Source organism: Segatella sp. (genome assembly GCF_977051555.1).
The window spans coordinates 1-57,671 of record NZ_CDRSSE010000017.1 but is presented as its reverse complement, the minus strand read 5'-3'; the positions used below and the strand labels follow the sequence as shown (position 1 = coordinate 57,671).

Annotated in this window: 46 protein-coding genes and 1 pseudogene (1 of these 47 running past the window's edge); 18 read left to right on the top strand and 29 right to left on the bottom strand. The window is 43.3% G+C overall.

Translation table 11 applies throughout. The features are described from left to right. From ACWJAO_RS06125 to ACWJAO_RS06100, 6 genes are all read right to left on the bottom strand, one after another. Window positions 1-1,696 carry the 5' portion of a BspA family leucine-rich repeat surface protein gene (locus ACWJAO_RS06125; RefSeq protein ID WP_449139615.1) on the bottom strand. Its footprint begins 488 nt before the window's first position, so 1,696 of the gene's 2,184 nt are visible here — the first part of the coding sequence; the start codon lies at window positions 1,694-1,696; the stop codon falls past the left edge of the window. A gap of 150 nt (window positions 1,697-1,846) precedes the next feature. Continuing rightward, complete coding sequence (locus tag ACWJAO_RS06120) at window positions 1,847-2,092, bottom strand: hypothetical protein (RefSeq protein ID WP_449139614.1); 246 nt, start codon at window positions 2,090-2,092, stop codon at window positions 1,847-1,849. A 453-nt stretch (window positions 2,093-2,545) separates the two neighbouring features. Next, complete coding sequence (locus ACWJAO_RS06115; RefSeq protein ID WP_449139613.1) at window positions 2,546-3,715, bottom strand: ATP-binding protein; 1,170 nt, start codon at window positions 3,713-3,715, stop codon at window positions 2,546-2,548. Between the two features lie 208 nt (window positions 3,716-3,923). Continuing rightward, window positions 3,924-4,463 carry an RNA methyltransferase gene (locus tag ACWJAO_RS06110; protein WP_144152468.1) on the bottom strand — a complete coding sequence of 180 codons (540 nt, stop codon included), beginning with the start codon at window positions 4,461-4,463 and terminating at the stop codon, window positions 3,924-3,926. 33 nt (window positions 4,464-4,496) lie between these two features. Continuing rightward, window positions 4,497-4,928 carry a SufE family protein gene (locus ACWJAO_RS06105; protein WP_006848257.1) on the bottom strand — a complete coding sequence of 144 codons (432 nt, stop codon included), beginning with the start codon at window positions 4,926-4,928 and terminating at the stop codon, window positions 4,497-4,499. Continuing rightward, complete coding sequence (locus ACWJAO_RS06100; RefSeq protein ID WP_144152470.1) at window positions 4,928-6,193, bottom strand: peptidase U32 family protein; 1,266 nt, start codon at window positions 6,191-6,193, stop codon at window positions 4,928-4,930. Before ACWJAO_RS06100 ends, ACWJAO_RS06105 begins: the two co-directional genes overlap by 1 nt. A gap of 220 nt (window positions 6,194-6,413) precedes the next feature. On the opposite strand from ACWJAO_RS06100, the gene ACWJAO_RS06095 reads away from it, so the two are divergent. The 10 genes from ACWJAO_RS06095 to ACWJAO_RS06050 all read left to right on the top strand — a co-directional run bounded on the left by ACWJAO_RS06095 (window position 6,414) and on the right by ACWJAO_RS06050 (window position 17,582). After that, window positions 6,414-7,364 (top strand): FimB/Mfa2 family fimbrial subunit, encoded by a 951-nt coding sequence (locus ACWJAO_RS06095; RefSeq protein WP_317585381.1) that lies wholly within the window; start codon window positions 6,414-6,416, stop codon window positions 7,362-7,364. A 64-nt stretch (window positions 7,365-7,428) separates the two neighbouring features. Next, a complete protein-coding gene (locus ACWJAO_RS06090) occupies window positions 7,429-8,577 on the top strand; it encodes a C1 family peptidase (protein WP_449139612.1) in 1,149 nt (382 codons plus the stop codon). Between the two features lie 851 nt (window positions 8,578-9,428). After that, a complete protein-coding gene (locus ACWJAO_RS06085; RefSeq protein ID WP_144152474.1) occupies window positions 9,429-10,073 on the top strand; it encodes a hypothetical protein in 645 nt (214 codons plus the stop codon). A 2-nt stretch (window positions 10,074-10,075) separates the two neighbouring features. Continuing rightward, window positions 10,076-11,599: an RNA polymerase factor sigma-54 gene (rpoN, locus tag ACWJAO_RS06080; protein WP_449139611.1), complete on the top strand. Its 1,524-nt coding sequence runs from the start codon at window positions 10,076-10,078 to the stop codon at window positions 11,597-11,599. Window positions 11,600-11,681: 82 nt separating this feature from the next. Beyond that, complete coding sequence (locus ACWJAO_RS06075) at window positions 11,682-12,290, top strand: phosphatase PAP2 family protein (RefSeq protein WP_006848251.1); 609 nt, start codon at window positions 11,682-11,684, stop codon at window positions 12,288-12,290. A 25-nt stretch (window positions 12,291-12,315) separates the two neighbouring features. After that, window positions 12,316-12,822: a 5-(carboxyamino)imidazole ribonucleotide mutase gene (gene purE, locus ACWJAO_RS06070; RefSeq protein WP_006848250.1), complete on the top strand. Its 507-nt coding sequence runs from the start codon at window positions 12,316-12,318 to the stop codon at window positions 12,820-12,822. A 52-nt stretch (window positions 12,823-12,874) separates the two neighbouring features. After that, a complete protein-coding gene (locus ACWJAO_RS06065) occupies window positions 12,875-14,743 on the top strand; it encodes a 4-hydroxy-3-methylbut-2-en-1-yl diphosphate synthase (RefSeq protein ID WP_449139610.1) in 1,869 nt (622 codons plus the stop codon). A 267-nt stretch (window positions 14,744-15,010) separates the two neighbouring features. Then, window positions 15,011-15,718 carry a response regulator transcription factor gene (locus tag ACWJAO_RS06060; RefSeq protein WP_449139609.1) on the top strand — a complete coding sequence of 236 codons (708 nt, stop codon included), beginning with the start codon at window positions 15,011-15,013 and terminating at the stop codon, window positions 15,716-15,718. Between the two features lie 89 nt (window positions 15,719-15,807). Continuing rightward, window positions 15,808-16,614: a hypothetical protein gene (locus tag ACWJAO_RS06055; protein WP_449139608.1), complete on the top strand. Its 807-nt coding sequence runs from the start codon at window positions 15,808-15,810 to the stop codon at window positions 16,612-16,614. An 11-nt stretch (window positions 16,615-16,625) separates the two neighbouring features. Next, entirely contained in the window at window positions 16,626-17,582 is a 957-nt protein-coding gene (locus ACWJAO_RS06050) for a sensor histidine kinase (RefSeq protein ID WP_449139607.1), read from the top strand. A 67-nt stretch (window positions 17,583-17,649) separates the two neighbouring features. Here ACWJAO_RS06050 and ACWJAO_RS06045 read toward each other — a convergent pair whose 3' ends face one another. From ACWJAO_RS06045 to ACWJAO_RS06020, 6 genes are all read right to left on the bottom strand, one after another. After that, on the bottom strand, window positions 17,650-18,462 hold the full coding sequence (locus tag ACWJAO_RS06045; protein WP_117586077.1) for a DUF3108 domain-containing protein: 813 nt from the start codon (window positions 18,460-18,462) through the stop codon (window positions 17,650-17,652). A gap of 6 nt (window positions 18,463-18,468) precedes the next feature. Next, window positions 18,469-20,436 (bottom strand): Ig-like domain-containing domain, encoded by a 1,968-nt coding sequence (locus ACWJAO_RS06040; protein ID WP_449139606.1) that lies wholly within the window; start codon window positions 20,434-20,436, stop codon window positions 18,469-18,471. A gap of 65 nt (window positions 20,437-20,501) precedes the next feature. Beyond that, a complete protein-coding gene (locus ACWJAO_RS06035) occupies window positions 20,502-22,010 on the bottom strand; it encodes a GH3 auxin-responsive promoter family protein (protein ID WP_449139605.1) in 1,509 nt (502 codons plus the stop codon). 207 nt (window positions 22,011-22,217) lie between these two features. Further along, window positions 22,218-23,300 carry a ribonuclease III gene (gene rnc / locus ACWJAO_RS06030; protein ID WP_449139604.1) on the bottom strand — a complete coding sequence of 361 codons (1,083 nt, stop codon included), beginning with the start codon at window positions 23,298-23,300 and terminating at the stop codon, window positions 22,218-22,220. After that, window positions 23,290-24,552 (bottom strand): beta-ketoacyl-ACP synthase II, encoded by a 1,263-nt coding sequence (gene fabF, locus ACWJAO_RS06025; protein ID WP_449139603.1) that lies wholly within the window; start codon window positions 24,550-24,552, stop codon window positions 23,290-23,292. Before fabF ends, rnc begins: the two co-directional genes overlap by 11 nt. A gap of 22 nt (window positions 24,553-24,574) precedes the next feature. Then, entirely contained in the window at window positions 24,575-24,811 is a 237-nt protein-coding gene (locus ACWJAO_RS06020; RefSeq protein ID WP_006848240.1) for an acyl carrier protein, read from the bottom strand. 224 nt (window positions 24,812-25,035) lie between these two features. On the opposite strand from ACWJAO_RS06020, the gene ACWJAO_RS06015 reads away from it, so the two are divergent. The 3 genes from ACWJAO_RS06015 to nadA all read left to right on the top strand — a co-directional run bounded on the left by ACWJAO_RS06015 (window position 25,036) and on the right by nadA (window position 28,360). After that, complete coding sequence (locus tag ACWJAO_RS06015; RefSeq protein ID WP_449139602.1) at window positions 25,036-25,638, top strand: DUF4254 domain-containing protein; 603 nt, start codon at window positions 25,036-25,038, stop codon at window positions 25,636-25,638. A gap of 93 nt (window positions 25,639-25,731) precedes the next feature. Further along, the gene (locus tag ACWJAO_RS06010; RefSeq protein ID WP_449139601.1) at window positions 25,732-26,817 is read left to right on the top strand and encodes a glycosyltransferase family 9 protein; all 1,086 of its coding nucleotides are present in this window, start codon (window positions 25,732-25,734) and stop codon (window positions 26,815-26,817) included. 550 nt (window positions 26,818-27,367) lie between these two features. Then, entirely contained in the window at window positions 27,368-28,360 is a 993-nt protein-coding gene (gene nadA, locus ACWJAO_RS06005; RefSeq protein WP_449139600.1) for a quinolinate synthase NadA, read from the top strand. A gap of 320 nt (window positions 28,361-28,680) precedes the next feature. Here the strand turns inward: nadA and ACWJAO_RS06000 are convergent, their stop codons facing one another. Further along, a complete protein-coding gene (locus tag ACWJAO_RS06000; RefSeq protein WP_449139599.1) occupies window positions 28,681-29,652 on the bottom strand; it encodes a glycosyltransferase family 2 protein in 972 nt (323 codons plus the stop codon). A gap of 78 nt (window positions 29,653-29,730) precedes the next feature. Here ACWJAO_RS06000 and ACWJAO_RS05995 point away from each other — a divergent pair, with 78 nt between their 5' ends. Then, window positions 29,731-30,690: a glycosyltransferase family 8 protein gene (locus ACWJAO_RS05995; RefSeq protein ID WP_449139598.1), complete on the top strand. Its 960-nt coding sequence runs from the start codon at window positions 29,731-29,733 to the stop codon at window positions 30,688-30,690. A gap of 46 nt (window positions 30,691-30,736) precedes the next feature. Continuing rightward, on the top strand, window positions 30,737-31,852 hold the full coding sequence (locus ACWJAO_RS05990) for a hypothetical protein (protein ID WP_449139597.1): 1,116 nt from the start codon (window positions 30,737-30,739) through the stop codon (window positions 31,850-31,852). Here ACWJAO_RS05990 and ACWJAO_RS05985 read toward each other — a convergent pair. Beyond that, the gene (locus ACWJAO_RS05985) at window positions 31,845-32,945 is read right to left on the bottom strand and encodes a glycosyltransferase family 4 protein (RefSeq protein ID WP_287850766.1); all 1,101 of its coding nucleotides are present in this window, start codon (window positions 32,943-32,945) and stop codon (window positions 31,845-31,847) included. The genes ACWJAO_RS05990 and ACWJAO_RS05985 overlap by 8 nt on opposite strands. 144 nt (window positions 32,946-33,089) lie before the next feature. Between ACWJAO_RS05985 and ACWJAO_RS05980 the strand changes: the two genes are divergently transcribed. Continuing rightward, complete coding sequence (locus ACWJAO_RS05980) at window positions 33,090-33,992, top strand: glycosyltransferase family 2 protein (protein ID WP_449139596.1); 903 nt, start codon at window positions 33,090-33,092, stop codon at window positions 33,990-33,992. Here ACWJAO_RS05980 and ACWJAO_RS05975 read toward each other — a convergent pair. The 8 genes from ACWJAO_RS05975 to ACWJAO_RS05940 form a co-directional block, all read right to left on the bottom strand. Then, window positions 33,982-35,991: an acyltransferase family protein gene (locus tag ACWJAO_RS05975; protein ID WP_449139595.1), complete on the bottom strand. Its 2,010-nt coding sequence runs from the start codon at window positions 35,989-35,991 to the stop codon at window positions 33,982-33,984. The genes ACWJAO_RS05980 and ACWJAO_RS05975 overlap by 11 nt on opposite strands. 11 nt (window positions 35,992-36,002) lie before the next feature. Beyond that, complete coding sequence (gene porZ / locus ACWJAO_RS05970) at window positions 36,003-38,072, bottom strand: type IX secretion system anionic LPS delivery protein PorZ (RefSeq protein WP_449139594.1); 2,070 nt, start codon at window positions 38,070-38,072, stop codon at window positions 36,003-36,005. Between the two features lie 72 nt (window positions 38,073-38,144). Continuing rightward, entirely contained in the window at window positions 38,145-39,209 is a 1,065-nt protein-coding gene (locus ACWJAO_RS05965; RefSeq protein ID WP_449139593.1) for an acyltransferase family protein, read from the bottom strand. A 55-nt stretch (window positions 39,210-39,264) separates the two neighbouring features. Then, on the bottom strand, window positions 39,265-39,879 hold the full coding sequence (locus tag ACWJAO_RS05960; RefSeq protein WP_144154705.1) for a non-canonical purine NTP diphosphatase: 615 nt from the start codon (window positions 39,877-39,879) through the stop codon (window positions 39,265-39,267). Between the two features lie 82 nt (window positions 39,880-39,961). Next, window positions 39,962-40,918 carry a YitT family protein gene (locus tag ACWJAO_RS05955; RefSeq protein WP_144154707.1) on the bottom strand — a complete coding sequence of 319 codons (957 nt, stop codon included), beginning with the start codon at window positions 40,916-40,918 and terminating at the stop codon, window positions 39,962-39,964. A 78-nt stretch (window positions 40,919-40,996) separates the two neighbouring features. Next, window positions 40,997-43,858, bottom strand: a complete 2,862-nt coding sequence (leuS, locus tag ACWJAO_RS05950; RefSeq protein WP_449139592.1) for a leucine--tRNA ligase — start codon at window positions 43,856-43,858, stop codon at window positions 40,997-40,999. Between the two features lie 110 nt (window positions 43,859-43,968). Then, window positions 43,969-44,943 (bottom strand): aldo/keto reductase, encoded by a 975-nt coding sequence (locus ACWJAO_RS05945; protein ID WP_449139591.1) that lies wholly within the window; start codon window positions 44,941-44,943, stop codon window positions 43,969-43,971. Next, a complete protein-coding gene (locus ACWJAO_RS05940; RefSeq protein ID WP_287820478.1) occupies window positions 44,943-45,083 on the bottom strand; it encodes a hypothetical protein in 141 nt (46 codons plus the stop codon). The genes ACWJAO_RS05945 and ACWJAO_RS05940 overlap by 1 nt, the downstream gene beginning before the upstream one ends. A gap of 528 nt (window positions 45,084-45,611) precedes the next feature. On the opposite strand from ACWJAO_RS05940, the gene ACWJAO_RS05935 reads away from it, so the two are divergent. After that, window positions 45,612-45,902: a putative quinol monooxygenase gene (locus ACWJAO_RS05935; protein ID WP_144154714.1), complete on the top strand. Its 291-nt coding sequence runs from the start codon at window positions 45,612-45,614 to the stop codon at window positions 45,900-45,902. Between the two features lie 187 nt (window positions 45,903-46,089). On the opposite strand, the gene ACWJAO_RS05930 is transcribed toward ACWJAO_RS05935, so the two are convergent. From ACWJAO_RS05930 to ACWJAO_RS05905, 6 genes are read right to left on the bottom strand one after another with little or no spacing between them, the layout of a single operon-like run. Then, window positions 46,090-48,918 (bottom strand): M16 family metallopeptidase, encoded by a 2,829-nt coding sequence (locus tag ACWJAO_RS05930; protein ID WP_449139590.1) that lies wholly within the window; start codon window positions 48,916-48,918, stop codon window positions 46,090-46,092. A 22-nt stretch (window positions 48,919-48,940) separates the two neighbouring features. After that, window positions 48,941-50,296: a thioredoxin family protein gene (locus ACWJAO_RS05925; RefSeq protein WP_373689937.1), complete on the bottom strand. Its 1,356-nt coding sequence runs from the start codon at window positions 50,294-50,296 to the stop codon at window positions 48,941-48,943. Window positions 50,297-50,309: 13 nt separating this feature from the next. Further along, a complete protein-coding gene (locus ACWJAO_RS05920) occupies window positions 50,310-50,837 on the bottom strand; it encodes a hypothetical protein (RefSeq protein ID WP_449139589.1) in 528 nt (175 codons plus the stop codon). Between the two features lie 4 nt (window positions 50,838-50,841). Next, window positions 50,842-51,480 (bottom strand): fasciclin, encoded by a 639-nt coding sequence (locus tag ACWJAO_RS05915; RefSeq protein WP_144154720.1) that lies wholly within the window; start codon window positions 51,478-51,480, stop codon window positions 50,842-50,844. Window positions 51,481-51,508: 28 nt separating this feature from the next. Further along, window positions 51,509-53,059, bottom strand: coding sequence for a RagB/SusD family nutrient uptake outer membrane protein (locus tag ACWJAO_RS05910; RefSeq protein WP_287829775.1), 1,551 nt, complete (start codon window positions 53,057-53,059; stop codon window positions 51,509-51,511). A gap of 6 nt (window positions 53,060-53,065) precedes the next feature. Beyond that, window positions 53,066-56,536 (bottom strand): SusC/RagA family TonB-linked outer membrane protein, encoded by a 3,471-nt coding sequence (locus ACWJAO_RS05905; protein ID WP_144154724.1) that lies wholly within the window; start codon window positions 56,534-56,536, stop codon window positions 53,066-53,068. A gap of 133 nt (window positions 56,537-56,669) precedes the next feature. On the opposite strand from ACWJAO_RS05905, the pseudogene ACWJAO_RS05900 reads away from it, so the two are divergent. Beyond that, window positions 56,670-56,924: pseudogene (locus tag ACWJAO_RS05900) on the top strand (leucine-rich repeat protein); the annotation flags it as partial. Window positions 56,925-56,978: 54 nt separating this feature from the next. Here ACWJAO_RS05900 and ACWJAO_RS05895 read toward each other — a convergent pair. Then, window positions 56,979-57,473, bottom strand: a complete 495-nt coding sequence (locus tag ACWJAO_RS05895; protein WP_449139617.1) for a hypothetical protein — start codon at window positions 57,471-57,473, stop codon at window positions 56,979-56,981. Between the last annotated feature and the right edge of the window lie 198 nt (window positions 57,474-57,671).

Genomic DNA, 57,671 nt, shown 5'->3' with positions numbered 1-57,671 from the left:
AACTCTCAAGGGTGATGCAATCATTCATGATGTCAATACCAGTAAAACGATAGAACTTGCATCCTGTTTCTTGGCTCTGGTCAATGGCGAAAGGCAAGCAGAGCGTTCCCCAGGTGGAACCTTTAGGGATATCTCGGTTGTAAGATGCAGCCTTGGCAGCGAACGGCTCGTAAGCCACGAAATCCTTGCCGTCGTCAAGAACAAGATTCTCTGTAGCAAGAGTTTCTCCCGTTGCACCTATCTTCTCTTCACCATTCTTACCTACCAGCTTGGTGAAATAGCCAGTCTTGTAGTTGGCGTATTTGTGGTGGATCTTTCTTTCGTCATATTTATCTATAGCACCTTTGAGGTTTGTGCAACCTGAGAACATATTTTGACTATTATAAACCTCTTCCGTAACAAACTCATCGCTACCGTAGATGGTTATGAGAGTGGAGCAGTCACTGAACATATAGGACATGTCCTCCACCTTCGCAGTGTTGAAGTTAGAGAGGTCGAGTGAAGAGAGTTTGCTACAATTACAGAACATGTGTGTCATATTCGTCACATTCTCTGTATTGAACTTAGAGAGGTCGAGCGAAGAGAGTCCCCAACAACAACAGAACATGTAGGACATATCCGTCACATTCTCTGTATTGAACTTAGAGAGGTCGAGTGAAGAGAGTTTCCTACAATTATCGAACATGTATGACATATCCGTCACATTCTCTGTGTTAAGATTTCCCATGCCTTCTATCTGGGTCAGATTTTTGCAATTAGAGAACCAATCATAAAAGGTCGTTGGTCTTACATTCGCAAACGAAGAATGAAAGACCACCTTCTCGATTGAGCTGTTTTTTGCATTCCAGGCTGGAGAAGCGGATTTCTTATTCAAATCATAAGCTCCTTCCGGCTTAGGACCATAGCTGAACGTAAGAGTTTTCGTGGCATCATCAAACACGGCATTAGCACATGCAATAATCTCTTGTGTGGCATTCGCATCGCTAAAGCAGTTGTGGCATACATCGCACAGCCAATATTCTACAATACCATTTCTCTCCTCATAATGAGTAAGAGTGTGAGGCTTTAATTCATCATTCAAATATTCCTTCACAATTAAATGACAGATAGAGCATTCATATGTGGTATAGCCGTGCTCTGTGCAAGTAGCCTCAACGCTTTTGGCTTCGCCAAAGGCAGATGAGCCATCGGCTTTCAGGTGCGAACAGGTATTGAGTTTGAGTTTAAACTCGCCTACCTGCAATATGCTTCCACTATGAATAGCCGTGATTTCCCATTTAAAATATTGATAAGAGGTAGAACATTCGCAGGGGAAGTCGTACGAAGTATTGTTCTCATCCTTGAGCTTCGTGTCATTTTCTACCGCGTCGATAAGCACCCAAGCGCCATCTTTGCCTTCGTTGTTTCCATAGAGCTTCCATGACAACGGATTGCGACCTCCACATCCAAAATTAGCATTGTCGTTACCAGTTGTGATGGTGTAGCCCACAGGCACTCCTGCCTTGCTGGCTTCGAAGATGACGTAGGCTCCTTTGTTGCTGTCAAACGCGCAGCACCACTTAGTGTTATTGCCATCAACGAGATTAGGGTATTTCTCGTTATCGTACCCTTCAGGGTTACCCTTTAAGGCACTAAACGTTACAGACGTGTCGTAATCTGCCTGCGCCACCATACGTGTAGGCAGAAGCAACAACATGAACAACATCAATGGGAACAGGGCAAATCTACAGAACTTTGCCCCCCATAGTTCATACGGCCGACATGCGACCCATAGAATTGATTGGTAATTTTTTTCATAAATGAATACTATATTTGTTATTAATATTTATCTGCTTATTGCCGAAACTCACTTCAGGAAATACAAGAGGTTTAACGACATGATGTATATCGATGCCAGAAATAAATAGATATAAAACTGTTCCTGCTTGAAGAAATCGGAAAAGCTGAAGCGAGCCTTCCAATGATCCTCAAGATACATCCTGTACTCATGTATCATGACATATCCGAAGATAACACCTAACATGAGTGCCGCCACCCCGATGATAATCAGGGCGAGTTCTATCCTTGGTATGGTTTCTAATATTTCTTTCATGGCGCAAATATAGTGTTTTTTTCGGAAAAAGGGGTTCACTTTTTACACTTAGGTGTCTCCTTCGTGGGGGAAGGAGACACCTATTTAACTTATTTTTTCATTTCGCGATGCGTTTTTCTGGGTATTTTGCGAAAAAAAAGTTAGTCTTGCTTTTTATCCTCTGGGGTTACTTTTTCAGCCATTTTCTCCCACCACTCGGTAGGAGTACAGCCTTCCTTTAACTTGAAAATGCGGTACAGATAGGTGCGGGCAGAGAAACCTCACTCGGCTGGAATGATGTCAGCCATCGAGAAATATCGGGACCGCTCCCTCTTGGAAATATCCAACGAATGCGACAGGGTAATCATATTCAAGATGGTATCCCCTGCCGGCGCACCAGTCTTCCTACTATTCTCTCTTCAAACGTCACAGTTGTAAAGTTTCTTTATTCTGAAGTTTCACAAGTTCACGACTCTAATAATTCATTCCGAAGTACCAGAGAGGGATGATGATTCCATGCCCCGTCTCTATATCGTCTTTTACGATACGTCCGTTTTTTACATCCTCTATCTGCTTTTTACCTTTCTTCCTTCCGCCAATCTCAAAGGTATAATCACCAATGGTAAAGTCGGAAACCCTGGAGGAAGTAACATTCTGTTTTTCTCTCATCTGATTGTAGAAGAAAGTTTCCCTTATGTTTCCAATGTTGGGATTAGAGGTGAGTACTGACATCAGACTTGGGTTATCAACATAAACTTTTTCCACCTTCCCCAGATTGCGCATACCCGAAGTATCATCTCTGAGCAGTCCTATCATTCCTGCACGCTCCAGATAGACGAGATAATCAGGCACGTTGTTCTTGCTTACCCCGATTTCTGTGGCGAGGTTCTCTACGCTTGGCTTGTAGGGAGCCAACCCGGAAAGAATAACGAGCATACGCTTCAGCTTGCGTGCTGTTGAAGCTTTCATATCAGCATATTGCGGAATGTCAACTTCTACCGTCTGGTCTATCACCTGCAGCATTCTTTGCGTAAAATCTCCCTCTATGGCAAATGGGTAATAGCCATGGTCGAGGTACGCTCTGAAAACAGGCAATGGATGGTCCAGCCCCGGAATCTCTACCTGGTGATTAAGTATTTCGTCGAGACTGAAAACTCTGGTCTTGATGCCTTCAAAAAGTTGCAGGTATTCCCTGAACGACATGCCTTGCATCATATACATCAGCGCCCGACGACTCAGATCAGCTTCGCCCTTCTTGATATCCAAGACCGATGAACCGGTAAAGATAAGGTTCAGGGATGGGTGCATGTCGTAAATTTGCTTCAGTTCTCTGCTCCAACCGGCATACTTGTGAATTTCATCTATATAAAGATGTGTTCCACCCTCCTTGATAAACTCGTCAGCAAAATCAATCAAGGAATGATTTGAAAAATAGATATTGTCGGCAGACACATACAGGTGATGGCCTTCCTTAGACAGCTTGATGCGCTGAAGTATCATGGTGGATTTTCCAACACCTCGCGGACCAACGATACCAACTAATCGTCCATTCCAGTTGATTTCATCATATTTATATCTGATGAAATCAAGCGGAGTACGTTTCAATAACTCCGCCATGTATTCATAAAGTTTATTGTCTATCATATCTTGCTCTTTTAGATGAATATCGTTTAAAACTGCAGCAAAGATACAAATAATCCCTCAATGAGGGATGAATTCTTTCGAAAAGTTCCCTCAATAAGGGATGAATTTAATCATTTTTATCCCTCATTGAGGGATTTTTACACATTGTTATTACCAAATGAGTTCGTGCCAAACTTGGCAAAAAACGCAAGTTTGGCACGAACTCAACTTATAGTTTCAGGAGTTTGGCAAACTCCCAGACTACGATGCCGGCTGTTACGCTGACATTCAGAGAATGCTTGGTACCGAACTGAGGAATCTCCAGACAGCCATTGCTCATATCCACGATGTTCTGCTTGACTCCCTTCACCTCGTTACCGAAAATCACGGCGTAGCCTTTGGAGAGGGAAGGGTGAGCCTCAGGCAGGTTCTGGAGCTTGGTGGAGCCTTCTACCTGCTCGATGCTATATACAAAGTAGCCTTTCTGCTTCAACTTCTCTACCGCCTCTTCGGTAGTCTTGAAGTATTCCCAATCCACGCTGTCTTCGCCACCCAATGCCGTCTTATGAATCTCGACATTGGGAGGGGTGGCGGTGATTCCGCAGAGATACACCGCCTCTACACGGAAGGCATCGCAGGAACGGAAAACACTTCCTACATTATATAATGAACGCACATCATCCAGGACCACTATCAGGGGCAGCTTCTCGGCTTCCTTGAATTCCTCCAGGGTGAGGCGATTCATCTCTATCGTTCTTAATTTGCGCATTATAATATACCTTTTATATATAATCAGAGGCGGTTAAGCCTCTGCCTCCTTGGTCTTGTAGGCAAGGGCATACATGCGAATCTGCTTGATCATCGCCAGAAGACCATTGCTGCGGGTTGGACTCAAATGGTCTTTCAGACCAATTTTCTCTACGAAATAGAGGTCGGCATCCATAATCTCGGTTGGGGTATGACCGCTCAACACACGGATGAGGAGGGCGATGATACCCTTTACGATGAGCGCATCGCTATCGGCAGTGAATACGAGCTTACCATCTACGTAATCGCATTGCAACCATACGCGGCTCTGACAGCCGTCGATAAGGTTCTGCTCGTTCTTGTATTTCTCATCGAGAGGAGCCAACTCGTTGCCCAAGTCAATGAGCATCTGATACTTATCCATCCAGTCGGTGAAATCCTGGAACTCCTCTACTACTTCATCCTGCAATTCATTAATTGTTGCCATTATTTTATTTCTTTAATTTCGTTTACTGTAATCAACTTATAGAGCTTGTCGTTAGGGCGTACCTTATCTGGTACAGGGATGGAAACTCTCCAGCCCTGCTGCGCTGTTTCTACCGGTTTCAGGTCGTAGCGGATTTCATCGGCATTGAGATACATTACGCCGGTGGTGTTACCCGTAATCAGCAGTTTCTCGCCCTTGTCGAAGGTAGATGCCTCTACGGCAACCTCTGCCACACCCAACTTAGAGAAATATTTCATCACCTTGCCCACGAGCACCTTCTTCTCGGTAGCTACGGAACCGTAATGCTTGTTCCATTCACCGAGAGTCTGGCCCTGGTAATAACCATCCCAGAAACCACGGTTGAAGACGGTGGCGAGTTTCTCATCCCACTCATCCTTCTTCTCCTCGGTAAAGGTTCCGTCGAGCACGGCAGCTATCGCCTCCTTATAACATTTCACTACGGTATATACGTATTCAGGACCACGGGCACGGCCTTCAATCTTGAAGACGCGCACACCGGCATCCATCATGCGGTCGATGAAGCGGATGGTCTTCAGATCCTTCGGACTCATCACATACTTGTTGTCGATTTCAAGCTGGTTGCCAGTTTCGTTATCTGTAACAGTATAGCTGCGGCGGCAGATCTGAACGCACTCGCCACGATTGGCAGAGCGGTTGGCATTGGCAAGGCTCATGTAGCACTTGCCCGATACAGCCATGCACAGAGCACCATGACAGAACATTTCGATGCGGATCTGCTTGCCCATAGGTCCGCAGATATTCTGCTGCTCTATCTGCTCATGGATGTGCTTCACCTGGTCCATGTTCAATTCACGTGCCAATACGGAAACATCAGCAAAGCGTGCATAAAACTTCAAAGCCTCTGTGTTTGAGATATTTAACTGTGTGGATAAGTGAACCTCCTCGCCCACTTCATTGCAATAGCTCATTACAGCCACATCGCTGGCGATGACAGCAGAGATGCCTGCCTCCTTGGCAGCATCGATGATTTCCTTCATCGTTGGGATGTCGTTATCGTAGATGACTGTATTGACGGTGAGATAGGTCTTGATACCATGCTCATTGCAGGTGGCAGCAATCTCACGCAAATCATCGATGGTAAAATGGTTGGCTGAATGGGAACGCATGTTCAACTTGCCGATACCAAAGTATACGGAATCGGCGCCAGCCTGTATGGCAGCAGCCAGTGACTCGCGTGAGCCCACTGGTGCCATCACTTCAAATTCGTTTATCTTTGTATTCATGAATGCAATTATCTTTTTTCGGGTACAAAGTTACACCAAAATGAAGACAAAACACAGAAAAATGGAGAAAAAATGACAGAAATTCGATTATATTGACAAATCAATCATGATTATTTGTCTATATTTGCCTAAAAATAAGAATAAATCCTTAGGATATTCTTCTTTTTATATGAATCCTATCCAGTCTTACGGCTGGTATTATTAATCAAAGTGAAAGCAGATGAAGAATGTTTTTACCTCAGGAATGATTCTGTTCCTGGCAATGACCACAATGGTTAGTTGCACACAAGAAAACGTGATGCTTGAAACAACACCACAAGTCAAGAACCAAGAAGTAAGATTCTGCTTCTTCGAAAGCTCCATTGTGCCTATCGGTCAGGATGAAGAGAGCAATCTTGCCAGAACGAGAGCCAACGGGAGCGAGAAATCGCTCAAGGATGCAAAACTCTACACAGATCTGCAAGTATGTCTCATTCCGAAAGGAGATGAAACTACTGCCGGCTATACCGTAAGACAGGAAAACTGGGATGACAAATTCGGAAACGTCAGCCTGCAGGTGCCGGCAGGAGAATACACGCTCGTTGCCGTAGCAGCAAAAACTGATTTGCAGCAGGAAGAACGAATCGAAGTAAAATCAAGGTATGAAATGACCTTTGCCAACAATATCGTACGCGATATGGCGTATACCCTGCAGAATATCAAGGTGGAAACGGGCAGCAAAGCCGTAACACAGAATGTTTCGCTGAAACGTGCCGTCAGCTGTTTCAGACTGGAAGCTACCGACCCGATGCCTCTTACTACCAATACGCAGGATATCACAATAAGCGGAAGCTGCGGTACGGTATTCAATCCTTCTACCGGATTCTGCAAAGAAAAGGCTACCATCACCCGAAGTTGGACTTTCGACCCCAAAAAATACCAGAAACCATACATCTTCTTCACACTCTACACCCTTCTGACCGGCAATGATGTAACCGACATTCATATAACAACTGCCGGAAAGGACAAGGAAGGAAAAGCAGTAAAGACCGTCAGCTTTGACAACGTACACCTGGTCATCGGAAAGAAGACTACCTATACCGGTCCGCTCTACACCTACCCTGCCAACAATATGTCGTTCACAGTCAACCAGCCGGAGATTCCAGCATCAGGCTATGACAAGAAATTTTAATAACCCATGGCGTTTTAAGAAAGATTAATGCCACAGATTAAAATCTTTTTTGTATTTTTGCGGCATGGAAAGAAAGAACATTATAACCATAGGACTCGCTCTGCTTGTATTCGCCGGTTGCGGATACAGACTGCAGCGAGCCGGTATCCCAGAGACAGGTGGAGGCGAGGATTATCTTCCGGAGCATATCCACCTGATCAGTACTACGCCCGTCAAGGACCAGGACTACAGCGAACTCTGCTGGGCATACGGCATGCTTGCCACCATCGAAAGCGAGCACATCATGAAGGGGGATTCCGTGAATCTCTCCATCGCCTACATAGCCCGCATGATGCTGGAAGAACAGGCACTGGAATATTACTTTGCACAGGGAAAGAAGAACATCAGCCTGCGCGGTACTGCCCCGATGCTGATACATTATATAGATAAGTATGGTGCACAACCTTACGACAGCTATGAAGATCCGAAGCACGTGAACTACAAGGTGCTCTGCCGCAAGGTGCAAAAACTGTGCGATGGCGCCATCTCGCAGAAAGCGGGCATCAGCCAGCTCAAGGAGGAACTGAACGACCTGTTTGACGCAGAAATAGGCTACATGCCTGCCAAGGCCGTACACATGCTGGGTGCCGAATATACCCCTCAAGAGTTTGCCCACAGCGTATGCTATCCCGAGGAGTATGTATCGCTCACCAGTTTCTCGCATCATCCTTACAGAGAATACTTTGCGCTCGAGATTCCCGATAACCGGATGCACGATGCCTATCTGAACCTTCCACTCGACGAGCTGATGCTCCACATCAGGAAGGCGGTAGAAAAAGGACATCCGGTATGCTGGGAAGGTGACATCAGCGAACCTGGCTTCAAGGAACCAAGGAAGAACTGTGTAGACATACAGCCGATGGAACGCCCCGTGACCCAGGCATCGCGACAGAAGGAGTTTGAACAGCTTCGCACCACTGATGATCATGTGATGGAAATCATAGGTACCTTCATGAAAGGCAAGCAGAGATTCTACGTCTGCCGCAATTCATGGGGTAAGAACTGGGGCAACAAGGGACTCATCTACCTATCGGAAGACTATCTGCGCCTCAAGACCATCGCCGTATCCATGAGCGAAGAGGCATATCTGTACGACCGGTCAGTGCGATTAGTCGTACCTTACTCATCTCCCAAAGACAGCATAAACCTCCTCTCTATATATAATAAGGTATAAGCTTAACTATAATCAGGAATAAGCTCCCAAACAGGCTTCAGACATAAGAAATGTGTTAAAATGGTTGACATACATCAAATAGCTGTTAAATAGCACGTGTGTGCGCACACACATAGTTGATTTATATCAAAAAAGAGGCTTTTTTATGTGATTTTCTCTTAAAACATTTGGTGGGTTCGGAAAATCGTCGTACCTTTGCATCGTCAATAAGACAAAAAGGTTATTAGGTTTTTAGGTTAAGATTGTTAGTTGTTTTAGGTTATTAGTTAGTTTAAAGGTAAATTTAAGATTGTTTATTCAGAGAAACGGTATTAGTTAAGGTAAAGAAAAGATTGTTTATTCAAGGACGACAAAAAGTTTAGGTTATTAGGTTTTTAGGTTTAAGATTGTTAGTTGTTTTTTTATTAGGTTTTAGTTTAAAGGTAAATTTAAAGATTGTTTATTCAAGGACAACAGGATAATTCAACAGGTGAGTTGAAGGTAAAAAGATCAAATGTATGGGATAACCAAAGATGACGCCTGAGCAGAATTGCTGCTTCGGGCTCCGTAATGGAAAGGGTAACAAAAAGCCCTTGAGTTATGAGAAATTTGGGAATATCGTATTAGAAGAGCGCAATTTCGAAATCATTCGAAGTTGCGCTCTTTATTTTGTCCCCTAGGTAAAGGAGCTAGGACATATGTATTACTACATAAAAACTTTGTCAAAGACTATAGCCATAACCCTTAAAGTTCTTAACTCATTTACTCCTAGACTGGAGAAAGTTCAGTTTGAGAAAAAATAACCGCCAAATTATTTTGTTTTACCAACGAAAAGTCGTAATTTTGCAGAAGATATATAAAGATTGGAAATTATGGCAAGACATCCTCTTTGGAACGAAGAATACTGGCTCCTGCTGTTGCAGCTGTACCAGAAGAAGCCCATGGGCGTGAAACCTCTCTATTCGAAAGGGATGGTCGACTTGAGCCTGGAACTGCATATTCCACCTGAGTTTCTGCACGAACAGATGTTCAAACTCAGAATGGTGACTCCGAGAATCAAGCGACTATGGGAGAAGTATGCCGATAAGCCACAGAAACTGAAGCGCGATATACAGCGCATCAGGCAGATGAACGGCTGCGGAAACGCCATACAGTTCTTCGAGGGAGTGGAAGTGAAGGAAACATTCGAGAAAAACTGGGAACCACTGGAAAGTGAACCATCGCTCACCCCCGTGAAACTCATCATCATCCTCAATCTCTACTTCCAGCTCACACCAATCACCATGGTGCCGGAAACACCGGAAATCATCGACCTGGGAAAACTCATCAGGACATCGCCGAAAGTCATTGCCGAGGCGATGGGCGTATTCATGTACTGCGACCCCTATCTCAACCGCGAAGATGTGCTGATACACCCGCTGCTAGAAGCATGCAGCGACATCTGGCACCAATACGGAAACGGAAATCCAGACAAGCTTTACCAGCTTGCCAACGAACTAAAAGAATACTTTAAGTAATTATGGCTCAAAAACTCATACAGACACAGGCACAGAAGTTACAGCAACTTCAAAGACTTTCAGCCCAGCAAATGCTGCAGGTGAAACTGTTGGAAATGCCGCTCACGGAACTGGAAGACAGTATCAATGCAGAACTGGACGACAATCCCGCTCTGGAAAGCGAGAACCCAGACGATATGCTCAACGAGGATGTCGCCAATGATGATTTGCCCGCAGATGATGAGTACGACAACAGCAGCGATGAGGATGCCTACGAGGCTGAATCTGAAAAAGAAGAAAGAAAAGACGAACTGGACCAGGCACTGGAAAGCATCGGAAAAGACGACCAGATGCCTGACTACAATACAGACAGATACAACAACCAGGACAGCGCTGACTACGAAGAAATGGTTTACGGCGACACCACCTCTTTCTATGACAAGCTGAAGGAACAGATGGACATGCAGCCGCTCAGCGACAAGGAGAAGGAAGTAATGGAATATCTCATAGGTTCACTGGATGACGACGGACTGCTCCGCAAGGACCTGGACAGCATCTGCGATGAACTCGCTATCTATCACAACATCGATGTTACGGAAAAAGACATCGAGCACGTGCTCCACATCCTACAGACCTTCGACCCAGCCGGTGTAGGAGGAAGAAGTCTGCAGGAATGCCTCCTGCTGCAGGTTAAGCGACTGCCGAGAGGTGTGCTCCGCAAGACAATGGAAGAGGTGTTTACCGACTATTTTGACGAGTTTACCAAGAAACATTGGAACAAGATCAAGGCAGGACTGGAACTGAACGATACACAGGTAGAAACCCTGCAGGAAGAAATCAGGAAGCTGAACCCGAAACCGGGCGCATCGATGGGCGAAACAGAGGGAAGAAACATGCAGCAGATTACCCCCGACTTCATCATCGACACCAATGACGACGGAACGATTACATTCTCGCTGAACCGAGGCAACATTCCGCAACTGACGGTTTCGCCATCATTCACCGACATGATTGACACCTACAGGAAGCATAAGGACAAGATGAGCCGGAGCGACAAGGAAGCCCTGCTCTACGCCAAGGAAAAGGTGGACAAGGCACAGGGATTCATCGAAGCCATCAAGCAGAGAAGACATACCCTCATCGTCACCATGAAGGCTATTATCGACATACAGCGGCAGTTCTTCCTGGATGGAGACGAGGCTGACCTGAAACCGATGATTCTGAAGGATGTGGCAGACCGCACAGGACTGGACATAAGTACCATCTCAAGAGTGAGCAACGTGAAGTATGCCCAGACTAAATGGGGCACCTTCCCGCTGAAGTTCTTCTTCACAGACAGCTACACTACTGAAGACGGCGAAGAGATGTCTACCCGCAAAATCAAGATTGCCCTGCACGACATCATCGAGAAAGAAGACAAGAAAAAGCCGATCAGCGATGATGCACTCGCCAAACTGCTGAAGGAGAAGGGATTCCCTATCGCACGACGTACGGTGGCAAAATATAGGGAGCAACTGGGCATACCGGTGGCACGACTCAGAAAATAAGATAGTGGTATGAGTCAGGAAGAAACCGGGGCCCACCACAAAATATTTGAGAGATAAAAAGAATATATACGTTATTAGTGTTATGAAAGAGAAGAATATCATATTGACAGCACGCATCATGAGCATGATCTTCACGCCCTTCTATCTGCCGATGGTTGGACTGATTGCTCTGTTCATCTTCAGTTATATGTCGCTGTTACCGATAGGATATAAACTGGTGATGCTGGGCATGGTCTACCTCCTGACCGTCGTAGCTCCATCGCTACTTATCCACCTCTACCGCATGGTTCAAGGCTGGACCTCGCGTGAGCTGGGCAAGAAGGAGCGTCGTATTGTGCCTTACATCCTCTCTATCGTATGTTACTTCGGCTGTTTCTTCTGGATGGAATACCGCAATACACCCCGCGTCATCAGTATCATCGTAGTGGTAGCGCTGGCGATACAGATGATTTGCGCCTTCATCAATGTATGGTGGAAGATCAGCACCCATACGGCAGCCATCGGAGGTGTGGCAGGAGCTCTGGTGTCTTATTCTGTAGCCTTCAATTTCAATCCGCTGTGGTGGCTCTGCCTTGTGCTGATGATGGCAGGCGCAGTAGGAAGTGCCCGCATGATACTCCGACAACATACGCTGTCACAGGTAGTTGCAGGATTTCTGATAGGCACCGCCTGTGCTATATTGGTAATATAAAGTTTATAATAAAATATAAGAAGAAATGAAACCATTAGTAAGCATTATTATGGGCAGTACAAGCGATCTGCCTGTTATGGAAAAAGCATGTAAGTGGTTGAACGACAACCAGATTCCTTTCGAGGTTAATGCCCTCTCTGCTCACCGCACTCCAGATGCAGTAGAGTCATTCGCCAAGGGAGCCAAGGAGCGTGGCGTGAAGGTTATCATCGCCGCTGCCGGTATGGCTGCCGCCCTTCCTGGTGTTATCGCAGCATCTACTCCTCTGCCAGTAATCGGCGTGCCTATCAAAGGTATGCTCGATGGTCTTGATGCCATGCTCAGCATCATCCAGATGCCTCCTGGCATTCCTGTAGCTACTGTTGGTGTGAATGCGGCTCAGAACGCTGCCATCCTCGCTGCTGAAATGATTGCCCTTGCCGACGAGGAAGTGGCTCAGAAGGTAGAGGCTTGGAAGGCGGGGCTCGGTGCCAAGATCGAGAAGGCCAACAAGGACCTGGCTGAGGTGAAATACGACTTCAAGTGTAATTAATCTAATATGTGATATGCCCCATTCTTTTGGGGCATATCTTATCTTATATATTATGGTAGATTTATTCAATTATACCCGCCGTGCCTCTTCTGTGGCACATATCGGAGCCATCGATCTGGGTGGCGATAATCCTATCCGCATCCAGTCGATGACCACCACCAACACCAATGATACCGAGGCTTGCGTTCAACAGGCTGAGGAGATTATCAAGGCTGGTGGCGAGCTGGTGCGCTTCACCACTCAGGGTTCCCGCGAGGCAGAGAACATGAAAAACATCAATGCCGGCATCCGTGCCGACGGCTATCAGACTCCGCTCGTAGCCGATGTTCACTTCAATCCTAACGTTGCCGACGTGGCTGCTCTCTATTGTGAGAAAGTGCGCGTCAATCCTGGCAACTACGTGGATCCTGCCCGCAAGTTCATCAAGCAGGAATATACCGACGAGGAGTATGCCCATGAACTTCAGAAGATTGAGGATCGCTTCGTACCTTTCCTCAACATCTGCAAGGAGCATCATACTGCCATCCGCATCGGTGTGAATCATGGTTCACTCTCCGACCGCATCCGTAACCGCTACGGCGATACGCCAGAGGGCATCGTAGAGAGCTGTCTCGAGTTCCTGCGCATCTGCAAGAAGGAGAATTTCCACGATGTGGTTATCAGCATCAAGTCATCCAATACCGTTGTGATGGTTCGCTCCATGCGCCTCCTGGTAGAAGAAATGGAGAAGGAAGGCATGAACTACCCACTCCACCTCGGCGTAACCGAAGCCGGCGAAGGCGAAGATGGCAGAATCAAGAGTGCCGTAGGTATCGGTGCCCTCCTGGCTGATGGCATCGGCGATACCGTTCGTGTAAGCCTGAGCGAGGAACCGGCTGCAGAGATTCCTGTGGCACGCCATCTGGTAGATTACATCGGCAAAAAGAAGGAACATCTGATGATTCCTGCCGCAGCTTGTCCTTCATTCGACTGGCTGCGCCCTACCCGCCGCGAAACCGTGGCTGTAGGCAATATCGGCGGCAGCAACGTTCCGGTGGTTATCAGCAACCGAATCAACGGTGAGAGCACCGCTTGTGAGAACAAGGATGCTACTCCAGACTATATCTACATCGGCGGCAAGATGCCTAAGCAGTTTGTGGCTGGTCAGAGCTACATCGTAGATTACAACGTTTACGAGACGCTGAACAGCAAGCCAGAGACGACTGGTGCCAAACTCTACCCTATCTTCCCTACCATGGCGATGCCGCTCATCGCCAGCATCAAGGCAGACGTGAAGTTCCTCACCCTGCAGTTTGGTACACCTGCCGAGGAATATCTCGCCTGTCTGAAGGCTCATCCTGAGGTGGTGGTTATCTGCGTAAGCAATCATCAGAACCGCCTGGGCGACCAGCGTGCATTGGTTCACGAGATGATGAATGCCGGCTTGAAGAACCCTGTGGTTTTCGCCGAGATGTACCAGCACAGCAAGGAGGAGAAGAGCGACTTCCAGTTGGAGGCTGCTGCTGATATGGGAGCCCTGATGATTGATGGTCTGACCGATGGTATCTGGCTGATGAACAATGGAGACATCCCTGCCCAGACAATAGATGAAACCGCTTTCGGAATACTTCAGGCAGCCCGTCTGCGCACCAGCAAGACCGAGTATATCAGTTGTCCGGGATGCGGCAGAACCCTCTACGATCTTCGTGAAACCATCGCCAAGATCAAGGAGGCAACCAAGCATCTCAAGGGTCTGAAGATAGGTATCATGGGCTGTATCGTGAATGGTCCAGGCGAAATGGCGGATGCCGATTACGGCTACGTAGGTGCCGGTCCTAACCGAGTAAGCCTCTACCGCAAACAGGTTTGCGTAGAAAAGAATATTCCGCAGGAGGTGGCAGTAGAGCATCTACTCGCCCTCATCGACTCGGACAAGCAATAATTATTTAGGCACGGATTACACAGATTACACGACTCTTTATTAGAGATTATGATATGGTTTATTAGCAGTTGCGCCATAAATCCGTGTAATCCGCGTAATCCGTGCCTAATTTATACCCGCCCCTAATCACTCCCCATTCCTAATCCATAGTGCCTTCAAAAGTTCAGGAATGAATGTTATCTTTAAGTTAATCTCCACCTCTTTATATGGCTCTTTCACAAAAAAAATGTATCTTTGCAACTGTAATCATCAAAAACTGAAAAGATTATGGCAAATACTAAACTGCTCCTGGTAGAGGATGATGAAAACCTCGCCTATATGGAGAAAAGTTGCTTCGAAGATATCATCGGAGGATATGAGGTGAAAACCGCCGTAAACGGCAAGGAAGGACTGAAGGTGTGGCAAGACTTTCAGCCCGATGTTATCGTATCTGATATCGACATGCCCATCATGGACGGAATAGAAATGGTGAAGAAAATACGCGAGGTTGACGGAAAAACCATAATTCTGTTTACCACCGGACTCACCTCGCCGAAAGACCTGAAGGCAGGTTATGCCGCCGGGGCCAACAACTATGTGAAGAAGCCGTTTATTCCGGAAGAACTTGATGCTCATATACATAGCCTGCTCCAACTGAAAGCCGGAGCTCGCAGCGAAAATGCCAGCAACCAGATAAAACTGGGTAAATACATTCTGGATGCCGACCATGCCACTCTGAAAGATACGCTGGATGGTAAACAGAAAATGCTCACCGCACGAGAGGCAAAGATTCTGGAACTGCTGGCAGTAAACAAGAACGAGGTGGTGCGCCGCGAAGCTGTATTGAGCCGGTTCTGGGGAGTGGAAGACAAAGACTATTTTGCTTCCAGAAGTCTGGATGTATTCATCAAGAAAATCCGTACGGCGCTGGAAGACGAACCGGGCGTAGAACTGAAGACCATCAGAGGTGTGGGATTCAAGCTCATCGCAGAATAGGCGCTTCTTAAGCTTCAGAAAACCAGTAAAACGAATCTTCTCTATACGGAATGATAGAAAAGAAAACAGATTATTAAAGACAAACATTTATGTTAAAAGCGATACTATACTTCTTTCTCTTGATAGCTGAATTCTTTATCACTATCCTGATAAGCGGTTTCTGCTTTGGCCTGTATTATGCCTATCTAGGTGGCGACCACATACCAGGCAGCAGCAAGGGAGATATGTCCACAACAGAAGCGTTTCCTTTCATCATAGGTTTCTCTCTGCTAGCTACACTCATCATCTGGTTTACCTTTCATAAAGGCAAGTTTTCGAGTTTTACGCTAGGCAAGGTGAAATCAGAGAACAAATGGCAACTCATGCTATACGGTTCTATGCCGATGCTGGGCTTCACCCTCGCCTATTATGCCCTGATGAGCTACTTAGGCATTCATTTTATACCTAAAGAAATGAGCCAGTTCGGCTTTTTCCAGTTTCTCCCACTGATGCTGGTAGGCACGTTTATCTCAGCCTACGTTTTCTATGGTGCCATTCTGGAAGAACTTCTGAAAAGCGGAAAGAAGAAATGGGTCGTTCTGCTTGTATACTTGCTCATGATTATGCCAACTACGCTGACAGCAGGTTCGGGCGAGGAAATGACACTCTGGATATTTTTCGTCCTGGCAGCCCTCCCATGCACCTTATACGGTTTCTGGCTTTACTGCAAAACTCGAAGTTCCATCGTTATATTCGCAGTTTATCTCATATCCAATATGGTGCCGTTCAACCTGGGCAGCAACTGGGTTACCATCTTGCTGTGCATCCTGGGACTGGGCGTGATGGGCTATGGATTCTATCTTATTAAGAGTAAGATAGAACCATTGCTGATAGAAGAGGAAGAAAAAGAATACTAAAACACCCGATTATGAAGGCAAACAGAACCAAAATGCTCGGTACGATGGCGCTGGTAGCCGTACTGTGCATGCAACTTTTCTGGATATACAACTCATTCCAGATGAGCGTTCACCAGATGGGCTACGACGATCCCTGGAGTCTGGCAGCCGATGTAAGGGCGCATGCCTTTTTCTCGGCACTCTACCAGAGTCGCATCACCCTGTTCACTTCCCTACTCACCATGGTGGTCATTATTCTGAGCCTTATCGACCAAATCAACTATATCGATGAGCAGGAAAGGGTTCGCCTGCTGCGCGAAGATTTCTCCTATGCAATGGTTCACGACATGAAGTCACCGCTCACCTCCATCATCATGGGAACCAAATATCTGCACAGCGGCGTACTGGAGAAGAAGCCGGAAATGAAGGAGAAATACTTCTGTATCGTAGAAGACGAGGCACAGCATCTGCTGGCTCTCATCAACCGTCTGCTTACCATCTCGAAACTGGAGCATGGTAAACTGAGCATTCAGAAAGCTGAAATAGATCTGGAAGAGATGATAGAGGATGTGGTGGATAAATACAAGGCGAAATCGGCGAAACCAATTCATATCACTACACAATTCGGAGCTACTTCGGCATTGGCTGATGAGGAATATCTGAAGGAGGCTATCAGCAATATGGCAGATAATGCCACTAAATACTCGAAGGAAGAAATCAACATTCAGATTTCCACCTCCGAGGATGACAGAAATGTATACGTCAAGGTATATGATGAAGGTATCGGCATAGCCAGAAGTGAGATGAAAACAATCTTCAACCGCTTTGAGCGTGCTGCTGAGCACGAAAGAGACGCCCGGAAGACTCGTGGCGGCTTTGGTATCGGTCTGAACTACGTGCTGCAGGTAATCAATGCCCATGGCGGCAAAGTAAGCGTAAAGAGCGAAAAAGGCAAATGGTCGGAGTTCACCATCTCGCTACCGAAATAATCAGCTTACACAGCCATATTAATAACAAAGCTCCCGATGCATCATGCACCGAGAGCTTTGTTTTATCTTATTTCACGATTGAAGAAACCGGATTTCTCACACCCTTCATTCCTACGAGGAATGCCTTGGCAGCACCAAACTTGAGGAACATATCCAAACGGATAGGAATATGATTCTCATCATCGGTTACATAGAAATCTACTATTCTCTTATACTTACGATCCTCATACTCCATATAGGCAAGGCGCAGGCAACGGTACTTCACACCATTATCTGCCTTGATGGTAACCTTACCATCAAACTTTATCTGAGCTGGAGTGCGGTTCTTTCCATCAGCAATAGGGAATTTTACGGTATAACCCTTCTTCCAGTTAGCAGGATCGAAACTGCGGGCACGCAGGAAGATGTTCATCATGTCAAAAACACAATCATCGTAGGTGGCATTCTTCCATACATGCTTACCATCATGCTGCTGACGGTGCTGTTTGAGATGACACCTACCGCCAGAATAGCTGTAGAATACCTCATCTACCGTATAGCGCTTGCCCTCGTGAGCTCCCTTACGGAAATACATAGGCGCCAGATCGGTGCCGCTGTAGCAGAGCAGGGTATCGCGAAGCACAAAGATATCATCTACGCGCTTATTGCCTCTTGTAACAAGAGAACCGCGATAAGCAGGCTTACCATGACGGGTGGTTTGGACGATAGACATACTGGCATTACCAGCTTTTACCCAAACAAACTTCCAATTGTAATACAGATTGTAAGTAAGGAACTCACCCGACTTGAAGGCTGTATTACGGAAGGTACACTGGGCAGACACCGTAGTGCTGACCAGAAGTAGCAATAATGCAATCCCGAATGATTTGATCGTTTTCATAACTCTTTATAATTTAGGAATGTACTCGATGCCAAGTTTCTTGGCACGTTGCGCATTCTGGTTCTTAACTTTCTTTTCTTTATCAGGCTTCTGCTTGGTAATGGCACCAGGCTTCTGACGGGAAAGTTCACGGGCCGTAGGATCCCAACTCTCGGTTAAATCCCATTTAGCCTTGCATTCTATCACGTCTGGATAGTAATACACCTCTTCTGCCTGTTCAGCCTTATCATAGCAGCCTGTATCCCACTTGCCGTTGCCGTTGCGGTCTACTATCAGACGCATGTAATACTTCTCCGGCTTGAGATAATAGAATTCGGCTACTCCGTTCACTGCCTTCACTTCTTTCACCACCTGATCCTGCGCATTGAGTAGCTGAACGAGGAGCGGATGATTGTCGAAATCGTGCGTTACATTAATGAGCAGCGTGCCGTAAGTATCCAGGGAATTGACCTTGAAACCCTGTTTCACAGGTTTAGATACAAGTCCGTAGATGTCCTGGAACGCGGCAGAATCAACCTCCAGACTATATTCTATGTCCGGACGCCACTCGCCTCTCAGAATATACTTGCGGTTGCCAAGCGGCTTAAACTCCATCGGCGCCCTATACCATAGCGTATCATGCTTGGCATAGAGATGAATGCCTGCCGTATTGGCCTTGGCAAGCGGCGTATTGAAGGTGAAGATAACATTCTTGTCAGGATCGAGCTGAGAAGAGACACTCATCTGAACATCAAGCGGTTTTACAGCCATCACGCTATCATAAGGTTCACCCTTCTTCTTCAGTTTTTCCTGCTTCTTGGTCCATTTCTCCAGTTCCTTAGCCTGCGCCTTCATACGCTTTTCGTAAGGGTCCTTCGAAAGAATTTCGAGCGTATCAGTCTGGTTGCGGAGCACGCCCGTACTGTCTGTCATACGGTAAGTAAGCTCTATATTCAGCGTATCCTGGTTGACCAGCGCCGTATCCTTGAGCCAATAGGTAAGCGTATCGTTCTTCTCCGATTTTTCCAGAATAAAGGCATCTTTCTCATTAAAATTCAAGCCCTTGATCTGTGGCAGGATAGAATCGCCATAGCTGTAAAAGAGCGAGAAGCAGTTGGCCTTCTGACGCTCTGCCTTGAGGAAGAAGCGGTCGGAAACCAGTTCGGTAAAGGCACGGAGCACTACATTATCCGGTAGGAAATGAGTATAATTAACCTGATCTATCGACTTGATATGCAAGGAATCAATCCATGTAGTATCCTGTCGTACATCCGGCTTGCTTGACGGCACGATAATATCATGAGAGAAAGCTAGTTTTTCGCTCTTCTGGCTGAACATATAGTTGCCATCCATATCCTGCAGGGCATAGATGCGGTAAGAGCCAGGAGCCACACCCTTAATACCGAAGCGGCCACGGCTGTCGGTACGGCTTACACGCAGCATAGGCTTGGTCTTGAAGGCTGAATCGGCATGATCAGCGTAAAGACCTACCAAAATACCCTTGATAGGCTCCAGATTCTCTGATTCGAGCACATATCCCGACACCTCCATCGTATCGATGACCTCGCCGGTAGAGAAACTGTAGGTATAGTTTCCCATCGGATTGCCCTCGTTATTATCGCTGATGGCATCGGAAAAGTCGATGGTATAGGTAGTATTCGGCTTAAGCGAATCTACCAGAGAAATCTGAATATGCTTGCCCGAAGCCTTGATTTTAGGCACTTCGAGCTGCGGAGGCGAAACAACCACTTTCTCGGTAGGATTATCTACCTTGATATATTCGTCGAAATAGATATTCACCTTCTTCTGCTTCACATTTACGCCCTTATCGGCTGGCGAAGCTCCAATCACCTTAGGAGGAGTTTCGTCGAACCAACCACCATCCGGCTGTCCCATCTTGGCACAAGATGCCAACAGGAGGAAAGCCAAGACGTAGAAAGGCAGAAACAGTGAATTTGCCTTCAACTTGCTCTTTATGTCGTTCAATTGAATCATTCTTTATATCTTCTTAATATCGCAGCATCACTTCAACTTCAGACGGAAGAAGCATGCAGCTTGTTTTATTTGTTCATCATGAGCATCTCATCAATGTTCTTGCGGCTGTTGCTCAAGCGTGGAATCTTATGCTGTCCACCTAACTTGCCCTTGCTCTTCAGCCATTCATTGAAGAGTCCCGGCTTGGCCTTCACTATCTCCAAATGCTGGAGGGTAACGTCGTGAAAGCGCTTGGCCTCGTAATCGCTGTTGATTTCCTGCAGCTTCTGGTCTAACAGACTGGCAAATTCATCGAGGCTGGCTGGCACCTGAGAGAACTCTATGAGCCACTGGTGACGGCACTTGGCATTACTGTCCATATAAACCGGCGCAGCGGTATAATCAGAAACCTGAGCACCCGTCTTCTCGCAGGCATAAGCCAATCCCTTCTCGGCATTATCCATGATCAGTTCCTCACCAAATGCATTAATAAAGTACTTGGTACGGCCGGTAATGACAAACTTATAAGGATTCTTGCTGGTAAACTGAACCGTATCGCCGATGAGATAGCGCCACAAACCACAGGAAGTGGTGATGATCATAGCGTAGTTCTTGCCTACCTCAACACCCCAGAGAGGCACAACGGTAGGATTCTCGCTGCCGAATTCGTCCATAGGGATAAACTCGTAGAACACGTCGTAATCTATCATGAGCGACATAGCTGGGTCGTTAGGGTCATCCTGCAGTCCGAAGAATCCCTCGCTGGCATTATAAGTTTCCATATAATGCATGTTCGGCGAAGTGATGAGCTGTTCATACTGCTTGCGGTAAGGCGTAAAGGTAATACCGCCATGGAAGAATACCTCCAGATTAGGCCATACCTCTTCCAGATGCTTCTTGCCGGAAAGTTCCATGACACGCACCAGCACACTAAGCATCCAGCTAGGAACACCCGAGATATTGGTTACGTTCTTATTCATCGTTTCGCGGGCAATAAGGTCGCGTTTCACTTCGAAATCGCTCAGGAGAGCGGTTGACTTCTTAGGAACACGCACCAGATTGGCAAGCGGATTGATATTTTCGATGAGGATAGCGCTCAGGTCACCCACCAGACTATCCGACACATTATAGTTAGGCGAATGGCTTCCACCTAAGATAAGGCTCTTGCCATCAAAGAGTCTGCTCTTCGGATTATTGCGCAGATAATAGGCTACGGCATCAAAGCCTCCGGCATAATGAATGCCATGCAAGCCATCATGAGAAACCGGGATAAACTTACTCTTATCGTTGGTGGTGCCAGATGACTTGGCATACCATTTTACCAGTCCCGGCCATAGAATATCCTTTTCGCCATGACGCATACGGTCGATATCCCCCTTCAACTCCTCGTAGGTATTGACAGGAATATTCTGTGCAAATTTATCATAACTGTTGGTGGTATTTAATAAATGCTTGACACCATATTCAGTATTTTTTCCTTTATTTATAAGGTGCATAAGCACTTTATGCTGCAAATGCTCTGCATCATAGACATACTTCTCCAACTCCTTCTGCCGAGGTTTGAAGACGTTACTTACTATCGTTGTTAAACTCATATCTAGATATATATCATTTAAGTAGATGCAAAAGTAAATCAAACTTTTGATATAGAGAAAGTTTTTACTATTTTTTAATACAAAAGGGTAAGATAAAGTATACAAAAAGGAAATATACAACACAAAAGACTCCCATAAGTGGCGATATTTACCATCTTATGGGAGTCTTCTGCTAAATCGTATTTCCTATCCGGAAAGAGATACAGTTTACTCATCGTTACCGAAAGCAGCCGCTTCGGCAGCGGCAATAATCTCTTCTCTTGATAATTCCTTAGGCTGAGCCGTGATGTCGCTCAAATCGAACTCATCACTCTCCTTCTTTTCATCCTTCACCTCGACCTGCACTTCAGTTTCCTTGGCAGTTTCGGCAGATTTCTCTGTGAAAACCTCCTCTTTGAAAACATTGATGTGCTTCTCCTCTAACGGTGCATTTTGTGCATCAGCATCCTGCGAGATGATGAAATCGTCTTTCACTTCTGTGTTAGGCACGTTTTCAACAGGTTCCTCTTCCATCTTGGTGCGGTTAGCCTTAGCTGTGAACACAGCATCAATATACTGTGGTTCTTTGCGCAGTTTTTCCAAGCTAGTCTTAGAAGCCACCTGCTGGCTTTCCTTCTTGGAATAGCCCTTTCCTACTCCACCATCAACACCTTCGAGTACAACCTGATAGGTGAAAATCGGACTACCATTCTTGTCTTTTTGCTGGTCTAGCATAACGAAATCCAGCTTCACGCGGTTTTTCTGGCTCCATTCGATGAGTTTGCTCTTGAAGTTAACCTCCTTATAAGCCACCTTATCGATGTTTATCATTTGTGCCAGAATACGGTTCTGCATAAAATACATGCAGGCATCGTAACCACGGTCCAGATAAATGGCACCTACCAAAGCTTCGAACGCATTTCCTCCCATATAACTGTTATGAGAAGAACTGTGGCCATTAGAAAGAATCAGCTGGTTGATGCCCATTTCCTGTGCCAGTTTATTCAGCGTATCACGCTGCACTAGCTTGCTTCGGGTATTGGTCAGGAATCCCTCACGCTTGCCAGGGAAATGCTGGTACACGATATCTCCTACTACAGCATCGAGAACCGCATCGCCCAAGAACTCCAACCGCTCGTTGTTCACAGGTTTTCCCTTGGAATTGCGGTGCATGATACTCTTGTGCAACAGCGCCATCTTGTAGTAGCTGATTTCGTGAGGATAAAAACCGAGGATTTCGTATAAAGACAAATAAAGCTCTTTATCCTTGCGGAAAGAGAGCTTTATCCTATCTATAAAATTATTCAGCATACTTCTTGAATACTACACAGCAGTTATGACCGCCGAATCCAAATGTATTGCTCAATGCTGCACGAACCTCACGCTTCTCAGCTTTGTTGAAGGTAAAGTTCAAGTTGTAATCGAGCTCTGGGTCGTTGTCACCCTCTTCGTGGTTGATAGTAGGAGGAACTATATCGTTCTTCACACTAAGAACACAAGCCATAGCCTCTACTGCACCAGCAGCACCGAGGAGGTGACCAGTCATAGACTTGGTAGAACTGATGTTAAGCTTATAAGCAGCATCACCGAAGACAGCCTTGATAGCCTTAGCCTCAGAAATATCACCTACGTGGGTAGATGTACCATGAACATTGATATAGTCAATATCCTCTGGCTTCAGATTGGCATCAGCAAGTGCGCGCTCCATAACGAGCTTAGCACCGAGACCTTCTGGATGAGATGCTGTGATGTGATAAGCGTCGGCACTCTCGCCTTCACCTACCATCTCAGCATAAATCTTCGCACCACGAGCCTTAGCGTGCTCAAGTTCCTCGAGAATCAAGCAACCTGCACCCTCGCCCATGATAAATCCATCACGGCTTGCGCTGAATGGACGTGAAGCATGCTCTGGGTCATCATTACGTGTTGACAATGCATGCATAGCATTGAAACCACCTACGCCACAAGCGCAGATAGCAGCCTCGGCACCACCGCTAACGATGATGTTTGCCTTACCCAAACGAATCAGGTTGAAGGCATCAGCCAATGCATTGCTTGAAGAAGCACATGCAGATGTAGTAGTGTAGTTTGGTCCGTGGAATCCAAAGTGGATGGAAATCTGACCAGAAGCGATATCTGCAATCATCTTAGGGATGAAGAATGGGTTAAACTTAGGACCATTCTCCTCGTGAGTACCATAGTACTTCACCTCATCCTCGAAAGTCTTGATACCACCGATACCTACACCGAATACAACGCCAACGTTGTTCAAGTCTTCCTTCTCAAGATCGATATTAGCATCCTTTACACCCTGCATGGCAGCAATCATAGCCAACTGGGTATAACGGTCAAGCTTGCGAGCTTCCTTACGATCAATCCAATCATTGATGTTCAGGCCTTTAACCTCGCAAGCGAACTTGGTCTTGAAAAGGGTTGTATCGAAATGAGTAATAGGCGCAGCACCGCTCTTACCAGCAAGGAGGCTCTCCCAAGTTTCCTCAGGAGTATTACCAACTGGAGTCACAGCACCGAGACCTGTTACAACAACTCTCTTTAATTCCATTTAGTATAATTTAGCTGCTAAATTACTTAGCGTTCTCCTCAATGTAAGAGATAGCGTCACCTACAGTAGCAATCTTCTCAGCCTTATCGTCTGGGATAGAGATAGAGAACTCCTTCTCGAACTCCATGATCAACTCTACAGTATCCAAAGAATCTGCACCAAGATCATTTGTGAAGCTTGCCTCTGGCTTAACTTCAGCCTCATCAACACCGAGTTTATCAACGATAATTGCCTTTACTTTGCTTTCAATTTCTGACATAATTGTAACTTTTAAAATGTTTATAAATAATTTCTAATTAAAAATCTGGGTGCAAAGGAACACTTTTTTTTTGAGATAAACAAATATTTTGGCGAAAAAAGTGCATTTTGGTGCACAAACACCCCCTAATTGTGCATATTTTTAGCAATTTTTCCGTTTTTTGTTGGTCGTTTCAGATTATTTTGTTACTTTTGTGCGGTATTAATTAAACATTTAAATCCATTATGACATTTACAGAAAAAGCCAATAAGATATTTAATCAGGCGATAGCCGATTATCATATCAAAGATAACATTGATACACCAATCAATAATCCATACCAGGAAGGTAGTATTGAGAACCGCCTTTATCTGAAGTGCTGGATTGACACCGTACAGTGGCATTTTGAGGATATCATCCGTGATCCTCAAATAGACCCAGCTGAAGCACTCGTACTGAAGCGCAGAATCGACAAGAGCAACCAGGACAGAACCGACCTCGTTGAACAAATCGATACTTACTTCCGCGAAACATACAAAGACGTGAAGGTTCTGGATGATGCACGCATCAACACAGAGAGTCCTGCATGGGCAGTTGACCGCCTGAGCATTCTCGCCCTCAAGATTTACCACATGAAGGAGCAGGTGGAACGTCCGGAAGCTTCGGCTGAGCACAAAGCAAAATGCCAAGCCAAACTTGATGTTCTCCTGGAACAGCAGATAGACCTTTCTACAGCCATCGACCAACTCTTGGAAGATATCGAGGCTGGACGCAAATACATGAAGGTTTACCGCCAGATGAAGATGTACAACGATCCTTCAACCAATCCTGTACTCTACAAGAAATAAAAAAACAGAATAGGAGAGCGCATATACCTTATTATATAATAAGAGGTATGGCTCTCTTTTTTCACCTTATATTATATATAGAAGAAAAAAACGATGAAAACTGAGCATATCCTGGTAATTAGATTTTCAGCCATGGGCGATGTAGCCATGACCGTACCTGTAATTCAATCTTTGGCCAAACAATACCCGAAAGTAAGAATTACTGTGCTCAGTCGTCCCTTTGCCCGTCCTTTCTTTGAAGACTTGGCTCCTAACGTTGGCTTTATGGAAGCTGATATCAAGGAGGAATACAAAGGGGTGAAAGGACTCAACGCACTCTATCGCCGATTGATAGCCAAACAGTTTACAGCAATTGCCGATTTACATAGCGTGCTGCGTTCCGATTATCTGCGTATGCGCTTCAACCTGGATAACTTCAAGGTTGCTCATATCGACAAACATCGCAAGGGAAAACGCAAACTGGTAGCTTCCAGTGGTAAAAAACTGGTACAGCAACCTACATCGTTCCAAAACTATGCCGATGTTTTTGCACAACTTGGATATCCTATCCACATGGATTTCACATCTATCTATGGGGATGGAAAACAAGGAGATTTAAGTATCTTACCACAGGAGGTATTCGGATTAGGAGAGAATGCTATCTCACTAGAAGACAAGCACATAACAGAGCCGTGGATTGGTATTGCTCCCTTCGCTGCACACGAGGGAAAAATATATCCGATACAACTGATGGAAAAAGTTATCCAGCGACTTATCCACAATCATCCACACGCTCATATCTTCCTTTTCGGTGGAGGCAAAGACGAAACACCAGTGATGAACGACTGGGCTGACAAGTATCCACATCTCATTAACGCTTCTTCTCATCTTAACGGATTGAAACAGGAACTCATCCTGATTAGTCATCTGCACGTTATGGTGAGCATGGATAGTGCCAATATGCACTTGGCATCGCTTGTTAACACTCCTGTAGTAAGCATCTGGGGAGCTACCCATCCATACGCAGGTTTCATGGGCTGGCATCAGGATCCTGCCAATGCCGTACAGCTTGACTTACCTTGCCGCCCTTGCAGTATCTATGGTAACAAGCCTTGCGCTAGGGGAGACTTCGCATGTATGAAGAATATCTCTCCTGAACTGGTAACAGAAAAAATTGATTCTGTTTTGAACAATAGATAGGGAATCAGAACTTCTATATATAATAATATATCAGAAACCTATATATAAATAGGTATTGAATAGAAAGAAACAGATGAAAATCCTATAACCAAAACCAAACATATAAATAACTCAGACCAGAGAGCAGAATATCCTGATGGATTTCTGCTCTTTTTTGTTTTCCACAAAAGCGTGGATAAGTGTACGGAAAACCCCAATAATAACTTTTTAATAAGTTTGTAAATATCCACACATACCTATCTCAAACCAACGAAAAGAGGATATCCACATAGATATTATTAAGTTTTTAGAAACTTTTTCGCAGTTTTTGACCGAAAAAAGATATAAACTTATTAACTTTGCACCGAATTGGGGAAATGTTGATAAACCGGTTAATGCATTAAGAGACAAGAAAAAGATTTCAAAGGTCTCTGCGGATAAACTGGAATAAGGCTTGGATAACGAAATACGCAAGTTTTTATGCAGAATGTTATTCACTTATCCACTGCATATCATCATCTCTATATTCTCTTTTTAAAAAATAAAAAATAAGAAATATAATATGAATGTTATGGTGAAAAAAGAATGGATTGAAAAAGGATACGTTGACGAACCCGTTGACGAAGCCTTGGACTTGAAAGCTGAAATCAGAAAGCTTTGCAAGGAGAAAGATGCTATTATCCTCGCCCACTACTATACAGTAGGTGAGATTCAGGACATCGCCGACTTTGTTGGCGACTCTCTGGCTTTGGCTCGTAAAGCAGCTGAAACCGATGCCCAGGTAATGGTTATGTGTGGCGTGCACTTCATGGCTGAGACATGCAAACTCTTGAGTCCTGACAAAACCGTGATCTGTCCTGACTTGAATGCAGGTTGCTCGCTTGCAGACAGCTGCAAGGCTGAAGATTTGAAAAAGTACAAGGAAGAGCACCCGGGATATAAGGTAGTGAGCTATGTTAACACCACGGCTGCTGTGAAGGCGCTGACTGATTGTGTAGTGACAAGCGGTAATGCCAAGAAGGTGATTGACAGTTTCCCACAGGACGAAAAAATCATCTTTGGTCCAGACTATAATCTCGGTAACTATATAAACAGCGTTACTGGCCGCAATATGTTGCTTTGGAATGGTGGCTGCCATGTACATGAGAAATTCTCAGTAGAGGCTATCGTTAAACTGAAGCAGGAGCATCCTGATGCTGTTGTAATGGCTCACCTGGAGTGTAAGGCACCTGTACTTGCTGTTGCTGATGTAAAGGGCTCAACAGCCACCATGTTGCATTATGCCCAGGAACATCCGGAAATCAAGGAGTATATCATCGCTACAGAGGCTGGTATCCTGCATGAGTTGGAGCGCAATTGTCCTGACGTTATCTTCTATCCTGTACCTCCTGAGGTAAGTGAGGGTGGAGTAGGCTGCAGCTGCAACGAGTGTGAGTATATGAAGATGAATACGCTCAAGAAGATATACAATGCATTGAAATTTGGTTGGCCAACAGTTGAAGTGGCTCCTGAAATAGCGAAAAAAGCGGTCAAACCAATAGAAAAGATGTTATCACTATCGTAGAATGATGTGGTGAAAATTATAAGATTAGTGGTAAAATTTGTTTTTATGGGTGAAAAAATCATATTTTGCTACCATAAAATGTATAATTTACGACTTTATAGACAAAAATCGTCGTATCTTTGCATCAGTTAAAACAAACGGACGTTGTGAAACGTCATTTCATCATCTTTTACTTATACAAATAATATTAGAAAATTTAATCTAATTATAAAGATAGAGCGTTCAAGTGATTTGAATGCTCTATTTTTATTTATATAGGATTTTCTCTTATTCCTCTGTATGCTTATTCGGATGGGAGAAATCTTTATGCCTTCATTCATTTATTTCTTGATAAGAAAGAGAAGTGCAATTCGTCCTACGTATGTACCTATCATCTTTCTGAACATCATATATTTCTTGGTATATTCTTTGTTCGGAAGAGGATATAATCCGTGTTTTCTTAATTTCCTGATGGCATGATTCAAGGATATCAAGGAATGTTTCAAACGGATATTGTTAACCAGATAATCCATCGAAAGCTGGGCAATACGGCGATTGAGTGCCTGGCGCTCTGCTACAGGAACCGTATCAAGCAACTTCTGAAGATGTAGAATCACCTCCAGTTTATTGTCCATGTGGATATCTATCTTATCCTTATTTTCTAATTCGCCAGGCGCGTATTTATCCACTCTATTATAATAAGGTGAGGTCTGAGTCTTGAATATTCGTTCTGCCCGTAAGAAGAGTTGTGGTGTAAATTCCTCGTCCTCACCAAAACTGATGTTTGGTGAGAACAGCAGGCTACCCACAATGGCGCGGCGGAATATATAGGAACAGGCTGAGCCTAAAAGGGTATTGTTGTTGAGGTATTCTGTACCGCTGATTGGGGTAGGGAGTTCGTAAGATGGTTCTCCTGTATCATCCTTGCTGAAACAGAAGGTAACGATATCTGGATTATGGAATCTCACGATGTCAAGGCAATGTTCATAGGTTGGCTGAAGAAGATAATCATCTCCTTCTATAAACTGGATGTATTTTCCTTTGGCTAAGTACATGCCATAGTTGCGTGCCATACTGCTGCCTAAGCCGGGTAATCTTAAATAGAGCAGGTTATCCAGCAATTCTTTTATCTGGCTGGCAACTAATTCATCGCTACCATCGTCAACGAGAATTATTTCCCTCTCTTTGGCATTGAGCGAAAGCTGAAGGATACTATTGATGCATTCTACAAGATACTCCTTCTGATGATTGCTTGTAGTAATGATGAAACTCACCAATGGTGAAGATAGCTCTGATATTAATTCTTTCTGCATAAGTTATTCTTTTTTATGACTGCAAAGATAATAAAAAGATTTAATTTACGTATTAATAATAGTACAAAAAACATAAAAATGGAAATAGTTTGTTCTACTGATAGTAAATATATCATGCCAACCGGTATCATGTTGACCTCTTTGTTTGAGAGCAACAGAGGAGAAGTTGTCAATGTACATCTCCTGCATGATTATGATTCTGCTGAGTTATTGGATCCTATCAGAATTATAGCTGCCCGTTATCAGCAAACGATTCATTTCTATCTAATTAATGATGATATCTTCAAACATTTTCCAATTGGTTTGGATTTTCAAGTAGATCATGTAGGAACTTCGTTTGCTACTTATTACCGTTTGTATCTCACGGAAATTCTGCCTTCTGATATAGATAAGGTAATCTATCTAGATGGTGATATTCTGGTTGTGGATAAACTTATAGAATTGTGGAATACTTCTGTCGAAAACTATGCAATTGCCGCTGTTCCAGATAGTTATAATAATAAGATAGAACACTATAATCGCTTGCGTTATTCTCAACCGCTGGGTTATTTCAATGCAGGTGTGTTAGTTGTCAATCTGAAATATTGGCGTGCAAAGCAGGTCCTTCTCAAATTCTTTGATTATGTGAAATCTAATGCGGAAAGGTTGAGATGTCATGATCAGGATGTACTGAACTATCTGTTCAAGGATTCTAAGTTAATATTACCTATCAAATATAATGTTCTGAATGAGTATTGGTTCGATTTGCGTTATTCTCTTATCTCCTGGGAATTTGATGGACAGATATTGGAAGCTCAGGCTCATCCGACCATCATTCATTTTACAGGTATTCCTAAACCATGGTATAAGAACTGCAAGCACCCATGGAAAAAGGAGTTTGATAAGTTTAAAGCAATGAGTCCTTGGTGCGATGTAAAAGAAAAGCGCTGGATGCCATTGAAGTTCTGCCTGGAGAAAATAGCTATAAAACTGGTGGTAAGCATGGGACTGCGCAAATCTGATTATATTGTAGAAAATAGGTATATTGAATTGTCTTAAGATTTCTGATATTCAAGTATCTTATAAATAATTATCATATAAAGTTATGAAGATTCTGTTGGTAGGTGAGTCTAGTTTGCTACATAATACTCTCAAGAAGGGATTAGTAGAACTTGGACATCAGGTAACGCTGATGTCTGATGGCAATGATTGGCACAACTCTCCTCGTGACATCGACTTGCGCCGTAATATGGAGCGTTATGGAAGATGGAGCGGGCTTATGGTATTGTGGAAAATTGTCTGCAATCTTCATAAGATATGTGAAAATGACATTGTTCAGGTGCATAACTATCAGTTTGTGCCTTTGATGGGATGGTGGAACATGCTGATATTCTGGTTTCTCAAGCTTACCAATAAACGGATTATTAAAGGCTGTTTTGCCGATGATCCGTTTCTGTTCAGACAACAGGCCAAGGGTATTCCAGCCTATTCTGATACTTATTGGAATGGTAAATTACAGAATATCGAGGAGAATAAAGAGCGTATGGCTTTTCATTTCATGCCACAGTTTGATAAGTGCTGGCATACTGTATCTTATCATTCTGATGCTTTAATAGCCTGTCTTTATGAGTATTATCTCTGTTACGATGTTCCTGGTTTCCATAAGAAACTTTACTATATTCCTCTTCCGATGATAATTCCTGTAGTGGATAAAAAACGTCAGAAAGGGAATGGTGAGGTTATCAAAGTGCTTGTAGGTTTACAACCCAAGCGCGAGTATCTGAAAGGTGCTTTAAAGATAGCTCATTTTGTTGAAATCTTGGCAAAGAGATATCCTGGTAAAATAGAACTCAAATATGTGGAAGGAGTAGCCTATAATGAATATTGCCAGATGCTGGATGAAGCTGATGTTCTGATAGATCAGTTTTACAGTTATACTCCATCCATGAATTCGTTGGCAGCCATGGCACGTGGTACTGTGGTTATCGGTGGAGGAGAGGAAGAATATTATGAGTTCATTGGCGAAACAGAATTACGTCCTATTATCAATGTGAGTCCTGAGTATTCAGAATCTCAGAATGTGGCAATCATCGAGCAGGCTTTCTTTACTTTTGGACATTTATCATATCTCTCGCGTCAAAGCATAGTATTCGTTATGAAATACCATGATTATCGGAAGGTGGCAAAAGAGTATGAACAATTATTTATTTCACTCAGGTAGAAACATAAGTGTTATATAATTGTTCTATAAGTTTTACCCATTTAGGAAATATCTGTTCACGATAGTATTGTTTTCCTACTTTTATAGCATGGATTCCAAATTTTTGTCTCAGGTTTTCTGAACTTATCATTTGTATGATTGCTTCAGAAAACTTATTTTTATCCCCTTGTGGTATTAAAAAACCATTATATCCATTGGTTATAATATCTTTTGCACCATATTTAAAGTCAAATGCTACAGTTGGTATTCCGCAGGCTTGCCCTTCGATAAGAGTTATGGGTTGACCTTCATATCTTGATGGTATAACTTGAATACTATAATTAGGATAGATATCCCATATATTATCGGTTCTACCACAAAGTATAATTTGTTCTTTTAGATTGAGAAAATTGATTTGTTGTTGTAATTGTTCATAGCAACTACCTTCTCCATAGATATGGAGTTGCCAGTTTGGATATTTTTTTGCAACTTTTTTCCAGCATTCTATAAGAACATCAAATCCTTTAGCATATTCTAGTCTACCAACAGCTATTACTCTTTTGGTGTCATAGTTTTCCACTAGTTTATGGGGTGTGTTGATAAAATTGGGTATAATACTTATTTTTTTTGTATGTTTATATTCTTTAGCGTCACCTTTAGTTAAGCAAACTACTTGATCGGCCGCTTTTTCCATAAGAAAAAATAATTTATGATAAGGAGTAAATGAACGAGCAGAATGCGACTCGTATACTTTTTTTGCTTTTGTTTTGATTAAGGGTAATAAGATAGCTCCCAAACTCATAGTATAGAATATGAGTTTAGGTTGGATACGATTGATAATAGTTTGAAATTTAAAGATAATTTTTCCTATTGTTATTATTCTAAAAAGAGTTTTTAATAGAATAGAACTATTTTTGGGAGTGAACGGAATTTCAAGAGAGATGAAATCCACGCTTTCTTCTAGATGGTAGCTTATAGGACGCTCATCATGATATATGGAAACAATAGTAACATGATGCTGAAATCTTGAGGCTAAATAATTAGCCTTTTCAGCAATAATTCGTTCTGCTCCACCTTTTATTGAAAAATCTTCTATAACATATACTATTTCCATTTTATAGAATAATAATGAGATTTATTTATTCACAAAAATACGATATTTCAATTTATCTACCAAAAATACTTGTTATATTTAATAATTCTTATCATATACTCCTTGCTATTAGCAATAAAACAGGATTATTTTCGTTTAAATAGTATGATTATACAAGAGCTGTCTATACTTATTCCTGTTTATAATGATGAAGCCACTTCGCTGGTAAAATCTCTTCATAAACAAGCACAAGCTGTTTCTGGTTTGTGTTATGAAATTATTGTTTTTGATGATGGTAGTACTAACAAAAAAACTATTGAAAATAATTATTCATTGACTCTTTTGCCAAATTGTCGTTATATATGTTCAGAACATCATGATTGTCGTGCTGCGATGCGGAATTCATTAGTTAGACAGGCAAAGTATGAGTGGCATTTAATGATAGATGCTAGGTTGATATTAGTGAATAATGATTTTTTGATACGTTATCTTAGTTGTGGTGTTCGGGTTGGAGAAGTTGCATGTGGAGGAGTTTGTGTGGATGGTGGTTCTCTTACTGTTCAATTATATCGTGAGAATTTGCGTTTTAGATACGAAAAGCATGAAGAATCTAAACATTCATATATAGTGAGAAAGTCTGAACCTTATAAATCCTTTCGTACAACCAATTTCTTTTATCATAAGTCTGTATTGGAACAAGTTCCTTATAATGAACAGGTTAAGGGGTATGGTTATGAGGATGTTTTGCTGGGAAAGGCATTAAGTGAAAAGAAGATAAAAGTAACCCATATTGATAATCCCGTTGCCTATACTGAGTTTGAGGAAAATCTGGTTTATCTTCGAAAAATAGAAGAAGCATTACGTACTTTGCATGCATTTGAAGGCGAGTTGAATGATTACTCTCCATTATTGCATGCAAGAAATATCTTGAGAAAGTTTCATTTTCTGGGCGCTTTCCGAAAGTTTCATGCTCTCTGTAAAGGTTGGGAGCTTATGAATCTTTGTAGCAATATGCCTTCTCTTTTCATATTTAAACTCTATAAACTAGGCTATTACGTTAGCCTTTAAGTTTAGGAAGAGATAGAATTGTTATTGCAAATGGAATGGCTGCATCTATATAGGTTATGTCGTAGTTTGAATTAAATATATCTGTCCAATTCCCATAAATATACATAGAATATCCATAGGAGATTATTGGGATGAGCAGTAGTATTATAACAGAATATAGAACCTGAAATTGGTAACTACCTTTCCAGGTTAGTGACATGGTAAGAGCTATTGTAACAAGGAATATTGTTGCAATAGGGCTACCTTGTCTAAACTGTAAGGAAAAAGGATTATTTTCAGCTCCAAATAACTCCTTGGCATCCCATAATATTAATGGTAGAAATGTCATTGCAAATACTCCCACAATAAGAAGTGGGATAAGAATCTGCTTCTTTACTTTTAATTTTATATAGTATGGAAAAAATAGAATGAACAGAGGAAATGCTACGCTCAGTCTGGTAGATAACCATAAACCTACACACACAGACAGAATCCATGGGTGCTGTTTGAAATTAATTTGATAGACTTGCAGTATATTGATAAAAGCTGCTAGCAGAAAGAAGTTTGATATGAAATCGCTTCTTACAGCTACTTCATACCAAAGGTTAATAGAAAGGAACAATAAAAGTGTAGCCTTGATGGCTGCTTTGTAACCTGATAATAACTTAATACTGTAGATAAATATTATGCAAGTAAATATTTCTGATAATCCTACGTTCTGTAATAGATAGAATGGTATATGGAATACCAGCCATATAGGAAATGGTGATGCATTTCCGCCTAGATGTGTTTTGGCAGAATACGGAAATTGTCCATTGAAAAGATTTTGGATAGGATAAGCTAAGGCAGACCATCGATCAACTTTGTTGGTCAAAGGGTCAAAATGGTATTGTACTATCAATAGTCCTATTACAAGAACAGTTGTTGTTGCAGCAAACAGATAGGGTAAATATTTGTTTGTTTTTTTCTCTTCTTCTTTTGTTGCAAAGAAGAGTATACCTAAAGCCAAAACTAAAGCGTATCCAATACAGATATATCCATAGTGTTCTGTAACTCTCATACTATATTTGCACATGAGTGTATAGCATATCCCTATATAGAGAATGCCTGTTAAGCTATAAATGAAATAGCTTTTTTTACTTAGAAGCTGATTGATTTTTCTGAAAATTACACTTATGATAATAGAATATGCAGAATAGATAAATATGGATATAATACCAGTGATGGCTGGTATAAAGTTGTAATGAACTATATATAATTCGTAACTGATTTTACCTAATTTATTGAATATGACTATCTTTTTTAATAGTGGAAAAAGGAAAGGAGCGGTTATGATAGACATAGCCAATGGCAGTTTAATGTTAAGCAGTATAACATTAAACAGTATCGATCCCTTTATTTGCTGAATAGTGGGTATTTCTTTGATTAACAGGAATATAATTCCGTATATTACGCTTAGGCAAGTATACTTCAATACATACTTTTTGTTTAGTTTGTTCAGCTTCCCAACATATTCTGATGCTAAGTATCCACAGAAAAAGGAGAAAGCTTGTTCACTATATAGTTGTTGCTGGAATACATTATATATTCCAAAAGCAAAAAGAATGTATTTTGTGTTTTTTGTAAAAAAACTTCTGCTTATCCAATATACAAGATACCATCGCATGATATAATCGACGAACCAGAGGTCTGAATCGTAAAATGTCAAATTCTTAAGAAGTTGTACTGAATCAAAATATTCTACGAATGGTAGTTGAAATAAAAAGATAGTCCAGCATGGGATGATTACACGAAGAAATCTCTTTTTCCAAAAGTTATTGATGCCATTTATTTTATGGCTTTCATTAATTTCAAATCCTGAAATAAATAGGAAAACAGCAACAGCTACGCTACCAAAAATATTGAAAAAGCGAGGATAGCCCTCTAACTGCATAACAAAATGCATCAGCATGATTAACAATGCTGATACACCTTGCATCCATAAAGTATTTTGACGTGATAATATATTATTTTCTGCCATTGGTCTGCCTTTTATCGAATAATAGCTATTTTACAAACAATTCCCTTTTCACCACTCTCTGTCGCAGTTTCTACCATGTAGATACCGCTGGCTACTTTCTTACCGTTTAGGTCACAACCATCCCAGGAATAACTGCCTCCTGCACTTCTGCCTTCGTTTATTAAAGTTCCATTTGTTGATACAATTTTAATATTAGCATTGAAAGATAATCCAACGATGTTTATTTTGCCAGTATAATCTGGTTTCACCGGGTTTGGATATGCGTAGACATTATCTTTGATCATTTCAGAGTTAGAACCGACAATTCCATTATTGAAAGAGCACAGTCCTTTATCTGTAGCAAAAAATACCTTTCCTGTATTGTTATTGACAGCAATACTATATACGATATTCGATATTAATGGAGAATTATCTGTATCAAAATGATAAATTTGTGTGTTGCAATCATCACTAACCAAATATACTCCATTATCGGTACCGAACCATTTCTGGTTTGCTCCGTCTACTGCTATACAACGTATATTACTATTATCTAATAGATAGTCTGCATAATTAGTATTATCATTACGAGGTACTTTATGTTGTGTAAATATATTGTTACCATTTTGGATGTCTGACATTGAAAGATAAAGAGGACCAGATGTTGTTCCTATCCAAATATTACCATTTCTGTCTTCTGCCAAACAATGTACGTAAATTGGAGTAATGTCTCTTCCGTCCTCATTGGTAAATGTAGGTCCATACATTGTTAATTCATCTGTATTATAGTTATATTTATATAGTCTATTCTTTTCATAATAATTGTTTGCGAACCATATATTCCCATTATTCTTGCCGATAATTAATCCTGTTAGATTATATCTGTCATTAGAACCTATTTCCGAATGAGGATAGTGTTTCCATTCTTGTGTAGTTTGGTCAAACGATAGAATAGAATTATCTCCTAAGCTATTCAAAAGCCATAATTTTCCTGTTGCATCATATTTTACAGATGAAATAATAGTATAATTATTACCCAAAGGTGATGTAATAACGCTTGTATTGTCTTTATTGTAACACTTTATGAATTTTCCATCTTGAAATTCATATAGACCTGCCTTTGAACCTACCATGACATGTCCTTCTTTTGATGGGTCAAAGTCAAGACAGAGCAGGTCTCTGTAGCGATGTCCTAATGAAGCATCTGAAGGTTGCTCAAATTCTTCCCATTTTTCTCCATTCCAGACATGTACTTCTCCCATGTTATTACAGTCTTTTTCTTGTGACCAAGCACCTGCTACTGCATATAATTTATTTTTATTAATATATAAACGGTAGAATTTGTTAGATGCAGGCCCATCAGGAATAATACCTTCTGTTTGATATATTTTTTCCTTATCTGTATTCAGGGTATAGTAAGTCAATTTACCTTCTTTTACCGTCCACCAATACTTATTAGTTGTATCATAGACGTTAGTAGAATTCATTGTTTGTTCTTTGAAATTACCGGCTTTTTCCCAATTATTCTTATCTATCAAGTTATTCTTTAAAACTCCTTTATATAGGCCAGCTTCTTTCGATGCTGCATAGAGACAGTTTTCTTCTATATAACTATAGTTAACATTAAAGCCCAACTTGTATGTATCGAGTATTTTTCCTTCTTTTGTATCTAGTTTAATAATTCCAAAAGAGAGAGATAAATAAACATTTGCTCCACTTATATATATATGGTTTATCTGTTTATTATCAGTCATACTTTTTAGATACAAATCAGGTATATTAATTACATTTCCATTGGCATCCAACAGGTCAATATTGCCATTGGTATATGTAATTACCAATTTTTTGGTAGTCTTATTCCAAGCTATATGATTAATATCAAAGTCGGAAAGAGTGTTTGCTTTATCGTATGTCGTAACTGAACCATCTTTTATATGATAAGAAAAAAGTCCGTTAGATGCTAAGGCAAACACTAGATTTCCTGCTGGCTCGATTTCTGTTATATCATTATAACTGGTGTATATTTCCCAACTTTCCTTATCTGTGGCCGATAAGGGAAGTACCATGAATAGTATTGTAATTAATAATGTTATTGTCTTCATTGTCTGTTATTTTAAAGCCTAATACTATATTAACTGCAAATATAACTATTTATTGTTTTTATAAACAGATACTTATAGATATTTTTGAAGTTGATGCTGGATGGGTAAAACGATGGCTTTCTTTGCTATCCATGCTGTGAGGATAATAAAAGCGAGGGATAGGATGAATTGGAATTCTTGATGTGGATTTTCTTCTCCATATCGTTTGAGAAATATACTCTGTATGATGCGAAAGCAGAGATTATGACAGAGAAATATTTCAAAACTGATGCTGCCTAGCCATAGCAAGAGTTTATTATGGAATATCCTAATAAAACAACCTTTACCTTGATCTCTTGCTGTAAAATAGAACACGGTTATGGCTGATGGTATCCAATAAATAATGGCACAGCGAATGTTCGGATTGCAATGGATTGATAGGAAATACATTGCGATAAACAGCAATACCACTCCCATATCCGATAGGTTTACTTGCCAGAAAGAAGTTGGGTTTGTTATCTTATTTGCTAGCTTTTTACCCTTTTCTGATCTGTATGCTTTATATAAAAGGATACCTATCATGAAATCTATCATTCTGAATAATGGGTGGGCATAAATGTAGCCGGCTGAATAATCTGCTTGTGCACAGAGCGAGATACTGATATAAACTGCCATATATATACTTATTGTTGCTAATAAGTATAACCAGGAATGTCGCATAATCCAAGCGTATAAATACTTAAATATAAGATAGAAGAAGATAAGATCAGAAATAAACCATGTAGCTGCATTGAGATGAGCCATAAAGTCATGTGCCGGATACCAGGTTTGTATCAACAGTGAATGGGATAGAATCTGATACCATGGTAATATACGCCCTAATCGCCAATCCATTAATATGAGAATGGCGAGAATCAGAATATGCAGAGGATAGAGTTTGATGATACGGGAAAGGAAAAACTGGCTGTTTCCCAATTCTTCTTTCTGTAGTTTTTCTCCTTTGCTTAAAGAGAGTACAAAACCACTGATAACAAAGAAAATGGCAACAGGAAACTCGCCCAAGTAATTGATTAAATCTTGGGATATGGGTAGGGTGGAATGCGAAATCACAATCATTAGGATAAGAATGAATCGCAGGGAATTGAGTGTCCTGATCATGATGCCTTTTCTTTGTTATAATGCTATTCTATTCTGTATTGAACAAGAATGAATCTTATTTCTTTTTCAAATACTCTACCAATTTAGCCACGGCTCTTGCTCTGTGGCTGATGCCGTTCTTGATTTCCTCACCTAGCTCAGCAAAGCTCTTGTCATAGCCTTCCGGAACGAAGATTGGGTCGTAGCCGAAGCCTTCGGTACCATGCTTCTCGGTAGCGATATGGCCGTTTACGATACCCTCGAACTGGTGGATTTTCTTGATGCTGGTGCAGCCGCAAGGACATACATCCTGCTTCTCGATGTAGCAGATAACGGTGCGGAAGCGGGCCTGGCGGTTTTCCTTACCATCCAGTTCTCTCAACAGCTTAGCCATGTTAGCCTCACTGTCGTGGTCGGTACCCTCAGCATAGCGGGCACTGTGAACGCCAGGGGCACCATCCAGTGCCTCTACCTCCAGACCGGTATCATCGGCAAAGCAACTTACGTGGTAATGGTCATAAACATACTGCGCCTTCTGCAAGGCATTCTCTTCCAATGTGTTGCCTGTTTCTGGAATATCCACATCGCATCCTATCTCCTTCAGCGATACTACTTCGTAGTCGCTGCCCAGGATGTCGCGAATCTCCTGGAGCTTATGCTGGTTATTTGTTGCAAAAACTATCCTTTTCATAAGTTTATAATTTATAGTTAATAGTTTATAGGGCATTCTTGCAATAGTGCTTCTTGCTATACGGCGAAGCCGCTATAAACTTTTAACTTTTAATTGTTTTAATGTCTTTATCTTTGATTTTCACCTTCATCTCATCAAATCCCTCGCCATACACACCGATTACGGAACTCTGACTTACAAAGGCATTTGGGTCGATGATTTTGACGATACGGAAGATGGTGACGCTCTCGTTCTTCTTTGCTAGGATACAGAGCACCTTCATCTCGTTGCCCGTGTACCAGCCGTGGCCATCGAGAATGGTTACGCCATGATCCATCTGCATACCGATGGCATTGGCTATCTCCTGATATTTCTTGCTGAATATCATAAACTGCACACTTTCTCGCTTGGCATTCATCACATAGTCGAGTACCAGGTTTTCTATCACCATCGTACAGAGACCGAATACTACCTTTCTAACGGCATCTATCGTGGTAAACTCTGGTTTTGCATTGAAGACAAAGAATGAACTGCCCACGATGAGGAGATCCACGAAGATGAGCACACGGCCCAGCGAGATGTTGTGATATTTGTTGACGATGGCAGCAATGATATCCGTTCCACCTGTACTTCCATTATGCAGAAAGACGATGGCGAGTGATAAACCCGTAAACAGACAGCCGATGATGAGCGACATGAAGTCCTGTCCTTCTCCCAATATCTGCACCATCTTGCCATCTTCACCTATCATCCAGTCTTGCGCCAGCGCCAGGAACACGGAGAGCATGATAATGGCATAGACGGTCTTCACCATGAACTTGAATCCCAGAATCTTCAGCGCTGCAAGCAGCAAGGCGGCATTAATGAGAAAATAAGACAAATAGATAGGTATCCCCGTGCCGTAGTAAATCACGGCTGCGATACCCGTTACGCCACCCGTTACTATCTGGTATGGAAGCAGAAAAATGGTCCATCCAAATGTGTAAAGCAAGAGTCCAAGGGTGATGTAGAAATAATCCTTGCACTCATTCTTAATTGTTTGACTGATTGCTATTTGCATAATATTTTCCTCGTATTTTTAAAGCACAGAAGGTCGCCCATTTTTAGATGAGACGACCTTCTGTATATTATCAATAAATTACTTTTTCAACACCACGTTGACGATCTTCTTTGGTACGATGATCACCTTCAACACGTTGAATCCTTCCAAGTACTTCTGGCTCTTCTCGTCTTCCAATACCTGCTTCTGGATTTCCTCGTTAGGAGTATCCACAGGGAAAGTCATCTGGAAACGAGCTTTACCATTGAAGGAAATAGTGAGTTGCATATCGTTCTCCTTCAGATACTGCTCATCATACTTAGGCCATGCTGCATCGCAAACGCTGCCCTGCTCGCCAAGTGCTGCCCACAACTCTTCTGCGATGTGTGGAGCGAATGGAGCGATGAGGATGACGAGATCTGTCAGGAGTTCCTTGTTGCGGCACTTCTGCTGACCGAGTTCGTTCACGGCAATCATGAAGGCTGAGATAGAAGTGTTGTAAGAGAACTTTTCGATATCCTCGCTTACCTTCTTGATGAGCTTGTGAACGCTCTTTAGGCTCTCTGGCTTCGCAGCCTCGTCGGCTGAAGGAAGGAAGTTGTCTGTGCGGTTCTCGTAGAACAGACCCCAGAACTTCTTCAGGAAGCGGTGGCAACCGTCGATACCGTTGGTATCCCAAGGCTTGCTAGCCTCTACAGGACCCAGGAACATTTCGTAGAGACGCAGAGTGTCAGCACCATACTTCTCGACAATCATATCTGGATTCACCACGTTGAACATACTCTTAGACATCTTCTCGATAGCCCATCCGCAGATGTACTTGCCATCTTCCAGGATGAACTCAGCGTTCTGATACTCAGGGCGCCAAGCCTTGAATGCCTCGATATCCAATACGTCGTTGCTTACGATGTTTACATCTACGTGGATAGGAGTTACGTCGTAATCCTTCTTCAGATTCAAACTTACGAATACAGGAGCCTTATCGTGGTCATCGCTGTTGATGCGGTAAACGAAGTTAGAGCGCCCCTGAATCATACCCTGGTTCACCAGTTTCTGGAATGGTTCTTCCTTGCAGCTTACGCCGAGGTCGAAGAGGAACTTGTTCCAGAAACGGGAGTAAATCAGGTGACCGGTAGCATGCTCGCAACCACCTACGTAGAGGTCCACGTTCTGCCAGTACTCATCAGCTTCCTTGCTTACGAGTGCCTCATCGTTGTGAGGATCCATGTAGCGCAGGTAGTAAGCAGATGAACCTGCGAAACCTGGCATGGTGTTGAGCTCCAGTGGGAATACGGTCTTGTTATCTACGAGGCTCTTGTCAACCACCTCTTTCTTCTCGGCATCCCACGCCCACTTCTTGGCTCTACCCAATGGTGGCTCGCCAGTCTCTGTTGGCTTATAGGTCTCAATCTCAGGCAATTCGAGTGGCAGGCACTCTTCTGGAACCATCTGTGGCATTCCGTCCTTGTAATATACTGGGAATGGTTCACCCCAGTAGCGCTGGCGGGAGAAGATGGCGTCGCGGAGACGATAGTTTACCTTAACTCGGCCGATGCCCTTCTCGGTAACAAACTTCTTGGTAGCTGCGATAGCCTCCTTCACGGTGAGTCCGTTCAGAGAGAAACCATCCATGCTGCTCTTGCCTGCTACTGGTGAGTTGGTTACGATACCTTCCTTGGCATCGAAACTCTCCTCTGAAACATCAGCACCCTCGATAAGAGGAATGATAGGCAGGTTGAAGTGCTTGGCGAAGGCGTAGTCACGGCTATCGTGAGCTGGCACAGCCATGATGGCACCTGTACCATATCCTGCCAATACATATTCTGAAATCCATACTGGGATAGCCTCTCCAGTGAATGGATTGATGGCATAACTTCCTGAGAATACACCGGTTACGCTGTGGTTAGCCATACGGTCCAACTCGGTACGCTTCTTCACGTAGTCGAGATACTTCTCTACCTCTTCCTTCTGCTCGGCAGTAGTTACCTGCTGAACATACTCGCTCTCTGGAGCCAGAACCATGAAGGTTACACCAAACATGGTATCTGCACGGGTGGTGAAGATGGTGAACTTCACGTCGCTGTCCTTTACAGAGAATACCACCTCTGTACCCTCAGAACGGCCAATCCAGTTCTTCTGTGTTTCCTTGATACTGTCGCTCCACTGGATGGTCTCCAAACCATCGAGCAGACGCTGAGAGTAAGCAGATGTTCTCAAGCACCACTGCTGCATCTTCTTCTGGATAACAGGATAACCGCCACGCTCACTTACGCCGTTTACTACCTCGTCGTTGGCAAGTACAGTACCCAGACCTGGGCACCAGTTTACCATCGTTTCGCCGAGGTAAGCGATGCGGTAGTTCATCAGAATCTGCTGCTTCTTCACGTCGTCGTAGCTGTTCCACTCCTCGGCTGTGAAGTCAATCTGCTCGTTCTGAGCCACGTTCAAGTCAGCAGAACCCTTCTCCTCGAAGCGCTTGATGAGCTTCTCGATAGGCTGAGCCTTCTGGCAGCCGTTGCAGAAGAATGAGTTGAACATCTTCTGGAAAGCCCACTGAGTCCAATGGTAATACTTAGGGTCGCAGGTACGAACCTCGCGGTCCCAATCGAAAGAGAAGCCGATCTTGTCGAGCTGCTCACGATAGCGGTTGATGTTGGCTACGGTAGTAACCTCTGGGTGCTGACCAGTCTGGATAGCATACTGCTCAGCAGGCAATCCGTAAGCATCGTAACCCATAGGGTTCAGTACGTTAAATCCGTTCAAACGCTTGTAGCGTGCATAGATATCGCTAGCGATATAACCAAGTGGGTGACCTACGTGCAAACCAGCTCCTGATGGATAAGGGAACATGTTGAGCACATAGAATTTCTTCTTGTTTTCATCCTCAGTCACCTTGTAGGTCTTGTTCTCGACCCATTTCTGGTGCCATTTCTTCTCGATTTCTCTGAAGTTGTATTCCATTGTTTTATCTAATAATTATGTTTCTTTTCTTAAATATAATAAGGTGTAACCCTATTCAAGGTGCAAAATTACATTTATTTTGGCACATAACAAAATAAAATGCAAGTTTTTTATGAATTTAATGTCTTAGCATGCACACACTTCATGTTCTTTTCCAGCTGGGCGGTAGAGCTGGCTCCTACCAATACGCTGGTTACACCTTTCTGCTGCAATATCCAGGCAAGTGCCATTTCGGCGAGTGTTTCGTCTCTTTCTCCTGCTTCTGCGTTCCATTTCTTGAGCTGTTCCAGCAGTTCTGGAGTTAGAGCAGAGTGTTTCAGAAAATGCTCTTTTGCCATACGGCTGTCTGCCGGTATTCCGTTGAGATATCGGTCGGTGAGAAGTCCCTGTGCCAGAGGTGAGAACGAGATGAAACCGATACCGTTTTCTGCGCAATAATCTAAGGTTCCATTCTCTTGTGGCGCATGGTCGAGCATGTTGAGTCTGTCCTGAAAAATGAGCAGCGGACAGTCGCGCTCCTTCAGATATTGGTCAGCAAACTTCAGGGCTTCCAGTGGCCAGCGGCTGATGCCGAGATAAAGAGCTTTGCCTTGCTTCACGATGTCTACCATGGCTTGAAGGGTTTCTTCGAGCGGTGTGTTCGGATCGTAGCGGTGGCTGTAGAAGAGGTCAACATACTCGAGATTCATTCTCTTGAGAGTCTGATTCAGACTGGCCATCAGATACTTACGGGAACCCCAGTTGCCGTAAGGACCTTCCCACATATCATAACCTGCTTTGGTTGAGATAAAGAGTTCATCGCGATAGGGTTTGAAATCATCTTTCATCAGTCTGCCCATCGTTTCCTCTGCACTTCCGTATGGAGGTCCATAGTTGTTAGCCAGGTCGAAGTGGGTGATACCATGGTCGAAGGCATAGTGAGTGATGGCACGACTTCTTTCGTAAGGATCTACCTCTCCGAAGTTGTGCCAGAATCCCAAACTTATTTTAGGCAGCAAGATACCACTCTTGCCGCATCTCTTGTAGAGCGCTTCTGCATCGCTATAGCGATTGGCGTCAGCATGATAAATACCTTTAATGTCCATTATTCCTTATATTTTTTATTACGGCGAAGAGCCAGAAACTCTTCACTCTTCACCTTTTCTTTGTAAATGCCTATAAACAAGGCATTTGGCGTGGTGAAGAGTTTTTGTTCACTCTTCACCCACTCTTCACCACTCTTCACCGGTATGTGGTTAGGAGCCTGCCGGCTCTTCCTTTTCTACATCGCAAAGGTAATAAAAATATTCAATATAATCGTTGTATTGAATAAAAATTATATTTTTTTCGATATGGAAGAGTAAGTGGGGATGTAGTAAAGGTCGATTGGTTATGGAAAAACATTCTGTTTGTTTGATATGCTTTATCAAAATACACTTTTAAGGAAGACTTTTTGAACTATAAGTTAGCAGTGTGATAGGAAGATGTGCCGACATCTACTCGTGGTGCAACAAGTTTGCTGGTGCCACAGCGGTTTATAATTTCTCGGTGGCAGACGATGAAGAACATCTCCAACTCATGCGAAACAAATGGCGACCGAGAATGTTCTTTGGCTTTAGGTCCTAAATTTGTCATATTGTTGCTCTTTCGCTGGGCTTTTTGTTTATATGAGGCAAAAGATATTAAAAAATCATTTAAAAATAGATGACTTTCAGTATTATTCAGTACTTTTGCACCGACAGTATTTGAAAGTATAAATTTAAATATTACAGACATGATAAGACTGAATGTATTTTTTGAAGTGAAAGAAGGAGTGGATATGGAGCAACTTAATGCCCTGTGTCAGGAGTTAGTGGAAAAGTCATTGGATGACGAAGGCAACATTGCCTATGATTATTTCGTTAGTGGTACTCGTGATGGCGTGATGATGATATGTGAGACTTGGCAGAATGCTAAGGTGCTGAAAACTCACATGGAGTCTGCTCACTTTACCACATTGGTTCCTCAAATAGAGGCTTTGACCAAGCATGGATTGAAACTGGAACAATTTCAGTTTGAGAAATAACAAAGTTTCCTTAAAGACGATATGACGATATGTAGCATGAAACTTCACATAGTCTTGCACAACTTTTTCATGAGTGTCTATTTGGAAAAAACTCTAAATTGAAAAATTAAGGGAAATTAGAGGAGAATGTCCCCTAATTTCCCCTACAAGTTATTGGTAGTGGAACTTTTATGAGTAAAAATAGACTTTAGAAATCGGATTGTTGCTCTAGCCTTGACTTAACGGTGATGTCTCGTTTCTTTGCTCCCTTCATGAGCTTGTCAAGGACATCTGCTACATCTTGTCGTGTTATGTCCCTAAAGTTAATTACCTCTGGTTTGTCTTTCTGTCCCTCAACGTAAGCATTGAGTATGGCAATCCAAAGCATTGGATCAGTCTCTTCTGTGCTTTCCGTTGTCTCTCTCTCAGCTTTCTGTTGTGCCTCTTGCTCAATGACTAATGGTATATACACTTTCTTGAAGTTTTCTTCCGTGAAAGCATTTGTACGAATCTCAGCCAAGATTTCATAAGCACGTTGTTTCATCCTGGTAGCTTTCTCACGTTCAGTTGTGAAATGAATCTTCAACTCTTCCATGAAACGAGGTACTTGTTGGTAGTCGGCATCTACGGCAATGGAATATACTCCACCTTCTTTCTCGCGAAGTTCATCGAAGAGGCGCGCTTGTACCAGGTCTTTCACCACATTGAGGGCAATTTGTTCCTTGGCAGAAAGTGGTTTGTCGTTGGTGAAAGATAATTCTATTTCTCCTAAGTCGCCTTCCAAATCTGCTTCCAACTCACAAGTTATTTCACGTTTTGGTGAAGAGATGTTCTTTAACTTGTACTGACGTGGTGCTACTCCTGGCGTCCCAGGCAAGGAAGCCACATACTTCTCTATTATCTGGCGTGCTTCTTGTTCTGGCAAAGCACCTACTAAGCAGAAGGTGAAATAGGCAGCATTGCCGAAACGGTCGTTAAAGAGACGTGGTAGATCTTGAAGTCTCATACGATTATAAAATGCCAGGTCTTCACGTGGGTTGTCTTCTGACGGTGGGTATAAGATGGTGTTGATGGAATCTTGTACGGCACTCATGCCCGTCTTGCTCCTATTGGAATAGAGGTACTTGCTTTTCTCCACAAACTTATTAAAAACAGCTGGATTGAAATTCTGTTTAGTCAACACTAAGTGGAGGTACTGGAAGAAGTCTTCTGCATGTGCCACAGTCGTATTTCCACCTACACCATCGGTGTAGTCATTGATGGAGAGTGAAAGTTGGATGTCTTTATTCTGTAGCCATTCGTAGAGTTGATTACGGCTGTACTTGTATAGACCAGATTGCATAATGAGCGACTGCATTGCTTTCTCTGAGGGGAGATCCTTTGAGGTAACCAATGAGTTACCACCCATCGCAGAACCGACAAAGTATATTGTCTTTCTTGCATCAGGCAGGTATTTGTAGAGTACTTTGGCACCATTGCTAAGGGTCCATTCGGTTACATTCATGTCCTTAATGAGTGTACTCTTGTTAATCTTTCCTGGTGTAATTTTGTAGTCAATGAGTTGACTGATGGATGCAGGTTTGTCGAAAGCCAATATGGGGTCTTCCTTTACTTCAGCCAAAATCTTTTGGAACTGTGCTAATGGCACGTTCATGTCGGATGGATTGGCTGAATAGGTAATGAAACTGAGGTTTTTGTCGTTCATCCAGGAACGAACCCAAGCATTTAGATCTTCTACCTCCATATCTACTAAACTCTCCACGGAACGTCTGATCTGTTGATGGAAGGATTCCAGCGGCATACCATACAGATAGTTCTGTTTGAAAACATCCATCCAGTTGTCGGGAGTTCCCAGGTTATCAGATTCCATCAGAGGTTTCATCTCATTGTAGAGGGCTTCCTTGGCTTGCTCAAACTCTTCGCTATCGAATCCTTGGCGATAGATACGCTCACGAATAGCAAGGATTTGTTTGAGGGCTGCTTGTTCCTTGCCAGCATATGGTACGAAGTCCCAGGCGTTCTGGTCATATTGACGCACCAATGGTGAGTAACTGACGGTGGCTGTGATGAATTCTTCCTTTGCATCATTGCGCAGCATAGCCAATTCCTGGGAAGCTAAGCGTTGGAAGAGGCGAGCCTTGAGTTGGTCGCCCACTACATCACGTTTCGTAGGGTCTGTTATAGCAAGGTTACGTTGGTAAATACCGATGGAATTCGAAGTGTTCTCCTTGTCAATGAAACGGTAGTAGAGGGGTGTGTCATTTTCTGGGACGAGTGCATTCTCCCTCGTTATAGGTTTCTTGGAGGCAGGAATTGCCCCGAAGATACGTTTTACTTCTTTCTCGTATTCTATAGGCTCGATATCACCGATAATGGCAACACACTGCAACTCTGGGCGATACCACTGCTGGTAGAAAGTCTTGATGTCCTTGGCTGTGTAACTATGAATCTGTTTTTCTGAACCGATGACGTTATGGGTGTCATAATCACTGTGATTGTAGATGTAAGGAGCGATGGCTTCCGTCAAGCGCTTGTTGACGTTGCGACTTTGTCTCCATTCCTCCGAGATGATGTTTGCTTCCTTTTCCACATCCTTGGGTAGTATCTTGATGCCATTGCACCAATCTTTGAGCAACAACATCATAGATGCCGTCACTTCACTGTCTGCTACAGGTACATTGTTGACTTGAAATCGGGTCTCGTTAATGCCTGTTTGGGCATTGAATACCAAACTGTGGTCACGGAGGTAAGTCATGACTCCATGAGGAAAGTGTTCGGTGGCATTGAACGCCATGTGTTCCAAGAAATGTGCCAAACCATATTGCTTGTTTGTCTCCAAGATAGCACCCACATTTTGGTACAAATAAAAGTTTACCTCTCCAGCGTTGCTTGGGTCACGCAATATATAATAGGTGAGTCCGTTAGGGAGTTTACCTTGTACTAAACCGTTGATTTGTGCCTGACTGCAAATCGGTACGAATAGCATACAGATGGTAATTACCATCTGTAATGCAAGAGTATAGATAGATCTTTTCATTCTGTTTATCTTTTCAAACCGTTTATTTCTGTAAGAGTTCAAGTGTAGCTAACTTGCGGGCAATAGTAGCCTGAATCATAGCCTGTACTTGTGTCATATTGTTGAGTTGAAGCGACTCCACGTAACCTTGGCGATAGTATTTGGTAGCATCCTCATACTTTTTTATCGCCGTGTAGCTGTCGCCAATCATGACGAGGTAGTTGATGCGGTCAACGACGGATGTTTCACCTGTCAATGCTTTTTCCACCCAATTGATGGCAATCTCGTGGTCGGCAGGAGCGAGTTTCTTGCCAGCTGCGTAATAAAGATTCTGTGCAGCCTTACCATAGTCGGCCGGTGTGGCGTTCTCACCCATCAACTTGAAGTATTCGTCCATCAGCTCCAAGTACTTCTTGATATCCTTGTCCTTGTAGATGACATAGATGGCATCGGCATATTTGGCAGACGACTTGGCAGGGTCGAAATTACCAACGAAGGAAATAACGGAATAGGAAGGCTTGTACTCCCCGGAAATCTTAGCCACATAGTCCTTGTAGCTTAGATTTCCTTCCTTGGCAAGGTCCTCGATGCGCTTGTCATTATACTCAATGACATAATAGGCAGCAGCATCGCCGACATTTTTCTGCCAAGCTGGAAGATTGGTGTTGATGAAGTCAGCTATCTTTTGTTGCTGTTCGATGTCGTCGCCACCTAATTGTGTGATGATGAGATAGTCTGTACGGTTGATGAGACTTGGACCTAACTTGGCTTGGATATAGGCACTGAACATCTTTCTGATTCTGACTACCCATTTCTCGGCATCCATGCCTTCTTGTGCCATAAGAAACTTAGGGGCTTGTTGTAGTACCTTCTGTTGGATGTCCAAGTCGGAAGGGTTGGCACGGTATTGTTCGTAGAGTTCCTTAAATCCGATGACATCGCCCGCGGCGGTTTTGCCAGCTTCCAACAATTCCCTTGCTCCCATCGCACCTACAGATATGGAGATTGCCTTTCCGTCATTGGCGATGAATGCCAAGGTAGGAAATGCCTCAATCTTGTATTGTTTGGCAATGGCAACATTCTCTGGCTTTTCGGCATCAATCTGTATGCTGATGAACTTCTCGTTGAAGTACTTTCCGATGGAGTCTTGAGTGAAAATGGTCTTTGCCATGCGTTTGCAAGGCCCGCACCATTGGGCATAGAAATCAACAAACAAAGGCTTATGCTGCTTCTTAGCCTCGTTGAGGGCTTGCTGGAAAGAGCCTTGGAAAAAACGAATGCCACTTTGTGTGGTGGCATCTGTTGGTACATCTTCTTTACTCTTGCCTTGAGCCATGCAAGGCTCAAGGTTGAAGAGAGAGAGAATTGCTGCAAAGAGCAATATACTAATATTTTTCATCATATCTTTTCTTCTATTTAGTTCTTAATGATGTATAGTTGATGTCTTCGTCTCCATAGAAACCATTGTCCCAATCTCCGAACTCGTTCTTCTTGATGATGACTGTGAAGATGCGTGGAAGGAGGGCAGAGTGATCCTCGTTCTGCACTTTCAAGCTGATGCTATATCTACCTACAGGTAAGTTCTTGGAGGCAGCATAGAATACTTGAATCAAACTACCTTGAAGACGGATGGTTCCTTCCTGGATGGCTTGACGGAAAGCTGCGGCATCACCTCCCTCTGTAGCTTCTACGTCGTAAAACTCGTAGGTGATAGGCACTGTACCTGCTACGCCTTGGATAGCATACGAAGTCCAAGGAGAATTGTCGGTTACTTGAGGGGCATATTCATCTACTTTCTGATAGGCAACCAAGGTATCTGGTTCATATCCTGCGTTTTCAGCCTTGAGATAGCCTACAGGCATATTATGGCAACTCGATAGTGATATTAGTGAGATGAGGGTGATTGCCACGAAACTGATTTTACTATATAATCTTTTCATTTTGTTAAAAATCTGTTGGAGTGAAATCATAACTTAAAGCGTGTACGACTCCTGTCTGAGTCATAATGTTGCAGGAAGCAACCTCGCTGGTTTTTCCTGCAGCTTCGGAGGCAAGATAGATTTTCTTAGGGCCAGCCTGTGGCACACCTCCGTATGGTTCGCGATAGGTGTAAATCCAAAGCTGTTTTCCAGAGAGCATCGTGTATGTCTTACCACCTTGTCCGATCACTGTACTCGGATCTGTTGAGGCAATGCCAGGTATAAAGTCGTCGAGTTGGATAACTTGATTGCCCTTGATGATGGAGGAAAGGATGAAGTTACGACAGTCCTCTACGGGTACATCTGCTATCTGTTCATAACCATTCTGCAAAAGATAACGGCGAATGCTGTGGTTGGTCATGCCAAACACTGTCAAGTTTTTGCCATAGGAACTGGTGCCCATAAATATCTCTTGGAGACCAGCGTGCTCTGCCATGATTACGAGAGAGTCCCAGTTGTAGGAATCTTGCTTGAAATAGTCCCACATGGTGCAATCGTGATAGCCGACGGATGTACCAGTGTCGGCGAAGTTATACTTGGTGCAGGAGGTGGTGAACCCTAAGGTTGCTACCACTACTACTATTAGGAGAAATATCTTTTTCATTTTCTTGTTTTCTTTATTTTAAGATGATTTACATGTAGCGCATCCAGTAGATGGTCTGGCGTATCATAGTGTTTGTTACCTTTCCGTCACGATCAGAATAAGCGTTGCTTGGAATTGGAAGGAAGAGGGCACCATTCTGGATGTCGTTAGCGGTCAAGGTCTGGAACTTGCCGTGTAATTCCTCCAAAATGTAGTTGTTGCGGATGATGTCATAGTAACGCTCATCGTTCTCGCCAAATAACTCCTTTTCACGTTCCTTGAAGATGGCTTTCTTGAGGTCGCCGTCATCATAGATGGATGGATAAGCTTCCGCACCGGCACGATTACGGATGGTGTTGAGGTCTGCGATGGCAAGGTCTGTCTGTCCTAACTTGTTGTAACATTCTGCACGGAGCAGGATAATGTCAGCAAGTCGCCAATACACGTAGTCCGCATTCAGTGAACGAAAGTCTTTGCCTGTCTCTGAGAACTCGTTTTGGGTGTAGATACACTCCCGGAACTTGTAAGGGATGGCATATTGGATACCATCTACCTCCACAGGGTTGTCGATGTCGTAGAAGAAGGCTTGCTTACGTTGGTCGGATGGGTCTGGGTACATTTCCTCGACGGTAGAAGGGTAGAGTTGAAGATAGTTGTCGTATGGAATGTTACCCATCTGTGCTGTCTCTTTTACTGGCCAGCTGAGGTAGGCTGTTGCCACGTCGTTTGGTGTTTGACTGTCCTCAGAACGTGCCTTGTCGAATGTCAAGGTGAAGATAGCTTCTGGATTTGTCTCTTCTGGATGGGAAAGCTTGCGGCAGAGTTCTTCAGGAGAAGAGCATAAGCTATAGTTGCCCACTTTACCTTCTATCAAGAGAGTGGCGTAGTCGATGGCTTTCTGGTAGTCTTCCTTAGGGTTGCCTTGTAAACCGTAAAGTTCTTCTACACTACCTTTCCAAGCGTAAATCTGAGCCAGAAGAGCGGCACTGTTGCCTTTGGAGGCATATTGACGGCTCGTGATGGAAGTGTTGTTCAAACCTCTTAGTTTGTCGTATGTTGGCAAGATGCTGAAAGCAGCCTCTGCACTGCTGATAGCTTTGTTGAGTACGTCTATCATCGGAGATCGACCATACATCACGATGTCGGTGGAATTCTTGGTGATCACGCAGTCGCCGTATCGTTGTGCCAAGAAAAAATAGGAAAGTCCCATGGCAAAGTAGGCTTGTCCTTTGTGGAAATTATAGCGTTCTTCCGACAAACCTTTTGTCTTGCCAATGTTGTCAAGGAGTAAGTTTGACTCATAGATAACGTTGTAGAGACCAGTCCACTGACCATCTTGGTCTTTGGCATAGCGTGGGTTCCAATCACGTAGTTCATTGTTCCAACCGAGATTGTCAGCCTTGGCACCTGCTGCGATGAAGGCATCGTTTTTGCCTAAGAAGGCGTTCTCGAAGAATAGTATGGAGGATGTAGTGGCATTCAACTCATTTTCTGATTTGAATGCATTGTTGAAGGTGACTTGGTTCTCTGGAATCTGCTCCAAGTCGCATGACACCAATCCTACCGCACAGATGGCGGCTATAAATAGTTTCTTCTTCATGTCTTGTTAAAATTTTAAGTTAAAGCCAAATGTTACTGAACGGTTCAATGGGTACTGCTGACCCGTATCCTTGCCTGTGTAAGGATCAACGACTTCAGGGTCTGTACCTGAGTAGTTGGTCCACAAGAAGAGGTTTTGACCTGTGACATATAGGCTCAGTCCCTTGATTTTGTTTTTAAACCACTTGGCAGGCATCTCATAAGATAAGGTAATGGACTTGAGACGCAGATAGTTGACATTCTCGATGTTGGAGTCGATGTCACCATCAAACTGTCCGATGTAGCCTTGGTCTGCGAACTCCAAGGATGGATAGTCGGTCTCATCGCCAGGCTTCTGCCAGAAGGTTACCTTGCTTGGATCTGCCATGATGGTGCCGAAGGTCTTGGTGAAGTTGAATGCAGAGTTCTTCACCATGTTCATCATTTTGCGTCGAATGGTATAGCTCATCATCATGTCGAGTGTCCAGTTCTTGTACGAAATACGGTTGCTGATACCCCCGAAGGCACTTGGCAAGGTACTGCCTGCATAGTACTTGTCGTTGTTGTTGATGGTTCCATCCTGATTGAAGTCCTTGATTTTACGACCACCCACACGCAACTGATAGTTCTCGCTGTTATTGAAGCTCAATGGTACGAGCTTACCTGATGCGTTGTAATAATATGGTATCTGGGAGTCATCCTGTACGATGCCCTCGTCGTGATAGGTGTAGATGCCATAGACTGGGCGGCCCAATACCTTGTCGCTCAAGTCCTCACTTCCGTATGACTTGCGGAAGAGGTTGCGGTCGTGAGAGATGTTGAAGCCCAGTGTCCACTGCCAGTTCTTTCGCTTGATGATATCTGCGGAAATCTCAAACTCAATACCCTCGTTGGATATGGCGGAAGAGTTGTTCCACATCTTGTCTGCCAAGAAGAAGTTTCCTGGGGTTGAGGTCTGCATCAGCAAGGCATGGGAGTATTTGTAGTAGTAATCCAACTTCACTTGCAAGCGATAGTTGAAGAGCTGAAGGTCGAGACCTAAGTCATATTGGTCGTTTTTCTCCCAAGTGAGCTGGTTGTTTGCGAGAAGTCCTGGTATCAAACCTGAATTACCTAAGAATGTGTTGCTGGTACTCATGGTTCCCAACGCAAGGTAAGCCTCGTTGAACTTCTGACCAGAGCGTCCCCAAGATGCACGGAACTTACCGAAGCTGAGCCACCAGAGATTTTTCATGAATGGTTCGTCACTGAATGTCCAGCCCAAGCCCACAGCAGGGAATGTTCCCCATCTCACGTTGCTACCGAAGACAGAAGAACCGTCGGAACGAAGGGAAAATTCTGCAAGGTACTTGTGCTTGTAGTTGTATGCCAAGCGACCGAAGAGACTCATCATCTCTTGTACTTCCTGGTTGCTGTTGTACGTCTGCAATGCCTCATAGGTGCCATATTCGTCTTGGCGTAATGATGGCCATTCCTCACCTACATAGTGGATTTGGTTGGTAGGGCCGCCAAAGGCAGAACCGCCAACAGTGTTGAGCTGGTCACGGTTGTAGGAGAAACCGCCCATCAACTCGAAGAAGTGCTTTTCCTTGAGGTCGAACTTATAGGTGAGATAGTTCTCGCTCTGAATCATCGTCATGCCGATGTTCTGTCCTTCTGACTTGGATAATTTCTTGTAGGTCAGATAGTCTGGCGTAAAGGTATTGAGACGAGTGTTGTAGTGGTCGATAGCTGCCGAGAGCGAGAGCTTCAACCCCTTGATGATGTTATAGTTGAGTCCACCGCTCAATCGAATATTGTAGTTGGAGTTCACTCCATTGATTCCTCTCAAGGATTGCATAGCGGTCTTTTCGGCGATGCTTCCTTTTCCTGGCAAGAGGGTGGATTGTAGCTTCGGATCAATAGTGAGACCTTGTACCTTGCCTGTGGTAGCTGCTTTTTGGTCAGTGTAAGATAAGTTGATGCGCGTATAGGCATCTACCTTTGGGGTAATCTTGAAGTCAAGATTGGACATGAGGTTGGCTCGCAAGAAACTGGAGTTGATCATGATACCTTTCTCGTTGTAGATACCTGCGGCTACCATGTAGCGTACATTGTCGTTGCCCCCGGAGATGGAAAGGTCGGCCTTGGTCACCTGGCCGACACGAAAAGCATACTTCCACCAGTTGGTGCTGTTATTATAGAAAGTATTGAGGGAATCCTGTGCTAACGAAGGAATCTTGTTGGAATCGTCTGTGGTGATGTTACCCTTATTCCAAAGGTAGTCGTATGCACCATAACTGTTTGGATCCCATCCCCATGTGTCCTTGTAATTATTCGGGAAGATAACCTTATCGGTCGTCCAGTCATATTCGCCGACACGTTGGTTCTTTGCCAAGAGAAGGTTCATCAAGCGCTCACCATTACCACGCAACTGGGTTGGGGTGGCAGGGAGCCAAGAGAAAGACTGGGATACGTTGGCGTTAAATTCAACCTTACCACTCTTACCTTTCTTGGTAGTGATGAGGATGACGCCATTACCTGCACGAGAGCCATAAAGTGATGCGGAAGTGGCATCCTTCAAAACCTCGACCGACTCGATGTTGGAAGGGTCAAGAGAAGAAAGTGGGTTGATACCTCCTGTATAGGTAGAAGAAGATTGGACAGGGACACCGTCAACGACAAACAACGGAGAACCGTCGTTGACACCTTGCTGATTAAGGGAACTAAAGCCTCGAATGACAATCTTGGAGCCGTTTCCGCCAGGCTGACCTGAGAGGTTGGATACATCGACACCTGCCATCTTGCCTTGCAATAAGGTTTCGATTGAGGAACTTGGTACGTCTTTGAGAGCTTCACCCTTCAAGGAAGAGACTGAGCCTAACATATCACGGCGAGTACGGCTACCGTATGCGATGACTGCTACCTCGCCAAGTTGGTTGCCCTCTTCCTTGAGGATGACGTTAACTGGGCGGCCGTTGTTATATTTCACGGTCATGGGCGCATATCCGATGGCAGACACGATGAGCTCGCCGTTAGAAACATTGGTAGATAAGGTAAACTTACCTTCAGTGTCGGCGATGGTACCTTCTCGCGAACCTTTTATCCTTATGGTTGCGTTAGGGATGAACTCACCTTCGGTATCCTTTACTACACCCTTTATGAAAAATGAACCTTTTTGGCCGGTGTCCAAGCGGAATACACGGATAGACTTACCATTCACGCTGTAGGTAAATGGTGTCTTGCTCAACAAGTCTTGAACGGCTTTTTCTACTGTAGCTTCATCGAATGAGACAACCATCTTGTCGGGATAGTTCCTTACCTCATTGGTGTAATTGATGGAATAATCGCTATTCTTGGTGATGTAGTCCAAAATAGACGAAAGAGTTTTCTCCTTGAAGGAAACAGATAATTTTATCTCTCCCGTTTGTGCCAATACTGCAACTGGGTTAGACAAAGTTATCATCAAGCATCCTACTATGCATAGCAGATGCCAAGAACGGATGATGTTTTTGTGCATATCTCTCTCTGTTAAATTAATAAATACATTCTTTATTATGGAGTGCAAAGTAACAACTTTTTGATGGAATATGCAAATTTTATGTATTTTTTTTGCCAGAAATCCTCTAAATAAGTGTTTTTCTTAAGCTTTCATGCATTTATCCCCTTTTACATTCTTTGAATTCCTGAATGCATTCCAGTCTTGCTCAAATCTAGAGAGTATCAGTCTCCCAGGCTTAACCACCATTGCAGAGAGCATTTTCGATGGTTGTAGTAAACTACAGGAAGTAAGAGTTCCTAGCACATTGGAGCGTATCGGTGACATGGCTTTCAACAATTGCAACAATTTGAACAACGTATATACTTATACCGTTCTCCCTATCAACATCGACCAGAATACGTTTACCAATTTCAAGGCTACTACCCTTTGGGTGCCATTTGGGATTATATTCTGTACTATTTTACATCATTTCCTTCTTAAACCAAAGCTCGAACACACAGTCGGCGATGAAAACTCCATCCTTTTCCAAGGTGATCAATTCCTTGTCGATGAGGGCTTTCTTGATGCGGTCGATATTGGATTTGCTGCCCAGCGGATAGGTTTCAGCTACAGCCTGGGCGGTGAAACCTGAGTGGACGCCACTGCAGAGGAGGCGCAGAAAATTGAGTTGATAGGTGGTTAAGCCCTCGGTTTGCTGTACGAAAAGACCATGACATTGTTGCAGCAAGGCGCTGATGCCACTTTGTAAGGTTTCTTCGTTTACTTCTTTCTCGGTTTCTGCCATCACGTTCCAAGCTAGTTGCTGCACGTAGGAAAAATAGTTCTTTATGGTTTTACAGATTCTTGTAGCATATTCCTCAGATATACTCTTACCATATTTCTCGAACCGGGAGCAGATGAAAGGCACCCAATATTTTGTAGGGATGCAATCCAGGTGAAGCTTCTCTCCAAACATAAGCAAAAAAAAGTTCACAAGGTTGTGGACCACAAACTTGTGAACTTTTAATATTATTTTGTAAATCAAGCATTTAAATGTGAGGAGAATTTACAGGCTAAGAGTCTGAGTGTGTTCTTTGTCTCATTAAATAAACAATTCATCCATCGTAATCTGTTTCTGTACGATGTCGCTATGTTTGTTCTGCTTCAATCCGAA

What these genes read in the sequence shown, in the direction of transcription:
- ACWJAO_RS06120 (WP_449139614.1), bottom strand. Translation starts at nt 2,092, where the DNA reads ATGAAAGAAATATTAGAAACCATACCAAGGATAGAACTCGCCCTGATT.
- ACWJAO_RS06115 (WP_449139613.1), bottom strand. Translation starts at nt 3,715, where the DNA reads ATGATAGACAATAAACTTTATGAATACATGGCGGAGTTATTGAAACGT.
- ACWJAO_RS06110 (WP_144152468.1), bottom strand. Translation starts at nt 4,463, where the DNA reads ATGCGCAAATTAAGAACGATAGAGATGAATCGCCTCACCCTGGAGGAA.
- ACWJAO_RS06105 (WP_006848257.1), bottom strand. Translation starts at nt 4,928, where the DNA reads ATGGCAACAATTAATGAATTGCAGGATGAAGTAGTAGAGGAGTTCCAG.
- ACWJAO_RS06100 (WP_144152470.1), bottom strand. Translation starts at nt 6,193, where the DNA reads ATGAATACAAAGATAAACGAATTTGAAGTGATGGCACCAGTGGGCTCA.
- ACWJAO_RS06095 (WP_317585381.1), top strand. Translation starts at nt 6,414, where the DNA reads ATGAAGAATGTTTTTACCTCAGGAATGATTCTGTTCCTGGCAATGACC.
- ACWJAO_RS06090 (WP_449139612.1), top strand. Translation starts at nt 7,429, where the DNA reads ATGGAAAGAAAGAACATTATAACCATAGGACTCGCTCTGCTTGTATTC.
- ACWJAO_RS06085 (WP_144152474.1), top strand. Translation starts at nt 9,429, where the DNA reads ATGGCAAGACATCCTCTTTGGAACGAAGAATACTGGCTCCTGCTGTTG.
- rpoN (WP_449139611.1), top strand. Translation starts at nt 10,076, where the DNA reads ATGGCTCAAAAACTCATACAGACACAGGCACAGAAGTTACAGCAACTT.
- ACWJAO_RS06075 (WP_006848251.1), top strand. Translation starts at nt 11,682, where the DNA reads ATGAAAGAGAAGAATATCATATTGACAGCACGCATCATGAGCATGATC.
- purE (WP_006848250.1), top strand. Translation starts at nt 12,316, where the DNA reads ATGAAACCATTAGTAAGCATTATTATGGGCAGTACAAGCGATCTGCCT.
- ACWJAO_RS06065 (WP_449139610.1), top strand. Translation starts at nt 12,875, where the DNA reads ATGGTAGATTTATTCAATTATACCCGCCGTGCCTCTTCTGTGGCACAT.
- ACWJAO_RS06060 (WP_449139609.1), top strand. Translation starts at nt 15,011, where the DNA reads ATGGCAAATACTAAACTGCTCCTGGTAGAGGATGATGAAAACCTCGCC.
- ACWJAO_RS06055 (WP_449139608.1), top strand. Translation starts at nt 15,808, where the DNA reads ATGTTAAAAGCGATACTATACTTCTTTCTCTTGATAGCTGAATTCTTT.
- ACWJAO_RS06050 (WP_449139607.1), top strand. Translation starts at nt 16,626, where the DNA reads ATGAAGGCAAACAGAACCAAAATGCTCGGTACGATGGCGCTGGTAGCC.
- ACWJAO_RS06045 (WP_117586077.1), bottom strand. Translation starts at nt 18,462, where the DNA reads ATGAAAACGATCAAATCATTCGGGATTGCATTATTGCTACTTCTGGTC.
- ACWJAO_RS06040 (WP_449139606.1), bottom strand. Translation starts at nt 20,436, where the DNA reads ATGATTCAATTGAACGACATAAAGAGCAAGTTGAAGGCAAATTCACTG.
- ACWJAO_RS06035 (WP_449139605.1), bottom strand. Translation starts at nt 22,010, where the DNA reads ATGAGTTTAACAACGATAGTAAGTAACGTCTTCAAACCTCGGCAGAAG.
- rnc (WP_449139604.1), bottom strand. Translation starts at nt 23,300, where the DNA reads ATGCTGAATAATTTTATAGATAGGATAAAGCTCTCTTTCCGCAAGGAT.
- fabF (WP_449139603.1), bottom strand. Translation starts at nt 24,552, where the DNA reads ATGGAATTAAAGAGAGTTGTTGTAACAGGTCTCGGTGCTGTGACTCCA.
- ACWJAO_RS06020 (WP_006848240.1), bottom strand. Translation starts at nt 24,811, where the DNA reads ATGTCAGAAATTGAAAGCAAAGTAAAGGCAATTATCGTTGATAAACTC.
- ACWJAO_RS06015 (WP_449139602.1), top strand. Translation starts at nt 25,036, where the DNA reads ATGACATTTACAGAAAAAGCCAATAAGATATTTAATCAGGCGATAGCC.
- ACWJAO_RS06010 (WP_449139601.1), top strand. Translation starts at nt 25,732, where the DNA reads ATGAAAACTGAGCATATCCTGGTAATTAGATTTTCAGCCATGGGCGAT.
- nadA (WP_449139600.1), top strand. Translation starts at nt 27,368, where the DNA reads ATGGTGAAAAAAGAATGGATTGAAAAAGGATACGTTGACGAACCCGTT.
- ACWJAO_RS06000 (WP_449139599.1), bottom strand. Translation starts at nt 29,652, where the DNA reads ATGCAGAAAGAATTAATATCAGAGCTATCTTCACCATTGGTGAGTTTC.
- ACWJAO_RS05995 (WP_449139598.1), top strand. Translation starts at nt 29,731, where the DNA reads ATGGAAATAGTTTGTTCTACTGATAGTAAATATATCATGCCAACCGGT.
- ACWJAO_RS05990 (WP_449139597.1), top strand. Translation starts at nt 30,737, where the DNA reads ATGAAGATTCTGTTGGTAGGTGAGTCTAGTTTGCTACATAATACTCTC.
- ACWJAO_RS05985 (WP_287850766.1), bottom strand. Translation starts at nt 32,945, where the DNA reads ATGGAAATAGTATATGTTATAGAAGATTTTTCAATAAAAGGTGGAGCA.
- ACWJAO_RS05980 (WP_449139596.1), top strand. Translation starts at nt 33,090, where the DNA reads ATGATTATACAAGAGCTGTCTATACTTATTCCTGTTTATAATGATGAA.
- ACWJAO_RS05975 (WP_449139595.1), bottom strand. Translation starts at nt 35,991, where the DNA reads ATGGCAGAAAATAATATATTATCACGTCAAAATACTTTATGGATGCAA.
- porZ (WP_449139594.1), bottom strand. Translation starts at nt 38,072, where the DNA reads ATGAAGACAATAACATTATTAATTACAATACTATTCATGGTACTTCCC.
- ACWJAO_RS05965 (WP_449139593.1), bottom strand. Translation starts at nt 39,209, where the DNA reads ATGATCAGGACACTCAATTCCCTGCGATTCATTCTTATCCTAATGATT.
- ACWJAO_RS05960 (WP_144154705.1), bottom strand. Translation starts at nt 39,879, where the DNA reads ATGAAAAGGATAGTTTTTGCAACAAATAACCAGCATAAGCTCCAGGAG.
- ACWJAO_RS05955 (WP_144154707.1), bottom strand. Translation starts at nt 40,918, where the DNA reads ATGCAAATAGCAATCAGTCAAACAATTAAGAATGAGTGCAAGGATTAT.
- leuS (WP_449139592.1), bottom strand. Translation starts at nt 43,858, where the DNA reads ATGGAATACAACTTCAGAGAAATCGAGAAGAAATGGCACCAGAAATGG.
- ACWJAO_RS05945 (WP_449139591.1), bottom strand. Translation starts at nt 44,943, where the DNA reads ATGGACATTAAAGGTATTTATCATGCTGACGCCAATCGCTATAGCGAT.
- ACWJAO_RS05935 (WP_144154714.1), top strand. Translation starts at nt 45,612, where the DNA reads ATGATAAGACTGAATGTATTTTTTGAAGTGAAAGAAGGAGTGGATATG.
- ACWJAO_RS05930 (WP_449139590.1), bottom strand. Translation starts at nt 48,918, where the DNA reads ATGAAAAGATCTATCTATACTCTTGCATTACAGATGGTAATTACCATC.
- ACWJAO_RS05925 (WP_373689937.1), bottom strand. Translation starts at nt 50,296, where the DNA reads ATGAAAAATATTAGTATATTGCTCTTTGCAGCAATTCTCTCTCTCTTC.
- ACWJAO_RS05920 (WP_449139589.1), bottom strand. Translation starts at nt 50,837, where the DNA reads ATGAAAAGATTATATAGTAAAATCAGTTTCGTGGCAATCACCCTCATC.
- ACWJAO_RS05915 (WP_144154720.1), bottom strand. Translation starts at nt 51,480, where the DNA reads ATGAAAAAGATATTTCTCCTAATAGTAGTAGTGGTAGCAACCTTAGGG.
- ACWJAO_RS05910 (WP_287829775.1), bottom strand. Translation starts at nt 53,059, where the DNA reads ATGAAGAAGAAACTATTTATAGCCGCCATCTGTGCGGTAGGATTGGTG.
- ACWJAO_RS05905 (WP_144154724.1), bottom strand. Translation starts at nt 56,536, where the DNA reads ATGCACAAAAACATCATCCGTTCTTGGCATCTGCTATGCATAGTAGGA.
- ACWJAO_RS05895 (WP_449139617.1), bottom strand. Translation starts at nt 57,473, where the DNA reads ATGTTTGGAGAGAAGCTTCACCTGGATTGCATCCCTACAAAATATTGG.